The 56,135-nt window shown below is 64.8% G+C and carries 55 protein-coding genes and 1 pseudogene; 42 read left to right on the top strand and 14 right to left on the bottom strand.

The window, feature by feature from the left end; translation table 11 throughout:
- Window positions 1–75: 75 nt before the first annotated feature.
- Window positions 76–1,047 (top strand): lytic transglycosylase domain-containing protein, encoded by a 972-nt coding sequence (locus tag ET21_RS0122220; RefSeq protein WP_030541419.1) that lies wholly within the window; start codon window positions 76–78, stop codon window positions 1,045–1,047.
- A gap of 30 nt (window positions 1,048–1,077) precedes the next feature.
- On the opposite strand, the gene ET21_RS0122215 is transcribed toward ET21_RS0122220, so the two are convergent.
- Window positions 1,078–1,584 carry a hypothetical protein gene (locus ET21_RS0122215; protein WP_047100311.1) on the bottom strand — a complete coding sequence of 169 codons (507 nt, stop codon included), beginning with the start codon at window positions 1,582–1,584 and terminating at the stop codon, window positions 1,078–1,080.
- Window positions 1,585–1,707: 123 nt separating this feature from the next.
- Entirely contained in the window at window positions 1,708–2,178 is a 471-nt protein-coding gene (locus ET21_RS0122210) for a hypothetical protein (protein ID WP_030541417.1), read from the bottom strand.
- A gap of 364 nt (window positions 2,179–2,542) precedes the next feature.
- On the opposite strand from ET21_RS0122210, the gene ET21_RS0122205 reads away from it, so the two are divergent.
- The 21 genes and pseudogenes from ET21_RS0122205 to ET21_RS0122105 all read left to right on the top strand — a co-directional run bounded on the left by ET21_RS0122205 (window position 2,543) and on the right by ET21_RS0122105 (window position 22,235).
- Window positions 2,543–2,863 carry a TrbC/VirB2 family protein gene (locus ET21_RS0122205; protein WP_030541416.1) on the top strand — a complete coding sequence of 107 codons (321 nt, stop codon included), beginning with the start codon at window positions 2,543–2,545 and terminating at the stop codon, window positions 2,861–2,863.
- A 61-nt stretch (window positions 2,864–2,924) separates the two neighbouring features.
- The gene (gene traL / locus ET21_RS0122200; RefSeq protein ID WP_007406717.1) at window positions 2,925–3,215 is read left to right on the top strand and encodes a type IV conjugative transfer system protein TraL; all 291 of its coding nucleotides are present in this window, start codon (window positions 2,925–2,927) and stop codon (window positions 3,213–3,215) included.
- Between the two features lies 1 nt (window position 3,216).
- Complete coding sequence (locus ET21_RS0122195; RefSeq protein ID WP_030541415.1) at window positions 3,217–3,783, top strand: type IV conjugative transfer system protein TraE; 567 nt, start codon at window positions 3,217–3,219, stop codon at window positions 3,781–3,783.
- Window positions 3,780–4,583, top strand: coding sequence for a type-F conjugative transfer system secretin TraK (locus ET21_RS0122190; protein ID WP_030541414.1), 804 nt, complete (start codon window positions 3,780–3,782; stop codon window positions 4,581–4,583). Before ET21_RS0122195 ends, ET21_RS0122190 begins: the two co-directional genes overlap by 4 nt.
- Before the next feature lie 3 nt (window positions 4,584–4,586).
- Complete coding sequence (locus tag ET21_RS0122185; protein ID WP_030541413.1) at window positions 4,587–5,915, top strand: TrbI/VirB10 family protein; 1,329 nt, start codon at window positions 4,587–4,589, stop codon at window positions 5,913–5,915.
- On the top strand, window positions 5,902–6,780 hold the full coding sequence (locus ET21_RS0122180) for a DsbC family protein (protein ID WP_030541412.1): 879 nt from the start codon (window positions 5,902–5,904) through the stop codon (window positions 6,778–6,780). Before ET21_RS0122185 ends, ET21_RS0122180 begins: the two co-directional genes overlap by 14 nt.
- Entirely contained in the window at window positions 6,777–7,808 is a 1,032-nt protein-coding gene (locus ET21_RS0122175; RefSeq protein ID WP_030541411.1) for a TraV family lipoprotein, read from the top strand. The genes ET21_RS0122180 and ET21_RS0122175 overlap by 4 nt, the downstream gene beginning before the upstream one ends.
- A gap of 1 nt (window position 7,809) precedes the next feature.
- Window positions 7,810–10,401: a type IV secretion system protein TraC gene (gene traC / locus ET21_RS0122170; RefSeq protein ID WP_030541410.1), complete on the top strand. Its 2,592-nt coding sequence runs from the start codon at window positions 7,810–7,812 to the stop codon at window positions 10,399–10,401.
- A gap of 13 nt (window positions 10,402–10,414) precedes the next feature.
- A complete protein-coding gene (locus tag ET21_RS0122165; RefSeq protein ID WP_156029331.1) occupies window positions 10,415–10,768 on the top strand; it encodes a hypothetical protein in 354 nt (117 codons plus the stop codon).
- Window positions 10,761–11,438 (top strand): type-F conjugative transfer system protein TrbI, encoded by a 678-nt coding sequence (locus ET21_RS0122160; RefSeq protein ID WP_030541408.1) that lies wholly within the window; start codon window positions 10,761–10,763, stop codon window positions 11,436–11,438. Before ET21_RS0122165 ends, ET21_RS0122160 begins: the two co-directional genes overlap by 8 nt.
- Entirely contained in the window at window positions 11,419–11,955 is a 537-nt protein-coding gene (locus ET21_RS0122155) for a S26 family signal peptidase (RefSeq protein WP_030541407.1), read from the top strand. The genes ET21_RS0122160 and ET21_RS0122155 overlap by 20 nt, the downstream gene beginning before the upstream one ends.
- Complete coding sequence (gene traW, locus ET21_RS0122150; RefSeq protein ID WP_030541406.1) at window positions 11,952–12,611, top strand: type-F conjugative transfer system protein TraW; 660 nt, start codon at window positions 11,952–11,954, stop codon at window positions 12,609–12,611. Before ET21_RS0122155 ends, traW begins: the two co-directional genes overlap by 4 nt.
- On the top strand, window positions 12,611–12,880 hold the full coding sequence (locus ET21_RS0122145) for a hypothetical protein (RefSeq protein WP_030541405.1): 270 nt from the start codon (window positions 12,611–12,613) through the stop codon (window positions 12,878–12,880). The genes traW and ET21_RS0122145 overlap by 1 nt, the downstream gene beginning before the upstream one ends.
- On the top strand, window positions 12,880–13,896 hold the full coding sequence (gene traU, locus ET21_RS0122140; RefSeq protein ID WP_030541404.1) for a conjugal transfer pilus assembly protein TraU: 1,017 nt from the start codon (window positions 12,880–12,882) through the stop codon (window positions 13,894–13,896). The genes ET21_RS0122145 and traU overlap by 1 nt, the downstream gene beginning before the upstream one ends.
- A gap of 10 nt (window positions 13,897–13,906) precedes the next feature.
- On the top strand, window positions 13,907–14,653 hold the full coding sequence (trbC, locus tag ET21_RS0122135) for a type-F conjugative transfer system pilin assembly protein TrbC (protein WP_030541403.1): 747 nt from the start codon (window positions 13,907–13,909) through the stop codon (window positions 14,651–14,653).
- Window positions 14,650–16,465 (top strand): annotated as a pseudogene (locus ET21_RS26185) (conjugal transfer protein TraN). Before trbC ends, ET21_RS26185 begins: the two are co-directional and overlap by 4 nt.
- Before the next feature lie 24 nt (window positions 16,466–16,489).
- The gene (locus tag ET21_RS0122125; protein WP_231726493.1) at window positions 16,490–16,885 is read left to right on the top strand and encodes a hypothetical protein; all 396 of its coding nucleotides are present in this window, start codon (window positions 16,490–16,492) and stop codon (window positions 16,883–16,885) included.
- Window positions 16,866–17,102 carry a hypothetical protein gene (locus tag ET21_RS0122120; RefSeq protein WP_030541401.1) on the top strand — a complete coding sequence of 79 codons (237 nt, stop codon included), beginning with the start codon at window positions 16,866–16,868 and terminating at the stop codon, window positions 17,100–17,102. The genes ET21_RS0122125 and ET21_RS0122120 overlap by 20 nt, the downstream gene beginning before the upstream one ends.
- Window positions 17,103–17,104: 2 nt before the next feature.
- On the top strand, window positions 17,105–17,929 hold the full coding sequence (locus ET21_RS0122115) for a conjugal transfer protein TraF (RefSeq protein WP_030541400.1): 825 nt from the start codon (window positions 17,105–17,107) through the stop codon (window positions 17,927–17,929).
- Between the two features lie 65 nt (window positions 17,930–17,994).
- The gene (locus ET21_RS0122110) at window positions 17,995–19,395 is read left to right on the top strand and encodes a conjugal transfer protein TraH (RefSeq protein WP_030541399.1); all 1,401 of its coding nucleotides are present in this window, start codon (window positions 17,995–17,997) and stop codon (window positions 19,393–19,395) included.
- 23 nt (window positions 19,396–19,418) lie between these two features.
- Window positions 19,419–22,235, top strand: coding sequence for a conjugal transfer protein TraG N-terminal domain-containing protein (locus ET21_RS0122105; protein WP_030541398.1), 2,817 nt, complete (start codon window positions 19,419–19,421; stop codon window positions 22,233–22,235).
- 8 nt (window positions 22,236–22,243) lie between these two features.
- On the opposite strand, the gene ET21_RS0122100 is transcribed toward ET21_RS0122105, so the two are convergent.
- The 4 genes from ET21_RS0122100 to ET21_RS0122085 all read right to left on the bottom strand — a co-directional run bounded on the left by ET21_RS0122100 (window position 22,244) and on the right by ET21_RS0122085 (window position 23,979).
- On the bottom strand, window positions 22,244–22,447 hold the full coding sequence (locus ET21_RS0122100; protein ID WP_030541397.1) for a hypothetical protein: 204 nt from the start codon (window positions 22,445–22,447) through the stop codon (window positions 22,244–22,246).
- Between the two features lie 248 nt (window positions 22,448–22,695).
- Window positions 22,696–23,286 carry a hypothetical protein gene (locus ET21_RS0122095; RefSeq protein WP_051768301.1) on the bottom strand — a complete coding sequence of 197 codons (591 nt, stop codon included), beginning with the start codon at window positions 23,284–23,286 and terminating at the stop codon, window positions 22,696–22,698.
- A gap of 127 nt (window positions 23,287–23,413) precedes the next feature.
- Window positions 23,414–23,752, bottom strand: a complete 339-nt coding sequence (locus ET21_RS0122090) for a type II toxin-antitoxin system RelE/ParE family toxin (RefSeq protein ID WP_037471710.1) — start codon at window positions 23,750–23,752, stop codon at window positions 23,414–23,416.
- Window positions 23,753–23,754: 2 nt separating this feature from the next.
- The gene (locus ET21_RS0122085) at window positions 23,755–23,979 is read right to left on the bottom strand and encodes a type II toxin-antitoxin system ParD family antitoxin (RefSeq protein ID WP_231728691.1); all 225 of its coding nucleotides are present in this window, start codon (window positions 23,977–23,979) and stop codon (window positions 23,755–23,757) included.
- A 464-nt stretch (window positions 23,980–24,443) separates the two neighbouring features.
- Between ET21_RS0122085 and ET21_RS0122080 the strand changes: the two genes are divergently transcribed.
- Together ET21_RS0122080 and ET21_RS26180 are read left to right on the top strand one after the other, a co-directional pair.
- The gene (locus tag ET21_RS0122080; protein WP_051768300.1) at window positions 24,444–25,895 is read left to right on the top strand and encodes an ATPase domain-containing protein; all 1,452 of its coding nucleotides are present in this window, start codon (window positions 24,444–24,446) and stop codon (window positions 25,893–25,895) included.
- Window positions 25,895–27,811: a PAS domain-containing sensor histidine kinase gene (locus tag ET21_RS26180; protein ID WP_051768299.1), complete on the top strand. Its 1,917-nt coding sequence runs from the start codon at window positions 25,895–25,897 to the stop codon at window positions 27,809–27,811. Before ET21_RS0122080 ends, ET21_RS26180 begins: the two co-directional genes overlap by 1 nt.
- A 58-nt stretch (window positions 27,812–27,869) precedes the next feature.
- Here ET21_RS26180 and groL read toward each other — a convergent pair whose 3' ends face one another.
- Both groL and groES read right to left on the bottom strand, forming a co-directional pair.
- Complete coding sequence (gene groL / locus ET21_RS0122070) at window positions 27,870–29,489, bottom strand: chaperonin GroEL (RefSeq protein WP_030541392.1); 1,620 nt, start codon at window positions 29,487–29,489, stop codon at window positions 27,870–27,872.
- Between the two features lie 48 nt (window positions 29,490–29,537).
- On the bottom strand, window positions 29,538–29,843 hold the full coding sequence (groES, locus tag ET21_RS0122065; RefSeq protein WP_030541391.1) for a co-chaperone GroES: 306 nt from the start codon (window positions 29,841–29,843) through the stop codon (window positions 29,538–29,540).
- A 576-nt stretch (window positions 29,844–30,419) separates the two neighbouring features.
- On the opposite strand from groES, the gene ET21_RS0122060 reads away from it, so the two are divergent.
- The 6 genes from ET21_RS0122060 (at window position 30,420) to ET21_RS0122035 (ending at window position 34,750) form a co-directional block, all read left to right on the top strand.
- Window positions 30,420–31,061, top strand: coding sequence for a Bax inhibitor-1/YccA family protein (locus ET21_RS0122060; RefSeq protein ID WP_081856837.1), 642 nt, complete (start codon window positions 30,420–30,422; stop codon window positions 31,059–31,061).
- 46 nt (window positions 31,062–31,107) lie between these two features.
- Window positions 31,108–31,722, top strand: coding sequence for an HdeD family acid-resistance protein (locus tag ET21_RS0122055; protein ID WP_237751643.1), 615 nt, complete (start codon window positions 31,108–31,110; stop codon window positions 31,720–31,722).
- Window positions 31,723–31,928: 206 nt separating this feature from the next.
- Window positions 31,929–32,096, top strand: a complete 168-nt coding sequence (locus ET21_RS27920) for a hypothetical protein (protein ID WP_156029329.1) — start codon at window positions 31,929–31,931, stop codon at window positions 32,094–32,096.
- 68 nt (window positions 32,097–32,164) lie between these two features.
- On the top strand, window positions 32,165–33,871 hold the full coding sequence (locus tag ET21_RS0122045) for a cation:proton antiporter (protein WP_030541388.1): 1,707 nt from the start codon (window positions 32,165–32,167) through the stop codon (window positions 33,869–33,871).
- A gap of 47 nt (window positions 33,872–33,918) precedes the next feature.
- Window positions 33,919–34,359 (top strand): hypothetical protein, encoded by a 441-nt coding sequence (locus tag ET21_RS0122040; RefSeq protein ID WP_030541387.1) that lies wholly within the window; start codon window positions 33,919–33,921, stop codon window positions 34,357–34,359.
- A 4-nt stretch (window positions 34,360–34,363) separates the two neighbouring features.
- Window positions 34,364–34,750, top strand: coding sequence for a universal stress protein (locus ET21_RS0122035; protein WP_030541386.1), 387 nt, complete (start codon window positions 34,364–34,366; stop codon window positions 34,748–34,750).
- 81 nt (window positions 34,751–34,831) lie between these two features.
- Here ET21_RS0122035 and ybaL read toward each other — a convergent pair whose 3' ends face one another.
- Both ybaL and cls read right to left on the bottom strand, forming a co-directional pair.
- Window positions 34,832–36,526: a YbaL family putative K(+) efflux transporter gene (gene ybaL, locus ET21_RS0122030; protein ID WP_030541385.1), complete on the bottom strand. Its 1,695-nt coding sequence runs from the start codon at window positions 36,524–36,526 to the stop codon at window positions 34,832–34,834.
- A 54-nt stretch (window positions 36,527–36,580) separates the two neighbouring features.
- A complete protein-coding gene (gene cls, locus ET21_RS0122025) occupies window positions 36,581–38,107 on the bottom strand; it encodes a cardiolipin synthase (protein WP_237751642.1) in 1,527 nt (508 codons plus the stop codon).
- 542 nt (window positions 38,108–38,649) lie between these two features.
- On the opposite strand from cls, the gene ET21_RS0122015 reads away from it, so the two are divergent.
- Window positions 38,650–41,109 (top strand): NAD-dependent epimerase/dehydratase family protein, encoded by a 2,460-nt coding sequence (locus ET21_RS0122015; protein ID WP_030541383.1) that lies wholly within the window; start codon window positions 38,650–38,652, stop codon window positions 41,107–41,109.
- An 89-nt stretch (window positions 41,110–41,198) separates the two neighbouring features.
- Here ET21_RS0122015 and ET21_RS0122010 read toward each other — a convergent pair whose 3' ends face one another.
- Entirely contained in the window at window positions 41,199–41,939 is a 741-nt protein-coding gene (locus ET21_RS0122010; protein WP_030541382.1) for a sensor histidine kinase, read from the bottom strand.
- A gap of 323 nt (window positions 41,940–42,262) precedes the next feature.
- On the opposite strand from ET21_RS0122010, the gene ET21_RS0122005 reads away from it, so the two are divergent.
- Window positions 42,263–42,805: an Hsp20/alpha crystallin family protein gene (locus ET21_RS0122005; protein WP_051768298.1), complete on the top strand. Its 543-nt coding sequence runs from the start codon at window positions 42,263–42,265 to the stop codon at window positions 42,803–42,805.
- Window positions 42,806–42,842: 37 nt separating this feature from the next.
- Here ET21_RS0122005 and ET21_RS0122000 read toward each other — a convergent pair whose 3' ends face one another.
- Together ET21_RS0122000 and ET21_RS0121995 are read right to left on the bottom strand one after the other, a co-directional pair.
- On the bottom strand, window positions 42,843–43,577 hold the full coding sequence (locus ET21_RS0122000) for a Crp/Fnr family transcriptional regulator (protein ID WP_007406257.1): 735 nt from the start codon (window positions 43,575–43,577) through the stop codon (window positions 42,843–42,845).
- Window positions 43,578–43,666: 89 nt separating this feature from the next.
- A complete protein-coding gene (locus ET21_RS0121995; protein WP_030541379.1) occupies window positions 43,667–44,308 on the bottom strand; it encodes a helix-turn-helix domain-containing protein in 642 nt (213 codons plus the stop codon).
- Between the two features lie 474 nt (window positions 44,309–44,782).
- On the opposite strand from ET21_RS0121995, the gene ET21_RS0121990 reads away from it, so the two are divergent.
- The 10 genes from ET21_RS0121990 to trxC all read left to right on the top strand — a co-directional run bounded on the left by ET21_RS0121990 (window position 44,783) and on the right by trxC (window position 55,482).
- Window positions 44,783–45,118, top strand: coding sequence for a DUF5335 domain-containing protein (locus ET21_RS0121990; RefSeq protein WP_007406253.1), 336 nt, complete (start codon window positions 44,783–44,785; stop codon window positions 45,116–45,118).
- Window positions 45,119–45,149: 31 nt separating this feature from the next.
- Window positions 45,150–46,058, top strand: coding sequence for a YfdX family protein (locus ET21_RS0121985; RefSeq protein WP_030541378.1), 909 nt, complete (start codon window positions 45,150–45,152; stop codon window positions 46,056–46,058).
- Between the two features lie 18 nt (window positions 46,059–46,076).
- Entirely contained in the window at window positions 46,077–47,435 is a 1,359-nt protein-coding gene (locus ET21_RS0121980; RefSeq protein ID WP_337587965.1) for a glycoside hydrolase family 130 protein, read from the top strand.
- A gap of 128 nt (window positions 47,436–47,563) precedes the next feature.
- On the top strand, window positions 47,564–48,082 hold the full coding sequence (locus ET21_RS0121975; protein ID WP_337587964.1) for a hypothetical protein: 519 nt from the start codon (window positions 47,564–47,566) through the stop codon (window positions 48,080–48,082).
- 34 nt (window positions 48,083–48,116) lie between these two features.
- Window positions 48,117–48,950: a class I mannose-6-phosphate isomerase gene (locus ET21_RS0121970; protein ID WP_237751647.1), complete on the top strand. Its 834-nt coding sequence runs from the start codon at window positions 48,117–48,119 to the stop codon at window positions 48,948–48,950.
- A 151-nt stretch (window positions 48,951–49,101) separates the two neighbouring features.
- The gene (locus tag ET21_RS0121965; protein WP_162180724.1) at window positions 49,102–49,698 is read left to right on the top strand and encodes a glycine zipper 2TM domain-containing protein; all 597 of its coding nucleotides are present in this window, start codon (window positions 49,102–49,104) and stop codon (window positions 49,696–49,698) included.
- Window positions 49,699–49,767: 69 nt separating this feature from the next.
- Complete coding sequence (locus ET21_RS0121960) at window positions 49,768–50,430, top strand: 6-phosphogluconolactonase (protein ID WP_237751641.1); 663 nt, start codon at window positions 49,768–49,770, stop codon at window positions 50,428–50,430.
- A 250-nt stretch (window positions 50,431–50,680) separates the two neighbouring features.
- On the top strand, window positions 50,681–52,180 hold the full coding sequence (locus ET21_RS0121955) for a Do family serine endopeptidase (RefSeq protein ID WP_237751646.1): 1,500 nt from the start codon (window positions 50,681–50,683) through the stop codon (window positions 52,178–52,180).
- A 193-nt stretch (window positions 52,181–52,373) separates the two neighbouring features.
- On the top strand, window positions 52,374–54,983 hold the full coding sequence (clpB, locus tag ET21_RS0121950; RefSeq protein WP_030541371.1) for an ATP-dependent chaperone ClpB: 2,610 nt from the start codon (window positions 52,374–52,376) through the stop codon (window positions 54,981–54,983).
- 61 nt (window positions 54,984–55,044) lie between these two features.
- Window positions 55,045–55,482, top strand: a complete 438-nt coding sequence (trxC, locus tag ET21_RS0121945; RefSeq protein WP_030541370.1) for a thioredoxin TrxC — start codon at window positions 55,045–55,047, stop codon at window positions 55,480–55,482.
- Window positions 55,483–55,532: 50 nt separating this feature from the next.
- On the opposite strand, the gene ET21_RS26780 is transcribed toward trxC, so the two are convergent.
- A complete protein-coding gene (locus ET21_RS26780) occupies window positions 55,533–56,048 on the bottom strand; it encodes an NADH dehydrogenase ubiquinone Fe-S protein 4 (protein ID WP_051768296.1) in 516 nt (171 codons plus the stop codon).
- Window positions 56,049–56,135 lie beyond the last annotated feature (87 nt).

Raw genomic sequence — 56,135 nt, 5'->3', positions numbered from 1 at the left:
TGCCCGCTCCAGGGAATTGACAACTGCAAATCGCCTGATCTCAACTTCCTGAACCAGGGGTCAGGGAGGTTTGATATGCGTGCGTTGTTGCTCGCGAGCACACTTGTCATCGTTGATAGCGGGGCCGCGCTCGCGGCGACCCAACGCGCCGCTTCGCCGGTGCGCAGCGTCCAGCTGATCAGCATGACGGGGCGGTCGGACGTCGCCGCCGACGGTAAGGATGGGACGGTCGAGCCCAGCATGGAGGGTCCGGCCGAGGCCGTCGTAGCGGATGTGGAGGGCTTCCGGGTCCACGATCTGAGCCGTCGCTGGGTCGAGTATCAGATGGGTGAAAGACTCGCGGCAGAGGCCGGCGCGACGACGGTGGTCGCGCAGGAGGACCCCTTTGCCCCGGTCGGTGTTGCCCAGCTAGGCGCCCCGGCCAGTCAGACGGCGGCACTTGCTCCATTTTCCGCGATCGCCGTGCCGGCATGGATGCGCGGCGGCCCGGTATTCGCTGCGGCTGCCACGACCTTCGTCCCCGGGTGCTCGCCGACAGGATACCGGCGAAGCGGCTTCCTGCCCGCCGATGCCGAAGTCCGCCGCCAGACATATTTCTCGATGATGAGCAACGTCGCCTGCGAGTACGGAATTCCGGTCGGGCTGTTCGATGCGATGATCATTCGGGAGAGCCGCTACAATGCCTCTGCGGTGTCCCCGAAAAGCGCATTTGGCCTCACGCAGCTGATGCCTGGGACGGCCGCCGGTCTTGGTGTGAACCGCTACGACGTGGAGCAGAATCTTCGTGGCGGAGCGCGGTATCTGCGTCAGCAGCTCGACCGGTTCGGTGCCTATCACCTCGCGTTGGCGGCCTACAATGCCGGGCCCGGGCGCGTCAGGAACGGGAGTGTGCCGCGGATCGTCGAGACCCAGGATTACGTCTCGAACGTCCTGCTCAACTGGTCTCGGCTCAGCGGCGTTTCGAGAGTTGCGGCTATCCAGACGAGTGCATCGCCGGCACCGCCCCGTGAGCCTTTCATTCGCGCCGCCACTGTGTCGAGCTTCTGAGAAGTCGTGCCGATCGCACGGGGTGCCGCGCTAGAGGAGCGGGTCGCGTCCTGATCCGAATTGCGAGCGACGCTGAAGGACCGCCGTGATCTCGGTGACCATCCGCTTGATGACCGCCGACTGGAAGTAGGTGCCCCACTCGCTGCGGATCTCGCTGCCGTCCATGCCCTCAAGCTCCTGAAGGGCTTCGACGAGCCGGTGCGGAAGACCTTTGAACAAGGTGCTCAGCATCGCCACGAGTGCGGTGAAGCGATCGTCCTGCACGAGCTCCATTTCGCGGGTCATCTCGACGCTGATGACTGCCTGCATGAGGTCGATGTTTAGGGCCCTGAGGATCGCCTGAAATTCCGGCAAGGTCATCGAGGCGCGCTTTTCCGGGTCCCGGTGAAGGATCGTGCCGAGCCTGCTCTTCTTGATTCCTGAGCGTAGCGCCATCGTCCGGATGCCGATGTCGTTGGCCTCCATCGCGCGCATGATCATCGGCACATAGTCGGCCGCTGCTTCAGCTTCTGCCTCGAGGGGCAGCTCCTGCTCCATTCGATTCGTAAGCGATGACACTTTTCGCCCCCGCAGTCCTCTTGCGGACAGAGCGACACAATCAAACCTTATCGATCTTGGCAAGCCCTTCGAAAAAAGCGCGCGCACTCCCCACAGCCGAATTTATCTAATGCGCACAACCTTTTCGCCCTCGTCACGACCACGCCCGCGCGCGCTTTTTGGCGGCTTCTGCTCGTCGATTCCGATCTTGCTCAACAGCTTGGCGGTGCCCTGCTCGACCACATAATCGAACAGCAGCATGGAGATAGCATCGCCGACCGTCAGAGCCGATCCCAGGTGCCTTTCGAGTCGCCGCTTGGCCTCCGTCAGGCTTTCCGCGCTCGTCTTCGTGATGCTCAGATAGATGCGGATCGGGCCCTTGGTCGGCACCTTCTCCAGATGCTTGCGCAGCGTTTCCACGTCGTGCTGCTCGATCGCGCCGGCGGCGCCGGCGGTAGCGCGCGCGTTCACGAGGTTCCCGAGCGACTGGTAGCGCCGTGTCTGATTGGAGTGAATCCGCAGGCTCTCGGTGGTCAGCCGAAACAGATACTCGGATACGTCGAGGGTGTACCCCCGCATTGCCTGGCCGCCCATTCCCGCATGTCCTTGCTTGCCTGGCTTCGGCTGAAGTCGCCAGGGTGAAGTGACATCGCCCTATACGACTCGTCCGGGGCGAGCCAAGTGTACCCGCACAGGGACTTGCCCGCAAAGCCGGACCTTGGTCCGCAACCGCGGACAGCGCGCCTGAAAGCCGGGACAAGATGTCCGCGAATCAAGATGAAGAATCGTTTTTCGCGGACGATGTTTGGCTCTGCCGGAGGTTATTTAGGCACGGCCGCTAGATAAATCCGCCGAGAGCCCTGCGGTTCCAACAAAAGCCGGTTGTAGCGAAAGTCGTCGGGGACCCACCCTTCAATTGGGCGCGGAGGTGCCGCGTCTCCATCGAAGGGAAACTCTTATGCAGTCTCTGCTGAATCGGAGCGGGCGCATGGAGATGGCGATCCTCGCCCTCGCTGTGATGCTGTTCGCGCTCCTGTGGTTCGCCGGGCCGGCCTTTGCCGGTGCGGATACCACATTCGACACGGCCCTCACGAAGTTCACCGACTTCCTCGAGGGGTCGGGCGGCAAGGTCATTACCGTGCTGTCGCTCGCCGGCGGCATCGTGGCGCTCGCCTCGGGCCGCTTCTCCATGGGTCAGATCGCCATTCCGGTCGGCGTCGGTGTCGGCGCCGGCACGGGCATTCCGATCGTCACCTCGACGGTGACGGCGACGATCTGACGCAACGAGCCTGGCGCGTCGGGGTGGCAGCCTCGGCGCCGCACAGGGGGAGGGTGGTGCAATGGCCGCAGACAAGTACGCGATCCCATCTCATCTGGACGATCCAGAACTGATCGGGCTGTGGACGCTGGATGAGTTCCTGGCGATGGTTACGCCATTCGTCTGGGGGATCATGACCCAGCACATCGTCATTGGAACGGCGTTGGCATTCGCCGGCTGGTGGGGATTGAAAAAGGCAAAAGCGGGTCGTGCCGCGTCTTGGCTGCTCCATCTGGCCTATTGGCATCTTCCGGCCGGCTTCACCGGCCTGAGGGCCACGCCACCCTCTTATCTCCGACTGATGGCGGGCTGAGATGGACCTCGCATTCAGCCACGCAAGCAACCAGCGGGTTCTTCGCCAGCGCAACTTCCTGGTCGTGGTCGCCGGCGCGCTTGCGGCGGTAACAGCGCTGCTGCTCGCCTTCGGCATCTCGCGAGACCGCGAGATCGTCCTCCAGCCCGTGCTGCGCTCGCCGGTCACCGTCAGCAGTGCCGGCGTCTCCCGCGAATATCTCGAGATGATCACGCGCGACGTGGTGGTGCTCACGCTCGACCGCAGTCCGCAAAACCTCGAATATTGGATGAACGCGGTGCTCGAGATCACATCGCCGCGCGTTCAGGGCAAGATCAAGGCCGACCTCCTCAAGATCGTCAACGAGCAGCGCGGCTCCTCGATCTCTCAGTTCTTCACGATCGAGTCGATGGACATCGATCCCAAGAACCTGCGGTCCGAGGTGACCGGCGAGCTCCACACCATCGTCGGCAACAAGGTGATCTCCAGGGAGCGCCGCACCTTCCGCTACGACTGGGAGTATGAGGGCTTGTCGCTCCGCCTGGTCGGCTTCGGGATGGTCCGCACCGGCAAGGAGCAAGACAAATGATGGCTTTCTACGCCGTCGGCAGCGCGGCTGCAGGCACCATCCTCATGTCCCGCATCTACTGCATCCTGAGCAGGGTGGCGGGCGCATGCCTGATCACGCTGGCGGTCTTCCTGTTCGCGCAGCCGGCATGGGCAGACCAGACGGTCGTGGCCGCCGACAGCGCCCAGGTCGACTGCCAGGCGTCGTCGAAGGACCTGACCCGGATCAGCCTGGTCGATGACGAGTTCGCGAGCGTGTCGAAGATCTCGACCGGCAACCCGCAGGACGATTTCTCGGTCGTCAACGAGCCGGTCCGGGGCGACATCTACCTGAGCGTGCCCGAAGGTTTCGGTCGCCCGGCGCTTTCCTTCTTCGGCACGAGCAAGCGCGGCTACGTCTACAAGTTCGTCTGCCGGATCGCCGGCGACCAGGCGGCGCAGGTGTTTGTGTCCAATCCCGCGATCGCCCGGGAAAAGGCAGCCGAGGGCTCGCCCCAGCAGGTCGCCGCGGGGCCGCAGGATGCCGCGGTCGAGCTCGTCCAGGCCATGTACGCCAACAGCGTCGCCGACGGCTATGAGATGCGGCAGCGCGCGCTGAAGCCCGTCTATGTAGGCAAGCTCAAGGTCCAGATGATCGCTGAATATCGCGGGCAGGACCTGACCGGCAAGGTGCTGCGCATCGAGAACACGGGCGATGCGCCGACCGAGCTGACCGAGCGCACGGTCGCTCCGGCAAGCGCGCTCGCCGTCTCCATCGCCGAGCCCAAGCTCGCCCCGGGGAAGGTCACGACGGCCTACCTCGTCTCCCAGACTGTGAGGTAAGCCATGGCCTTCTCGGACATTTTCAATCGTAAGCGGAGACCCCTCGACGAGGCGGAGGGCGAGGGGGTCTCGCCTGTCGGAGGCGAACTGGCGGGCAACGAAGCGGTGCGCCGCAAGCAGCGAATGCTGCTCGCCGGGGTCGCCGGCGTCGGGCTGGTTCTGTCCTCCATGTGGATCTTCAGCGGCGACGAAGGAGAGAAGGCCGCCGACGCCGATGGCGCCGAGAAGGTCGAGGTCTCGACCAAGGATCTGGTGAACCGCAACCTCTCGCAGCAGGAGTGGATGGCGCTCTCGGAAAACCGGTTCGAGTCCACCGAGAACCAGCTCAAGTCGGTGAACGGCCAGCAGGCGAGAATGGACAATCTCGCCGCTCAGATCGAAGCGCTGAAGGGGCAGAACTCGTCGATGCAGGCCGATGGCCAGCGAGTGCTGTCCGCTTACCAGGTGGAGAATGAGCAGCTCCGCAAGCAGCTGAACGAGCGGCCTTCGGCGCCGCCCCCGGCGCCTGGCCCGGCGGCTCTGTACGGGCGAGGCGGCCCGCAAGCCTATCAGCGGCCGGACGCGCCGGGCGAAGCCGGCGCAGCGCCTCCGCTCAGCCGCGCCGCCGAGGTCAAAATGGTCAGCTTCTCGTCTTCCGACACGGGGACCGCGTCCAAGGTGGCGAAGGGCAGTACGGTCTATACCGACAGCCCGAACTATCTGCCGCCCAACAGCTTCGCCTCCGCCAAGGTCATCGTGGGGGTGGACGCGAGCGCTGGCGTGAACAGCCAGACCGACCCGCTGCCTGTCGTTCTGCGCGTTACCGGGCCGGCGCGCTCGGTGCTGCAGAACGGCAAGCTCCTCACGACCAAGATCCAGGGCTGCCTCATCAACGGCGCGGCGCGCGGCGACCTTTCCAGCGAGAAGGTCTACGTCAAGCTGCAGAAGATGACCTGCCCGCAGCCCGGCGGCCGCTACGCCGTCTCGGAGGTCAAGGGCTTCATCGCGTTCGGCGGCAAGACCGGCGTGCGCGGGCGGGTGGTCAGCCGCGAGGGTTCGCTTGCCATGCAGGCATTCCTCGCAGGCCTCGTCGGCGGTGCCGGCAACGCGCTGAACACGGCCTTTCAGCAGCCGCTGGCGACGATCAGCACCGATGGCGAGGGCGGCATCAACCGCACCCCCAGCCTCGGCAATGTCGGCCTGCGGGCGCTCGGCGGCGGTGCAGCGGAGTCGGGCAGGGACGTCTCGAAATATCTGATCGAGCGCGCCGAACAGTACCAGCCGGTCATCGAGATGCCGACCGGCGTCGATGTCGAAATCGTCTTCCTGGAGGGTGTTTATGTCCGCAATTGATCGCTTGCGCCGGAGCGCGTTCGCGCGCCCCTGGAAGCTGCTCACCGGCGTCGCGGCGCTTGGCGTTGCCAGCGTTGCCCTCGCGGCCCAGGTCGCGGGTCCGAGCAGCGTCGAGGTCACGAACCTGCTCAAGACGCGCTTGCCGAAGACGCCCCTGACCCAGGTCAATTGCGAGAAGGTGCGTGGCCTCTGCGAGGTGACGGCTGGGTCAAACCTCTTCTACGTCGACGCCGGCGCCCGCTACCTCATCATCGGCCGGGTCTATGACATGGAGACGCGCCAGGATCTCACCGCCGCCCGACTGCTCGAGATCAACCCGGACATGCTCGTCGGCGGTGCGGCGAAGGCCAATGCTGCGGCTGCGGAAGGCGAGGCCCAGGGAATGGAAGCGGCGGCTCCGGCGCAGGCCAGGGTCGAGAAGACCGCGCTCCCCGCGCGGCCGACCAGGCTGGCGCTGGAAGGACTTCCGAAGGACGGCGCGATCGTCTGGGGCAATCCGGCGGGGCAGACAGTCACGGTCTTCACCGACTTCCGGTGTGGCTATTGCCGCGCGCTTACGAACGTGCTGCGCAGCATGAATGTTCGGGTCGTCGAGCGGCCGATCTCCGTTCTCGGCAGCCGCGATATCGCCGACCGCGTCTATTGCGCCAAGAATCGCGAGGAGGCGCTGCATGCTGCCTATGCCGGCGAGCCGCTCAAGAGCGGCCCGTCGTGCGATACGTCGGGCCTCGATGCGAACGAGGCTTTCGCTCACAAGCACGGCCTGAGCGGAACGCCTGTGATCGTGCGCAGCGATGGGGCGATGCTCGAGGGCTATCGGCCCAAGGAGTTCCTGCAAAGCTGGCTCAAGGACGGACGCTCGTGAGCGCGCCGCGCCTCAGCCGTCGGGCCGCTGTCGCCGCGCTTGGCTTCGGCACGCTGATGAGCCTGAACGGCTGCACGACCTTCGGCGGCAACGTGAAGGGCAGCTTCACCTGCCAGGCGCCCGACGGCATCTGCGCGCCGTCCTCCACGATCGACGATCGCGCGCTGGCGATGATCTCCGGTGACGCAGGCGATGTCATGATCCCGGCAGGGCCCTATCCGACACCGGCACAACAGCCCCGCGCCCTGCGCACCGCTGTGGCAGCGCCGCCCTCAGACGCACATGGGCAGGTCGCGCCGCGAACCCGCGAGAAGGTGCTCCGCATTGTGTTTCAGCCCTATGTCGATGACCGGGGCCGGCTGCATGAATCGAGCGCGGTCCACGCGGTCGTCCAATCCGAGTGGCAGGCCCAGGCGCTTGCGGGTGCGACTCCCATCCCCGACAGCAGGTCGGCTGATGCACCTGTTCAGCTGAGCCTTGTCGATGCGGTCGAGCGCGAGGCTCCCGGTGTGGTGGACGTTGCCGCGTTCGACCCGAACATGCCGGACCCGAATGTGGTGGCGGCTGCCCGGGCCAGAAAGCCGGACCCGGTGGAAGCAATCAAGGCGGATGTCGCGAGCCGTCTGGCCACCAAGGTCAAGGCGGCGGGCGGCGCGCCGACGGTTGGCGCGCCCGCCCCGGCATCCTCTGCGTCGGGGTCGCAGCGGCCGACTGCTTCGGTCATGGCCACCAAGCGCGCAGCTGGCGGCGGCGAGACCGCCGCGGCGGGTGTGCCAGCCAGCCGGCGAAGCGAGGCGCCGGCTCAAGCCAAACAGCGATCGGAGGGTGCTCCCGCCACGAGCACTGCGTCCGGCCAGGAGGCAGCTGCGCGCGTGAAGGCGAGCCAGGAGTACCAGGAAGCGCGCGAGCGGGTCGAGGACAGCGCGCGCGGCGGCGCCGGAGCGACGCCCGGGGCGGGGCTCACGACCCTGACGAGCCCCACCGTCCGCGCTGCGAGCTTCCCCGCCGCGGTTCCGGAGGACAACTGACATGAGCGTAAAGCCCCGTTTCTACGACAACCTGCTCTCCGGTCTGTTCGGCGATAGCAAGCGACCAGAGGCCGAGCGTCCGGACTTGGCCGTGCCGATGCTCGCGCATTGGCTGCCCTATCGCAGCTACGACCCGAAGACGGGCATCTTCTACAACTCCGCCTCGCGCGGATTCGTGATCGAGGTCTCGCCGCTCGTCGGGGCGGATGAGCGTACCGGCGAGATCCTGACACAATTCTTGTCCGAGGGCATCCCGGTGCCCGGATGCCTGCAGTTCCACGACTGGATGAGCCCGCGGATCAGCGAGCGGCTCTCCAAATGGTATCTGCCCCGCTACTCGGCGAGCGGCGTCTACGAGCGGATGGCCAAGCATCGGGTCGACTTCCTCACGGACGGCGTGTGGAACTCGCTTTCGGCCGATGCGCCATTCTGTCTTCGCAACCACCGCGTCGCCATTTCCTATTCGACGCCGGAAAGCTCGCGTGTCTCGGCCGAGGAAATCGTCGCCGTGATGGACGGCCTCATCTCGGTGCTCGGCTCGATCGGGGTCTCCGCGCGCAAGATGGATCCGGTCGCGCTGATCGGGTGGATCGACGACATCACCTCGCCGACCACGGCCGCGGGCGACGACGTCATCAGCTACAATCCGCTCGACCCCATCGCTGACCAGGCGGTGCGCCGCGACATCGAGATGAAGGTCGACCCGGACCGCATCCTGCTGCGGACCGAACGGTTCCGTCCGACCGGCAAGGAGGTCAACGGCGCACCCGAGATCGGCGAGATCTATCCCGACGTATTCGACGTGCGTTCGTTCTCCGTCCGCAATCTTCCTCAGCGCTGGGCGCCCTGGGACTGCGCGCGGCTGATTGGCGACATGTTCGCCGACAAGCTGCGAATGCCGTGCCCGGTCTCCACGAACCTGTGCCTCGACTTTCCCGATCCCCAGGCCTCGAGCAACAAGGCCGGCTTCAAGTTCATGCGCACCACGAGCCTCGCCGACTCCAAGTCCGCGCGCTTCCTTCCCCAACTCCGCGATCAGTCCCAGGAGTGGAAGTTCGTCAATGACGAGATCCGCCAGGGGCGCAAGCTCGTGCGCCTGTTCTACAGCGTCACGTCATTCTCTCCCAAGGGGAAGGGAGACGCCAACGAGCGCGTCCTCAAGTCGGTCTACCGGGCCGCAGGCTGGGACCTGCTCGACGACCGCTACCTCCAGGTGATGGGCCTCTTGTGCGCGATGCCCATGACGATGGCGAACGGGCTGTCCCGCGACCTCGAGCGCATGAAGCGCATGCGGACCATGCTCAGCACGACCGCGGCGAACCTGGCTCCCATACAAGGCGAGTATCTCGGTGGTCACACGCCGCACCTGCTCCTGATCGGCCGACGGGGGCAGCCCTTCTTCTGGAGCCCGTTCGAGAACGCTGCAGGCAACCACAACGTGGCGGTGTTCGGCAAGTCGGGATCGGGCAAGTCGGTCGCCCTGCAGGAGCTGTGCGCCTCGTTGTGCGGCGCGGGATCCAAGGTTGTCGTGATCGACGACGGCCGCTCCTTCGAGCACTCGGCCAAGCTGCAGGGCGGTGCCTTCGTCGAGTTCACGATGTCGAGCGGCTTCTGCCTGAACCCGTTCTCGATGATCGACGCCGCCCAGGCGGCCGAGGACGAGGACTATCTCCTCGACTGCATGGCGATGCTCAAGGCCATCGTGAACCAGATGTCCCGCCACATCGACCGGCTGACCGACACCGAGCGCGGCCTGATCGACGGCGCGGTCAACCGCGTCTGGGAGGCCAAAGGCAGGAACGGCTCGATCGACGACGTGATCGCCGCGCTCAACGAGACTGGCAACGAGCTCGCCTCGCATCTCGCCATCGCGATGATGCCGTTCTCGAGCGCCGGCACCTACGGCAAGTTCTTCCAGGGTGAGGTCTCGTTCGAGCTGCAGGCACAGCTCACGGTGTTCGAGCTGTCCGACCTGTCCTCGCGCGAGGAACTGCGCAGCGTCGTCCTGACCGCGATCATGTTCATGTCGCAGCAGATGATGCGGAAGGTCGACCGCTCGATTCCCAAGGCGCTGCTCCTGGACGAGGCCTGGCAGATGCTTCGCGGTGGGGCGATGGCCGATTTCATCGAAACCTACGCCCGCACGTGCCGCAAGTATGGCGCCTCCTTGGTGACGGCCACGCAGTCGCTCAACGACTACTACAAGTCGGCAGGGTCCATCGCGGCCCTCGAGAACAGCGACTGGTTCGTGATCCTCCAGCAGAAGCCGGAAACGATCGCCGACTTCAAGAAGCACGATCGCTTCGAGATGGACGACTATACCGACGCACTGCTCCGCTCACTCAAGCGCAACGGCTTCGAATATTCCGACATCATGATCAAGGGGCCGGAGACGCTGGCGGTCGGGCGGCTGGTCCTCGATCCTTTCTCTGCCGCGCTGTTCTCGTCGAGTCCGCGCACCTTTGCTGCCATCGAGGCGATGGTTGCCGACGGGCTCAGCATGGATGAGGCGATCGAGCGGATCGCATTCCCCGAGAACCCCGAAAAATGGACGATGCCCGCCGGTGATACGGCGGCAATCGCTGCGGAGTGAACCCATGGCGACCATGCTCACAGAGCCGACCACGCCCAGCTCACGACGCCCGTCGCGCGGGCTCGATGTCGGCTTTCTGCTTTACTTCTACCTCCACATGGCAGGGTTCCTCGCGTCGACCCTGCTCATCACCTGGGGCCTGTTCGTCCTCTTCTTCCTCGCCATCGGCGGCTTCTCATTCGATGGGATGATGCACCAGCTCGACAATCTTGCGAGCCGGTACGTCGCCGCCGACGCCGCTCGCATCACGTCATTCCGGCACGTCCTGATCGTCGCGCACATGCTTCTCGCGGCCGCGGTCATCTTCTTCCGCCGGCACAGCATCCTGCCTTCGCGCGATCCCAAGGGGAGCAACACCGATGTCTGATCAGCCCCAGCTCGACCTTCAAGCTCCTCCGGCGGCGCCGAAGGCCGCTGCGCCGGCACGTTCGGGACGTGGTTTCGGCGGGTTCACGCGGGCTCAGCTGGTGATGGGCGCGATACTGATCGTCGCACTGATCTGGGCGATGTGGGTGACCAAGGCCCTCGTGGAGCCCCGCGAGGAGCATATCGTCAAGGCGAGCCTCTCCAACATCGTTGGCGAATATGTGAGCGCGCAGGCGCGCTCCGCGTCGCCCCCCGGGCAGGTCGAGGCCGAGATGCGTGCCTTCATGTCCTCGCTCGACCACGAACTCCAGCGCCGCGGGGCGGGCGGGCAAGTGGTGCTGGTCGGCGAGGCGGTGCTGACGAAGAACGTGCCCGACATCACCGACAGCCTGCGGAAGGCTGTCTATGCGAGCGGCGTTCGCCAACCCCGGCCGGCGAGCGCTCAGGAGATGCAGCAGCTCCAGCAGCAGATGGCGCCGGGACCGGCGACGCCATCGACGCCCGGCGGGCCCGCTGCCGCTGCCGGCGCAACGCTCGAGCCGATGGCGGCCGTCCCGGCCGGAGCAGCCATGCCGCAGGCCGGCTCCGGTGCCGGCGCTGCGCCTCCCGCGGCAATCCCCGGGGCAGCGATCACCACCTTTGGAGGTCCCGATGGCAGTGGCGGTCAGTAATGTGACGGCTGCCCGCTGGCGGCCGCGCAAACGAATTTGGGGCCTGTATGGCGGTCTCGTCGCGGGAAGCGCGGTGCTCGGCGCGATCAGCGACTGGCGCGACAATCACGCGCTCCTGATCAACACCACCGACTCGCTTCCGAACTGGGCGTTCGTCATCCACCGGAACAAGGTACCGGTCAGGGGCGAGTACGTCTTCTTCGATCCGCCCCCCAGCGACCTGGTGCGGCGCCATTTCGGCGACAAGCCGCAGATGTTCGGCAAGATCGTCTACGGCCTGCCGGGCGACGTGGTGGCGCACTGGCACCGCGCCGTGACGGTGAACGGACGGGTCGTGGGCTACACCAAGCCCACGACCAGAAGCGGCGAGCGGCTCGCGATCGGGCCGAGCGGCGTGATACCGGCGGGTTGCTACTATGTCGGCACCCCCCACAAGGATGGTTTCGACTCCCGCTACGCAGCGATTGGCTTTGCCTGTCGGCGCCAGATTGTCGGCACCGGCGAGGCGATCCTGTGATCCGCGCGGTCGCTGCCTCGCTCGCCGGTGCTGCCTGTCTGGGCGCCGGGGTCCTGGTCGCAGGATCGGAGCGGGGCGAAGCGCGGGACTTCGGCCAGCTCGGGCAGACGTTCCCTGTCATCGAAGCCGACCTGCTCTCCACGATCGAGGCTCGGTTGCAACGCGCGCAGGCGACGGGAGAGATGGACCGCGTCAACGCAGCCTTCGCCAAGCGCGTGGAGGCCAAGGTGCGGCGCCCGGTGCCGGTGGCCGGCATCACGCCTGCCGAGGAGCCGCGGGTCTGGGACTATGACCCGAGCATCACGCTCGAGCGCGAGATCCGGGACCACAAAGGACAGGTGATCGCGCAAGCCGGGCAGAGGATCAATCCGCTCGACTTCGTCTCGATGCGGCAGAGCCTTGTCTTTGTCGACGGCGACGACACAGCGCAGGTCGCGTGGGCGACCCGACGGTTCACCGAGCTCAACGCGAAGATCATCTTCGTCAACGGCTCGCCGATCGAGTCGATGACGGCGCGCAAGCGCCGGTTCTTCTTCGATCAGGACGGTCGCCTAACCGCCAAGTTCGGCATCCGCCACACCCCGGCCGTGGTGTCGCAGACCGGCAGTCTGCTGCGCGTCTCGGAAACCGTCCTCAAGCCGGGAGCAAAGAGTTGATGCCGCTTTGGCTGGACCTTCTGCGGACCCCCATGGCCGCACCGGAAACCGGCGCCCTTCGCCGCATGCGGCTGGTGTGGCAGGGGCTGTGCCTGTCGGTCGCGTTGGTCGTGGGGTTCTTCGCGCAGGTCCATGCCGCCCTTGGCCGGGCTGCGCCGTGCCTCGCGGCCGCGCTGCTCGCCGCGGCGGCGCTGTACACCTGGCTCTATCTTCGCCGGAAGAGTGTGGCCGACACCGCCTTCCTCCAGGAGACGGGGGAGGCGGGCTGATGCGCTGGCTGAGGGCCATCCTGGGCGTCTTGGGGTTGCTGCTCGTGGTGGTGGCCCTGGCGCCGCGCGCCGAGGCGGCGCCGACGTGCACGGGCAAGTTCGTGAATCCCATCACGGACGTCTGCTGGTCGTGCCTCTTTCCGCTTTCGATCGGCGGGGCGAAGATCTGGCCGGGCAACCGCCCCGACACCAACAATCCTGCGTCGCCGGTCTGCGCGTGCGCCGACCCCTTACCCCGGATCGGCATCTCGGTTGGCTTCTGGGAGCCCGCGAGGCTGGCGGACGTAACGATGAAGCCGTGGTGCTTTCCCAATCTCGGGGGAACGCGGATCGCGCCGGGCTTCGACATCGGCCAAGGCTACCTAGCCGGGCCGTCGATGGTAGGCGGCCGATCACAGAGCACGGCGAAGTGGCACGTCCACTGGTACGTCTACCCGCTCCTATACTGGATGGAGATCCTGACCGACTTCATCTGCTTCGAGCAGGCATCGTTCGACATCGCCTATATGACCGAGGTCGATCCGCTGTGGCAGGATGACTCGCTGACCGCGATCATCAACCCCGAGGCGATCGTCTTCGCGAACCCGATCGCGAAGGCGGCGTGCGCGGGCGACTGCATTGCGGGAACCGCCGCGCTGCCGCTCGACGCGCTGTTCTGGTGCGCGGGGTGCCAGGGCAGCATGTATCCGCTCAACGGCAATATTCCCGCCTCGATCGGGCATGTCCAGTCGTCCCGGCTCGCGCTTTCCCGGTTCGCCTACAAGATGCACCGCGAAGGCCTCGCCTGGGGCACGATGGGCTCGCAGGGGCTCTGCAAGAAGTACCTGATGCCGATCATGCGGAAGCAGCAATACCGCTTCCAGATGGTCAATCCGATCCCGACGGTGAGCGGCCGGTTCGCCTGCTCGGCGATCGGCGCCTCGACCATGCCGCCCGATGCCGGACGCGCCTTTCCCGCCGGCGGCGAGGACATGGGCTACCTCGTCTGGCGCAAGCGCAACTGCTGCGTGTTCTGAGGAGAGAGACATGCGTCTTCTGACATCCGGCATCGTCGCGCTTCTCGGCACCGCTGGCCTTTCGGCATTGCTCGCGCAATCCGTCGACGGGGTCGACGTTCAGGCCGTCAAGAAGCGCGCGGCCGACATGGCGGCAGAAGCGCAGGCCTTCGTCGACCAGGTGAAGGACCGCGGTGACGAATTCCGCGAGCAGGCGAACGTCGTCCGTAAGTCGGGCATCGACAACATGCAGCGGGTTGCCGCGACCGATCTGCCAAAGGGACCGGAAGGTAAGATCGACTTTGACGAGCTGGTGCAGGGCGCGGCGACAAATGCCAATGTCCCAGGGGGCGATGCCCCGCAGTTCATCGTCTTCGCCAGCCTGTCGATGCCGCCGGCGTCGCTCAAGCAGCTGATCGGCGATACCGCGCGGGCAGGCGGCGTCGTCGTTTTCCGCGGCTTCCCCAACAACTCGGCCAAGGAGTTCGTCAGCCGTCTCGGCCAGGTCGTGCAGAAGGGCGACATGCCGAACATCGGCATCGACCCGCGGCTTTTCCGCGCCTTCGACGTGCAGGCGGTACCGACATATGTGGCGGTCTCGTCGACCTTCGACTTGTGCGCCGGATTTCACTGCCAGACCAAGGTTCCGCCCCATGATCGCATCGAGGGCAACGTCACGGTCGACTATGCCCTCAACACCTTCGCGGAGGCCAACGGACCGGGCGCGCGCATCGCATCGGTGGCGCTCGGCAACCTGGCGCGGAGCCGGCGCCAATGAAGCTTCGCGCCATCGTGACCGTGCTTGCCGGCGTCTGCCTGACGATCAGCTCTGCTGGCGCGCAGCAGATGACGATCGAGCAGGCGCGCGAAGAGGGCAAAGCGTTTGGCAACGCGAAGCGGGGAGATGAGAGCCTTGTTCCCAGCTCGGAGGCACAGGCCCAGGCCGTGCCGGGCTATTCCGGGACCAATCAGCCGCAGAGCACCTACTTCGACGATCCGGACGCGCTCATCGCGGCGGGGACGGCCCAGCGCTCGACCAACGAGTCCTACCGGACCGTCACCGATGCGGACCGCACGCGGCCCGCCTTCAGCAACGCGGAGATCCTTGCGACGACTTCGCGCGCGACGTCGATCGAGAACGATCCGTCGGCCTACCTTGCCGATGAGAATATCGGCTCGAGCACCGGCCAGTGCCAACCGCTCCCGCCAGGTTCCGGCGCGGGAGGATATTACGAGGCGACGTGCAACCAGGGAACGAAGCTCGACGAAGTGCCGAGGTCCTGTTCCATCAGGATGGCGCCTGAGATCACGAAAATCGATGCGTACAAATATTTCGTCGTTCCCGACAGCGCCTACGGTACGCCGTTCGCACGCTATTCCTCGATGGCGCCGCACGTCGCGGCCGGAACCTGCAAGCCCACGGGCGTGGCCATGCAGGCCTGCGCCGCGCACCGGATTTACGGCGTGTCCACCAACAAGTTCTGCGATGACTACTATGCGACGGAGTATGTCTGCTCGCAGAACCTGAGGGATATCGCCCTCTTGCCGAGCCCCATCACTGGCGAGGGCTGGCACGAAAAGACCGTCCAGACCAGCGTGACGGTGAAGCGGGTCGACGGCTGCGCCGAAATGGCGGCCGATGCGATGTGCACCGCTGCCGCGGCCGGCGAGGTCTGCACCGAAGGACCTGAGACCCGGATCATCGACGGCGTGCCGGTAACGCAGGCCTGTTGGGCGTGGAAGCGCGACTTCACCTGCAATGTCATGAGCGCAGGTAACGACTGCGGCGATCTCGACGCGAACCGACAGTGCACGTTTCTGCGCGAGGACTGCCTGGACGACCCGCAGCAGGGTGCGTGCAAGGTCAAGGAGAAGGTCTATCGTTGCCCGACACCGGACACCCCGACCTCAAACGCACCGCAGTACATCTGTGGTGACGACGTCTACTGCATCAACGGGGACTGCGAGCCGATTACCCGCGAAGCCTCGACCGAGTTCAAGGACGCCTTGGTCGCGTTGCACGCGATCGACGACGCTTCAAAGGGCTTCGACCCGAACAACCTCACCGTCTTCTCGGGAACGCGGGACACCTGCCACAAGCCGGTCTTCGGCCTCATCAACTGCTGTGCGGGCAAGGTATCCGGGGGCCCTCGCCGGCGGGCCCGTCGCGATCGCCGCGCTCGCGACCCCGTTCCTGGCGCTGTTCGCCTGCTCCCAGGACGAGATGAAGCTCGACATCAAGGACCGCATGGGTTTCTGTCACAAGGTCGGAACCTGGTGCTCGTCCAGCTTCCTCGGCATCTGCAAGACGAAGAAGACCGCCTATTGCTGCTTCGAAAGCAAGCTGAGCCGTGTCCTTCAGGAGCAGGGCCGCGTCCAGCTGAACAAACCTTGGGGGAAGCCCAAGAACGAGCAGTGCAAGGGCTTCAGCATTGCCGAGTTCCAACGGCTCGATCTCTCGAAAATGGACTTCACGGAAGTTTACGCCGACTTCCTCGACGCGGCCAAACTGCCGGACGAGGTCCAGACGATGACCGAGATCCAGTCCAAGATTCAGAACTACTACGACCTGCATGGAGGCAAGCCATGACCAGCCACGAGCCAGGGGATCGAGATGACGGCCACGGCGAATGACCTGCTCTCTGCCGGCGCTCCAGGGTGTGACTGGAAGATGACCGTGTTCGAGCTGGCGATTTTCATGTGCCTGTATCGCGCCGGGCAGCCGCGGCGCGTCGAGGACATCTGCAAGGTGATCGGCGGCTGGTTCGAATGCGTGGTCGACCCGCCGGCCGCAGCCGCGCCGATCGAGCACATGCTGGCCAATCGATGGGTCGCGGAAAAAGGCCACGGCCTTTGCGCAACCGAGGAAGGCCGTCGTGCGGCGCGACCGCTGATGAGCGGCATGGTGCGGATGCTCGACCACGGGACGCGGCTGATCGATGTCGCCCTGATGATGTCCGTGCTGCGCTTGTCGAAAGGAGAACTGGACCATGGCATTCGCGATCTTTGAGCCAGCGATCCTGGCGGTGCTGCTCGCCGGCGCCGGCCAGCCAGCGCCTGCAGCGCCTATGTCCGCGCCCGCGTCGCCGTGCAGCCGTCACGCAACCCTCACCCCCGCCTTCGACTGCTGCCTCGACCTCGCGCTGTGGAAGGCGCCGCCCACCGCATCGCTCAACCACCCCGCGCCATCCCTGCACGGTGCGGCCGATCAGAAGGAAGGACGATAAGCATGTCGAAAGTCGCGAAGCTGGCGATGCTCCTGCTGGCGGTCGCGCCCCTGGCAGCGCCGCTGCGGGCGCAGGACGCCGAGCGCCGGGACGACAGCGTCGAGGCGTCCGACCGCGGTGACGATTTCTACTGCGGCGAGCGCAGGCTCGGGCAATGGTTCTACTGCACCAAGCCGAAACCGCCCGAGACCGCGAAGGCTCAGCCACAGACGCCCGAGCAGAGCGCGGCGGAGCGCCTAGCCGCCATCACGCGGGAGCTGGATGAGCTGAAGGCACGGGCGATCCTCGATCCATCGGAGGAGAATGTCATTGCCTATGTCCGTTTCCAGCGCGAGCAGCTGGACCGCGCGTCGACCTTCTCGGACACTTGGCAGCGCGCCCTCTGGCAGAACCCGGACATCGACTACACGCTGCAGCGGCCGGTCAACACGGTGGCCAAACGCGCGTGGCTCGACAACCGGAAGGCTGACCGCGACCAGGTCCTGACCAACCTCGGTCAGCGCTACGGTCTGTTCTACTTCTACGCGCAGAGCTGCGGCGCGTGCGAGGTCTTCTCGCCGATCCTGCGATCGGTCGCGAATAATCACCGCATGGCGGTGATGGCCGTCTCGATGGACGGCGGGCCGAGCCGCGACTTCCCCAACTATGTGGTCGACTCCGGCCAGCGCGCGCGGATGGGGATACCCGGCAACGAGACGCCGGCACTCGTCCTGTTCGACACCGCGACGAAGCGCACCATCCCCGTCGGCTACGGCATCCTCAGCGCCGATGAGATCATGGATCGGATCTTCATGCTCACCAACACCAAGGTCGGGAGCGACTACTGATGTCCATTCAACGGCAGAAGGGCCGGCTGAGAAGGCTGGCTCACCGGGCCGGCGCCGCCCTGACCATGGTCGCCGCCTCGCACTTCGCGCTCATCGGTGTCGCACGGGCCGACGTCGCCTCGGAGATGAACGGGTTCTTCAACGACGCCGGCGGCGCGGCGAACGTCACCGGGCCAACAGCGTTCCAGGGGCAGTCGGCCGGCTACTACTCGCTCGGCAACGTCTGGACGCGCTTCCCGCAGAAGAGCGTGTCGCCGTTCAATCTGCAGCTCCCAAGCGCGCGGGCCGGATGCGGTGGTATCGACCTGTTCTCCGGCTCATTCAGCTTCATCAACGCGAGCGAGATCGTCGCGATGCTGAAGGCGACGGCAAACAACGCGCTGGGCTTCGCCTTCAAGCTGGCGATCGACAGCGTCTCGCCCGAGATCGGCAAGGTCATGGACGAGTTCAGCCAAAAAGCTCAACTCCTCAACCAGATGAACATCTCAAGCTGCGAGACCGCGCAGGCGCTGGTGGACGGGATCTGGCCACAGATGGAAACCACCCGATCGACCATCTGCGAGGCTGTCGGCAACAGCCAAGGCGTCTTCTCGGACTGGGCCGCGTCCCGCCAAGGATGCAACAACGGGGGCCAGAGGGACGCGACACTCGCTGGAAACACCGACCCGGCGATGAAGGAGCAGATCATCGGCGACCCGCACAATTATACGTGGGAGGCGCTGAAGAAGTCGTCGAAGTTCGGAGCGTTCGACCAAGCCTTCTCCGAATATGTGATGACGCTGGTTGGGACGATCGTCACGACCCCGCCGACAGGCAGCGAGCATGGCCCGAAGGTGGTGATCTACGGACCGGCCGAGGAGGCGGTCGTGACGGCATTGCTAGACGGCACCGCGAACGCGCCGGCAGTGAAAATCCTGAAGTGCAACAACGACCCGTGCACCGATGTCTCGGACCAGACGCTCAGCGTGCCTGCGTCAAGCGCGCTGCGGCCCCGGATCGCGACGATGATCAAGAGCATGAGCTCCAAGATTCGCAGCGACAGCGCGCTCGACGCAGCCGAGAAGCAGCTGCTGAACATGGCGACTGTTCCGATCTACAAGATCCTCGCGGTTCAGGCCTACGCCCACTACGCGCTCACCGACGGCGAAATTCAGACGCTCTCCGAGATCGTCGCGGTCGATCTGCTGAACGCCATGCTCGACAACATGCTCGACAGGGTGGAGCAGGCGAAGGTCTTCTATCAGACCGCGGACCAGGAGACAGCGTCGCAGTGGCGCCAGCAGATCGCCGCGACCCGCGCCAAGTTCGCGCAGCGGGACGTGAAGCTCAGCAACAAGCTCCAGGTGACGATGCAGATCATCAACCGGAGCATCATGCTCGAATCGACGCTGCAGAACACCATGACGCCCGGCATGTCCTCAGCGCTCAACTTCTCGCGGGGATTGAACGCGCAGGGCTTGCTCTAGGCGCGCAACAGGGAGGTAGCGGCGTGCTCGAGGTCTACACCGTCGGCGGGGGCGAGTATCTCGTCAATACCTTCAACGCGGTCGCCGCGTGGGCGGGGGGAGGGGGCTATCGCTCTCTCCTGCGGGTCGTCATGGTGATGGGGCTGATCTATTCGCTGCTCGTCGTCGCCTTCACCCTCAACTTCCGCGCGTGGTTGAACTGGTTCCTCCAGGCAACGGGCATCTACCTGTGCCTCATGGTCCCCACGATCGACGTGAAGGTGACCGACCGCCTCAATCCGAGCCTGTCGCCTGCGACGGTGGCGAATGTTCCTCTTGGCCTGGGGGTCCTCGCGAGCTTCACCACCCAGATCGGCGACTGGCTCACCCGGACGGCCGAAACCGTCTTCGTCATGCCCGGAGAGCTCAACTATACAACGAATGGCATGGTGTACGGTGCACGGCTGTTCGACGCGACCCGCAATTTCACTATCCGTGACGCGGAATTCTCGACCAACCTCGAGAACCACTTCAAGAACTGCCTCTTCGGCGACGTGATGCTCTACCAGAAGTCGCTCACCAACCTGGCGAAGGCGCCGGACCTGTGGGCGGCGATCGGGCCGGGCTCGGAGGCGCGCTCGCAGGAGTGGCTGGAGCGCCAAGGCGACGGCTCGGTCCAGAACTTCATCATTACATGCCGCCAGGCCTATGACACGCTGAACGGCCAATGGGCGAGCATGATCGAGGCGAACGCAGAGCCCTGGGCGAAGGAAGTCTATCCCAAGCTCAGCAATGCCGTCGCTGCGGCGAAGCTCAAGCACGACGTCCCGATCGTGAATGCGGCCTTCACAGGCTCGGGTGACGACTTCACCGGCGTCATGAGGCAGAACACCGCCATCAACGCCTTCATGCAGGCGCGAAATTCGATGTCCGGCGGGAGCGGGGCGGCGTCGATCGACACCTTCGCGCAGACCCGCGCGGACATTCAGGCCCGCAACACCTACAATTCGATCGCGCAGCAGGCGATGGCGTGGGTGCCGATCCTGAACATTGTCCTGACCGTCGTCTTCTTCGCGATGTTCCCTGTGATCTTCCCGCTCTTCCTGCTCCCCCAGACCGGGCTGAGTTCGTTGAAGGGCTACGCGATGGGGTTCTTCTATCTGGCGGCCTGGGGACCGCTCTACGTGATCCTCCACATGATCTGCATGACCCGGGCCGAGGCAGCCTCGAACGGCGTCGCTGCAGGAGGGATGTCGCTCGGAAGCTACGCCGGCATCGGCGCGGTGAACGGCGAGACGGCGACGATCGCCGGCTTCATGCTGATGAGCATCCCGTTTTTGGCGGGCGGGCTTGCACGGGGCGCGATGTCGATCGCGGGACAGGCGACGTCGATGCTGGCGCCGGCGCAGAATGCCGCGGAAGCTGCTGCGCTGGAGCAGACCACCGGCAACTACTCCTACGGAAATGTAAGTTGGGCGAACTCGACCTCGAACATGCGGCAAGCCGACCAGTGGCAGACGGCGCCGAGCTTCATGGGTGGCGCGGCGAGCGTCGGCTGGCGCCAGGACAACGGCGCTGTGATCAGCGGTTTCGGCAATGGCCAGGAAGTGTTCGACACCGGTGGCGCGATCTCGCGGCTCTCATTCACCCCAACCGTGACCACCGGCACCGTGGCGGAATGGCGGGAGATGGCGAGCGAGGCGCACCGTCAATCGCAAGCCTACGACAACGCGGCTCAGGAGATGCTCACCTGGACCAAGACCGACCGGAGTGCGCACGGGACGTCCAGCGAGCGCTCGTCAGGCTGGGATTCGAGCAGCGGCCGCTCGTCGAACACGTCTGTCGAGCAGTTCGATCGAACAACCGGCAGCAGCTCGCAAGGGTTGGAGGATCGGTCGTCAACGGGTCAGAGCCTGACTTCGTCCGACGGGCACGACCGATCAGCCGGTACCATCAATCAGGTGTCCGGCTCTCTATCGGCAGGATTGGGCGGTGGTCAGCAAGGCGCAGGCGGCGGGCGAAGCGGTATCGGCAGAGTTCTCGGCCGCTTGCCGGGAGTGGGCGGCACCGTCACGACACAAGGTCAGCAGCAGGACACGTTGCGGCATGGGACGACGGATAGTCGTTCGTCTGATAGTTCCAGCACCGCAAGTAGCGGGGTCCGGGACGAACACTCCAACGGTTCGGGCGCAACGTCGTCCGATGGCACCTATGATCGCTCGGGCGTGTTCAGCCGCGCCTCGGCGACTTCCAGTTCCTCCCTCACCCACGAGCAGGCTCTGGCGCGCGCCCGGTCGTATACGGAGACGGCGCGGCAGCTTGAGGAATTGTCGCAGCAGCTCTCCCGCGATGCGAGTTACGCCGAAACGCACGGCATGCAGCTAAGCGAGAACATGAGCCAGGATCTGGCGCAGTGGTACCGGGCGCAACAGGCCTCAAACCCGGGTCTGGATGCTCCGGAGCTGTGGGCGACCGATCTCAGCGACCACCAGCGTGCCGTTCGGCAGGAGATGGTCGCTCGCTGGATGCGCGAGAAGCAGGACGACATTCGCGAGGAGATTGCCGGCAAGCTTCAAGAGCCAAACCTAGTCGAGGTGAGCAGGCCGAGTGTCGATAGTGCGGCGGACGTGGCAGCCTCGTATCGTCCACATGGCGTACCCGGTTTTCCGTCTGGTCCGGCCGGCGGCGATCCTCGGGCCGCTCAGTCGATTATCGAGGCTGGCGGGGACCGGCTTGAGGGCGATCGCGCCGCTGCGCGGGCTGCTCGGACGAATGCCGTGCAGGGTTCGGTCGACATTCAGCTAGAGGTGAATCGCGATCACAACCGCGGCTTCTTCAATGATCCGAAGCTGCGGGAGTAACCTCGGTGTTAAAGCGCGAAAATGAAGTACCCGATTACGCCAGCAAGAAGTGCATAGGCGACCAAATAGGCAGCCGCGCTCGCTCGGCTGACATTGCCATTGGCGTCGGTGACGGGACCGTGAGGCTCAAAACCGTCGTCGACGTACTGAATGATCGGACCCGCAGAGTTATCCTGGGTGATCAAGTATGTCGCGGTGTCAAGCTTGAGCATAAAACCTCCAAACCTGTCTAACATACAAGGCTTTAGGTTCGATCACAAGCAATGGAGATTGCGGCTGATGCCTCTGCGGCGGCTCCGGAGGGACCGACGGCACCGGGCATTACCTAGGCCGTCTGGACGCCGCTTCAAGCTGACCGCGCAGCCTATGGATTGCAGGCATGATTGCGAGACCGTTGCCGAGACGATCACCGGCACGATTGCCAAGTAGCGCTGCCACAGCGGCCAAGTGGCCGGCATGTTCATCGAGTTCCTAAATCCGCGCTGAGGTTGCGCTCAGCCGACCGCGGATGAAGGGCGCGCCGCACCTCGTCGGTGATCGTGTAGACGGCCTGGCGCTGGGCACCGCGATTATGATGGTCGACGCGGTAGCCCTGATAGTGACGCTGCATGAGGCCGGCCCTGACGAGTTCCGAGACGGCGCGGCTCACGTTGGTGCGGCCTGAGAGACGGATCCGTTTCTGAACTTCCGCAGCGATCAGCCGTTCGGCGGCCGCCGTGTCGGAGGGAAGCTCATTGCGCTGTTTGAGCTCCGCTCGTACCTTGTCGGCGATCGCAAGGCGGCGGGGGTCGCGCCGGGCGACGGGTACCAGGGCATCGCAGAGCCAGTCCCGCACCGGCACTTGGCGGTCACCTTCACGGACATACGGGCCGGCAGAGCCGCTTTGGGCGCTAACCTGCGCAATCAAGTTGAGCACCATGAAGCTGTAGCGTGGGCGCTCGCAAACTGCCGTCAGGCGATCGAGCAGTCCGGGCAGGTCCAGCGCGGGTGCATCCTGCGGCGCTGCTCGTTCCGCATTGCCTGCGGCGGCGAAGAAATCTGGCTGGAACATGAGAACGAATCAAGCACATCTCGATTCTCATGTGAATCCCTCTTGTTGTGGCGCGTCCATTTTATCGAGGTGTCGCGTGCCTGGCTCGCAAGCCGGGCCAGCCGCCAAACGTTTGGGCGCCCGGACCTCAGCGCGATGTGGGCTCATGGCTGTCGGGGTCGTCGAGCCACGTCGGAATATCGCGTCGCGCGTCGAGCACGCGCCATATGTCGATGTGATCGTCGCGTTCGACGTAGAAGACGAGCCACGGAAAGCGGGCGAGACGACGATGTCGCAGACCCGGCAACATCAGCTCGTGCGCGTAACGCGGAGAGCCGATGCCCGGTTGCTCTGCGATCGCGCGGTAGGCTGCTTCTAGCGAGGTCACGAAGCCGAGCGCGATGTCCGGCCCAGCCTCGTGAGCATAGTGATCGATGGCGTTCTCGACGTCGCGATGGGCCTGGTCGCGGGGCACGACCCGCTTCATGGTCATGCCGTGCGGCGAGCCCGCACGCGCAGTCCTTCGAAATAGGTGTCGTCTGCTGGGGCGCCCGGGGCGGATTCAGCGCCGTCGAGCAGCAGCCGGCGCAATCTCTGGCGGTCCTGGTCCTTGCGGATGAGCTCGCGGACATACTCGCTGCTCGTGCCGTAGCCGCGGCCGGCAACCTGCTCGTCGACGAAAGCCTTCAGCGTATCGGGCAGCGAGATGTTCATCGTGCTCATGGCCGCGGTAGTTAAGGGGTTTGGCAAAATTTGGCAAGGGGAGCCGCCCGTCCTGCGCCTTCTGACGATTGGTCCGTTTACCGGCGGGGTAAAGTGCCACGAGCGGTTGTCTTCGCGGCGAGAAACTGTGGGGGAGGTGATCGGCTCAGTGGGGAACAGGCGGGCGGGTCAAGCTCGCCAGGCTCCTCGAGCGGGGTGCCGGCTGACCGGCACCTGCATGACAGACTGATATAGCTCAGCGACGATTACATCTTTGATCCGGCACCCTTTCTGGCGGGGCGCCGTGGACCAGCAATCCAGGCTTCGCTGGGTGCTTTGTCGGCATGTTCGACGAGGGTCGCTCCTGCCCCGCGATACGTCGTCAGGCGGCGCGGGTCGCGCAGAACGGTCGGGGGAACCCATGCTCGAAGGGGGCAAGTTGTACGGTGAATAGCGAAGAACCTGCTGGAACGGGAGTGCCGGGCCTCGATGACATCCTCGGTGGAGGGTTGAGCCGCGGCCGAGTCTTTCTCCTCGAGGGCCTGCCGGGAACGGGCAAGACCACGGTCGCGATGCAGTTCCTGCTCGAAGGGGCCCAGACCGGAGAGAAGGTGCTGTATCTGACGCTCTCCGAAAGCGAGGAAGAGCTGCGCGCCGCCGCCGCAGCGCACGGGTGGGCGCTTGACGGCGTCGAGATCGTCGAGTTGATCTCCCCCGATAGCCTCGTTGACGAGAAGCAGCAGCAGAGCTTGCTTTACTCGTCGGACCTCGAGCTCGTGGAGACGACCCGGAGAATATTCGAAGCCTTCACGCGATCGAAGCCCGACCGGCTGGTCCTCGACAGCCTCTCGGAAATAAGACTGCTGTCACAGAGCTCGCTCCGCTACCGGCGACAGGTCCTCGCGTTGAAGCACTATTTCGCGGGCCAGGGCACGATCGTGCTGATGCTCGACGACATGACGACGGAGACCGAAGACAAGACCGTTCACAGCGTCGCGCATGGTGTGGTCTGCCTGGAGGAGCTCGCAAGAGAATATGGTCCGGAGCGCCGGCGGATCAGGGTCGCCAAATATCGCGGGCGAGGCTTTCGCGGCGGCTATCACGACTTCGTCATCGAACGAGGCGGGGCCCGCGTATTTCCGCGTCTGATCTCGGCCGAGCACCGGTCCAGCTTCGAGCGCGACAAGGTCACGACCGAGATTGCCGAACTGGACGCGCTGACGGGGGGTGGTCTGGAGCGTGGATCGAGCGTGCTGATCCTGGGCCCGGCCGGAACGGGGAAGTCTCTGCTCGTGCTGACGTTCGTCGCCGCGGCCGTGAAGAAAGGAGAGAAGGCGGCGTTGTTCGTGTTCGACGAGGAGGTCGGGCTCCTTGCCGAACGCGCAAGAGGGCTTGGAATCGACATCATCGCGATGATGGACGCCGGTGCCTTGCAGGTCGAGCAGATCGACGCCGCCGAGCTCACCCCCGGAGAGCTTTCAGCGCGGGTCCGGAAATGCGTCGAGGAGAATGGGGCGAGGACGGTGGTGGTGGATAGCCTTAATGGTTACCAGGCCGCGATGCCGGGCGAGAACGCCCTGGTGCTGCATATGCACGAGCTGCTGCAGTATCTGAACCGCCAGGGCGCAACGACGTTCGTGACCATCGCGCAGCACGGGCTGGTCGGCGATACGCGAACCCCCGTCGATGTCACCTATCTCGCCGACACGGTGATCCTGCTGCGCTACTTCGAGACCCGCGGCCGTCTCCGCCGGGCGATTTCGGTCGTGAAAAAGCGAACCGGTGCGCATGAAGACACCATCCGCGAATACAGCATTGGCGCCGACGGGGTCCGGATCGGCGAAGCGCTGGTCTCGTTCCAGGGAATGGCGCGCGGCGTGCGCAGCCTCTTCGGGGATGCACCTGAGCTGATCGAAGAACGCCATTGATGCCCGAACTTTCCGAGCGCGCGCTAATACTCGCGCCCTTCGGCCGGGACGCAGACGTCGCCGCAACCGTTCTGGCGAACGCCGGCATCACCGCGCTCGAATGCCCCTCGGTGGAACGGCTGGTCGAGGAGATCCGGGCAGGCGCAGGCCTCGCGGTCGTTACCTCGGAGGCGCTGATCGGTGCCGACACCGGCTCGCTACAGGCATGGATCGCGGACCAGCCAGAATGGTCCGACTTTCCGTTCGTGCTGCTTGTGCACCAGGGCAGCGGGCTCGAACGCAACCCCGAGGCTGCCCGCTTGCTGGAGCGGCTCGGGAACGTCAGCTTCCTCGAACGCCCCTTCCATCCGACTACCCTCATGAGCCTGGCGCGCGCGGCGCTGCGCGCCCGCCGCCGGCAATATGAAGCACGCGCGCGCCTCGAGGAGCTGCGTAGCCTCGCCGGCTCGCTCGAGCGCAAGGTCGAGGAGCGGACCGCCGAGCTATCGTTGGGCGAAGCGCGGATGCGGGCGATCTTCCAGACCAACAACCAATATCAGCTGCTTATCGATCTCGCCGGGACCGTCCTGGACGCGAACGCCACGGCGCTGGCGGGGATTGAGGGCCGGCTCGAGGATGTCGTCGGCAAGCCCCTATGGGAGACCCCGTGGTTCGCGCATTCGCCCGACCTTCACAACGCCGTGAAGGCTGGTGTCCTGCGCGTCGCAGCAGGCGTGACCTTGCAAAAGGAATTGACCATCCATCTTCCGATCGGCCCGCGCTCATTCGACGTGGGCATGCGGCCGATGCGTGGTCCGCAAGGCGATACGCTGGCACTCATCGTGGAAGCGCTCGACATCACCGACCGCAAGCGTGCCGAGGAGGCGCTCCGTCAGGCGCAGAAGCTCGAGGCGATGGGGCAGCTTACCGGCGGCGTCGCCCACGACTTCAACAACCTGCTGACGCCGATCGTGGGCGGGCTAGACATCCTGAGCCGCAGCGGACTTGGCACGGAGCGGCAGCGCCGGCTCATTGAGGGTGCCATACAGTCGGCCGAGCGGGCGAGGGCGCTTGTGCAGCGGCTGCTGGCCTTCGCGCGGCAGCAGCCGTTGCAGCTCCGCGCGATCGATATAGGTACGTTGGTGCGCGGCATGGCCGAACTGGTCGGATCGACGATCGGGCCGAAAATCAGCTTGTTGATCGAGGTGCCGGAAGGGCTGCCTTCCGCACGCGCCGATCACAACCAGGTCGAGATGGCTCTGCTCAACCTTTGCGTGAACGCGAGGGACGCGATGCCCGAGGGGGGCACGCTCAGCATCTCGGCATCCGAGCGGCATCTCAGCGAGGAAAATGACGAGGGCCTGAGCCCCGGCAGCTATATCAGCCTCGCGGTCTCGGATACCGGGATCGGTATGGATGAGGAGACAGCCAAGCGAGCCGTCGAGCCGTTCTTCTCGACCAAGGGGCTGGGCAAGGGAACGGGGCTTGGCCTTTCGATGGCGCATGGCCTTGCGCGGCAACTCGGCGGAACCCTCACGATCACGACCGCTCCCCATGCCGGGACCCGGGTGGAGATTCTCCTTCCCGTGTCAACGGAGACCCCGCAGCGCGCGGCGCCAAAGGTCGAGGGAACGCTGCCCCAGGAGGGAACCGCCCTTCTTGTCGACGATGACGATCTCGTCCGTTCGAGCGTCAGCCAGATGCTCTCCGCGATCGGCTATGAGGTGACCGAGGCGAAATCGGCGGAGGACGCGCTGGAGCTGGTGAACAGCGGCATGAACCCGGCTGCGGGCGCGCACGCCCGTCCTGATCGTCTCGGGCTATGCCGAGAGCAGCGAGATCACTCCGGACTTTCCGCGCCTCATGAAGCCCTTTCGACAGGACGAACTGGCCGCCAAACTGGCCGAGATCCGGGCGGCGGCGAGCGCGACCGGTGACTCCGCCTAGGAGAAATGCACTCAGTGTTCGGATGGGGGCCTTGCGGCCCCCAATCCTTTAATAGTCCATCGCGGGAACCGGCGCCGGCTTTTCGTCCTTCGGCAGCTCCGCGATCAGCGCCTCGGTTGTGATGAGCAACCCTGCAACCGACGCCGCATCCTGAAGCGCGGTGCGCACGACCTTGGCCGGGTCGATCACGCCGGCCCGGACGAGATCTTCATACTCGCCGGTGGCAGCGTTGAAGCCCCAGTTGTAGTCCGATCCCTCGCCGAGCTTCCCGACCACGTAGGCGCCGTCCTCTCCGGCATTGTCGACGATCTGGCGCGCCGGCGCCTTCAAAGCCCGGCGGACGATCTCGATGCCGGCCTTCTGGTCGTCGTTGGCCGCGGAGAGGCTTTCCAGCGCCTTGACCGCGCGGAGCAGCGGGATGCCGCCCCCGGGCAGGATACCCTCCTCGACCGCAGCGCGCGTGGCGTGGAACGCATCGTCCACCCGGTCCTTCTTCTCCTTCACCTCGACCTCGGTGGCGCCGCCGACACGGATCACGGCGACGCCGCCGGCGAGCTTGGCGAGCCGCTCCTGCAGCTTCTCGCGATCATAGTCGGAGGTGGTCGTCTCGATCTGCTGGCGGATCTGCGCGGCGCGGCCGTCGATGTCCGACTTCTGGCCGGCGCCATCGATGATCGTCGTGTCGTCCTTGTCGATCACCACCTTCTTGGCGCGACCGAGCATGTTGACGGTGACGTTCTCGAGCTTGATGCCGAGGTCCTCGCTGACGACATTGCCGCCGGTGAGGACGGCGATGTCCTCGAGCATCGCCTTGCGCCGATCGCCAAAGCCCGGCGCCTTGACGGCCGCGACCTGGAGGCCGCCGCGCAGCTTGTTGACGACCAGGGTAGCCAGGGCGTCACCCTCGACGTCCTCTGCGATGATCAGCAGCGGGCGGCCCGACTGGATCACCTTTTCGAGCAGGGGCACCAGCGCCTGCAGGTTCGAGAGCTTCTTCTCGTGGATCAGGATGTACGGATCTTCCAGCTCGACCCGCAGCTTCTCGGGGTTGGTGATGAAATAGGGCGAGAGATAACCGCGGTCGAACTGCATGCCCTCCACGACTTCGAGTTCGGTCGCGAGGCTCTTTGCCTCCTCGACCGTGATGACACCTTCGTTGCCGACCTTTTCCATCGCCTCGGCAAGGATCTGGCCGACCTCGGTGTCGCCGTTCGCGGAGATCGTGGCGACCTGGGCGATTTCGCTGTTCGCGCTAATCCTGCGCGCATGCGCCTTGAGATCGTCGACCACGGCTCCGACGGCGAGATCGATGCCGCGCTTCAGGTCCATCGGGTTCATGCCGGCGGCGACCGCCTTGGCGCCCTCGCGGACGATTGCCTGGGCGAGCACGGTCGCGGTCGTGGTCCCATCGCCGGCGAGATCATTGGTCTTGGACGCGACCTCTCGGATCAGTTGCGCGCCCATGTTCTCGAACTTGTCCTTGAGTTCGATCTCCTTGGCGACCGTGACACCGTCCTTGGTGATCCGCGGCGCGCCGAAGCTCTTGTCGATCACGACGTTGCGGCCCTTCGGTCCGAGGGTCACCTTGACCGCGTCTGCGAGCGTGTCCACGCCCCGCAGCATGCGGTCACGCGCGTCGGTCGAGAAACGGACTTCCTTTGCAGCCATTGTATCGTTTCCTCCTATGTTCGCGTGAATTTCTGTGGGTGCGCCGCCCTATTTGGACGACGCTTCGGCTTCGACGATCCCGAGGATGTCGCTCTCCTTCATGATGAGCAGTTCCTCGCCGTCGATCTTGACCTCGCTGCCGGACCATTTGCCGAAGAGGACGCGGTCGCCGGCCTTCACGGACAGCTCGACCAGCTTGCCAGTCTCGTCGCGAGCGCCAGGCCCTACGGCGACGACCTCGCCCTCCTGAGGCTTCTCCTTGGCAGTGTCTGGGATGATGATGCCGCCGGCCGTCTTTTCCTCGGCTTCGATGCGACGCACGGCGACACGGTCGTGCAGGGGACGGAAATGCATGCATTACCTCCTAAGCAGATCATGATGTGATGACCCTCCCGTTCGCGGGGAACGGTCGGTTTCGGCAGAGCTAGGAAGACGATTTTCGACCATCAAGAGATCTGCCGCACTTTCCTGGCGCTTCACCCATGCGAGTGCCAATGCGCATGCGCGGTCGCGCAGCGCACGAGCGGACATTGCCTCGAGAGTCGCGGCGACGAGGTGATGTAGATCAGTAGGCCATTGCGGCCGATTCGCTACGGGACTGCCCAAGAGGACCGGAAGACTTCGGCAAGGACGGACAGCCCGTGATCTCGCTTGGTTCAGTGCTCCATAGGTGGGTCGCGCAATGGCCTTTGCCGATCGCGGACGCGGGCGCTGTGCAGCGCTCGTCGAGCCTTTATAGGTTCGGAACGCTTCGAACGGTTTCCAGGCCCTGTCGGGAAGGCGCGCAAGGCCGGAACGGCACGTGCTTCCTCGATCGCTGCACCTTCCGTTGGAGATTTGCAGATGAACACGCCATTTGAAAGTTCCGGCGCGGATTTGCACGGCGCCTCCCGGCGAGCGGTGGCTTACGACGCCGGTCTTCGCCGTTACATGCTTGGCATCTATCGCACGATGGCCCTGGGACTGGTCCTTACCGGGCTTGTCGCCTTCCTCGTCGCCAGCACCCCAGCTCTCTATCAACCGATCTTCAACACGCCCCTCAAATGGGTCGTGATCCTGGCGCCGCTCGCCTTCGTCCTGTTCTTCTCCTTCCGCGTCGAGCAGATGAGCACCAACGCTGCGCGGGTCGCTTTCTATTCATTCGCAGCCATCATGGGACTGTCGCTGGCCAGCATTTTCCTCGTGTTCACCGGCACCAGCATCGCGCTGGCGTTCTTCTCGGCCGCCGCCCTGTTCGCGACCATGTGCTTGTGGGGCTATACGACCAATGTCGACCTCTCGCGCTGGTCGACCTTTCTCATGGTCGGGCTTGTCGGCGTCGTCATCGCGAGCCTGATCAACCTGTTCCTCGCCTCCGACACGCTGCAGTTCGCCGTTTCGATCATCGGCGTGCTGGTTTTCACCGGCCTGACCGCCTGGGACAGCCAGCGATTGAAGAGTCAATACTTCGCCTATGCGGGCACCGAATCCGGCGAGAAGCTGGCCGTGATGGGGGCGCTGTCCCTTTATCTGGATCTCATCAACCTGTTCCAGCTGCTGCTGAACCTCATGGGGGAGCGTCAGCGAGCATAGCGACGTCGCGTCGCCGTCCTATCGGGCGGTAGAAAGGGAGGCTTTCGTGGTTGGAGTTAAGATCAATGCCGTTTCCGACGAGCCCGAAGCGGTCAGCCACCCGATGTTGGGGACATTGCGCCGCAACTGGGGATGGATTGTCTTTCGCGGTATCCTCGCGCTGGCGCTTGGCGTCGTTTCCTTCCTGTTTCCGCTCAGCGCCCTGTTCGCCTTTGCGATGGTATTCGCGGCCTACGCCGGTGCCGATGGAATCCTTTCCATGGTCGCGGCGGTGCGCGGTGCGCGGCGTAAAGAGGAGCGCTGGTGGGCCTATGTGATCCGCGGGATCATCGGCATCGCGACTGCGGTTCTGTTCGTGCTGATGCCCGAGGTCATGACCGTCGGCTACGCTCTCGTCACGCTGGTCATGCTGGCGATCTGGGCGATTGTGACCGGCGCCCTCGAGATCGTCGCCGCAACGAGCTTGCGCAAGGAGATCAGCGGCGAGTGGTTGATGGGGCTCTCAGGTGCCCTCTCGGTCGTTCTCGGGATCGTGATCATCATCCTGCTGGTCCTCGATCCCCTCACAACCTTGCCGTCGGCCGCGTGGGTGATCGGCTCGTACGCGATCTTCGCCGGCGTGGTCCTCCTGGGGCTTGGCTTCAAGCTTCGGCGGGCCTGAATCCGCCGCGGGCCGCGGGAGCCGGTGCTCACCTGGAGGCGCCCGCGGAAAAGCACCGGGCGGCGAGAGCCGCTCGGTGCATCCCCACACCGCAAAACATCGACTGGCTGATCTGAATCAGTTCTCCCTCTCGCACGATGGAGAGAATACCCAGTTGAACGGCCCGCCCTTTAGCCGCGGCGCGGCTTTGCTGCAGGAGAAAGACGATGCCGACTCCCAAGGCACCAGACGAACGTGCCGAAGACGAAAAGCCGGAAACAGAGGCCGGCGAGGATATGATCGAGGAAGAAGCAGGGGCCGACGATCTGGACCCTGTCGACGAGGCGATCATCGAATCGTTTCCGGCGAGCGATCCGCCCGGCTGGACGCTCTAGAGGATCCTCGCGACTCTTCGATCTTCGCGAGCTCGAAAGCAGTATGATCAGGCGAGAGGCCTACGCGATTGGTTCACCACCTTCTCGCCGATGCCGTGATCCTCATCCTTGCGTCTTTGGCGTTCGTCGCCCTCTTCACGAGGCTGCGGCTTTCGTCGATCGCTGGCTATCTTTTTGCGGGCGCGCTCGTCGGCCCATACGGGCTGCATCTGGTCGCCGCGAACGAGGGCACCCGTTTTCTGGGCGAGCTCGGCATCGCCGCGCTGATGTTCATCATCGGCTTCGAGTTCTCCTGGCCGCGCATCGTCGCGGCGCGGCGTTTGGTCTTCGTTGTTGGCCTGCTTCAGGTGAGCGTTACCGCTTTGTTGGTTGCAGGCGCCGCTCTCCTGGCAGGGCTCTCCCTGACCGCATCGCTGATACTGGGATTTGCGCTGGCGCATTCGTCGAGCGCGATCATCCACAAGCAGCTGCTCGATCAGGAGGAAGTCACAACGGCGCACGGCATCACGACGACCGGGATCCTGCTGTTTCAGGATCTGGCTGCACTGCCGGCGCTATTGCTCGTCGGTGCGATGGCCTCCGGTGCTGAGCACGACCTCGCTCCGCTGCTGCTGCGCCTTGGCGCCGCGGTGGTCATCTTTGCCGGGGTGGCACTTCTCGCCCGCCGGACGATCGGCCGGCTTTTCGACTGGGTCGCTCGATCGCGCTCGAACGAGCCGCTGATGCTGGCCGGGCTCGCGCTCGTCGCGGGCGTCGCGCTGATTGCAGAGTCGATCGGGCTTTCGCTGGCGGTTGCCGCCTTCATCGTCGGCATGGTCGTTGCGGAGAGCAACTACCGCCATCACCTTGCAGACGAGCTCCGTCCGCTGCGCGACCTTTTCCTCGGCCTCTTCTTCCTCACCATCGGCATGAGCGTGGACTGGTCCATCGTTGTGACCGAACCCGTGGCCACGGCCGGTGCGCTGCTCGTGCTCGTCCTTGTGAAGTTCGCTATCGTCTTCGCCCTCGTTCGGCTAAGCGGCGCCGAGCGCAGCTCGGCGTTGCGCACAGCCCTCATCCTTGCCCATGGTGGCGAGATCTCGCTGCTCATCCTGATGCAGGCGATTGGCGGCGGCCTGCTGCCGGAGGAGGTGGCGCAACCTGCAATGGCCGGAACCGCGGTCAGCATTTTCCTCGCCCCTTTCCTGATCCAGTTCAATCGGCGTATCGTGACCGAGGTCATCGCCACGCCTGAGATCGCGGGCGATCCCGAGGGGATGATCGGGGGGGCGCAAGGAAATCTGCGGAACCACGTCGTCCTGGCAGGCTGTGGGCCTGTGGGGCGCCTCGTCGGCAAGGTGCTGAAAGCCAGCGGCGTTCCTTACATCGCGATCGAGCGAGACGTGGATCGGCTTCGGATCGCACAGCGTGAGGGACATCCGGTCATCTTCGGTGATGCCACCCGCTACGGCGTCCTGGAGGCTGCCGGCGTCGAGGACGCAGGAGTCGTGGTCTGCCTTCTGAACAGCGAGGCTCGGCTGGAGGAGCTTGTCCGGCATGTGCGGCAGCTCAACCCTGCGGTCCCCGTCCTCGTCAGCACCAGCGACGACCGGGGGCTCAGGCCGCTCGTGAAGGCGGGCGCCACCCACATTTTTCCTGAGAGCCAGGCTGCAGGACTTGGTCTGGCGGCTCAGACGTTCATCGCCCTGGGGGTTCCTCCGGCCGAAGCGCTCGCTCGCGTTCGGGCGATCCGTGTCAGGCTCAATCCCGAACTTCGAGCGCTGCGACCCGTATGATTCATCGAGGGTCCGCAGTCTGTATATCCCGCTAATGGAGCTTCTCGATGGCGTATCGCGACCTCTTGCTTCAGCTGACGACGTATCCCAAGCCGACGCCGGATCGTTTCATTGAGGCGGCGGCGGCGTTGGCGAATAGGTTCGGCGCGCGGCTCTCGGGAGTGATCTGCAAGGTCGAGCTTCCGCCGGTCTCTAACTTCCTCGCTGATCGGCTCGTGGGTGCCAGCGCGATCATCGCTGGCGAGAACGCGAAGAGCAGCGAGAATTGCCGGCATGTCGAGGAGCGATACCGCGCGATCGTTCCGCCGGCTGCACAGGGAGAGCTGTTACCCGTTCACTGCAAGGCCGTGTTAAGCGCCTTGCAAATCGCGCCGCATTCAAGGGTCTTCGACCTTACCATTGTTCCGAGCTTCGGCTCTTCGGAGGCCATCGCAGAAGAGCTTGCGTTCGATGCCGGCCGGCCGGTGCTGCTGCTTCCGGCCCAATGATCGATTGCCGTTACTCGACCTCGATGCGGTCGTGATCGGATGGGATGGTGGTCATGCCGCCGCCAGAGCGGTGGCAGACGCGCTTCCGATCTGCGTCCTCGCCAAGTCGGTCAAAGTGGTGACGATCACTGGGGACAAGTCGCTGAAGGCAGATCTGCAAGCCTTCCTCGAACGGCATCTAAAGGCTCACGGCATCCAGCCCGAATTGATCGAGCACCATGCAGAAAGCGCGAATGCCGGGACGGAGCTCCTCGAGTTCTGCCGGCGCTCAGGGGCGGGCATTTTGGTGATGGGCGCCTACGGCCATTCGCGATTTCGCGAGTTCATGCTCGGTGGCGCCACACGAACAATCCTCGCTTCGGCCGACCGGCCGATCCTGATGTCGCACTGAACTGGCTGGGGTATGCACTCCGGACGGTCAGACTCGTGGGTCCTCCCAGGACATGGCTAAGGAATAGACGACGATCGCCGGTCAGCTGTCCGCCAGACGAACCAGCCCTTCGCCCTCCTCCTCTCCTGCTTCGCTCGCCAGCGCCGCCATCCGCGCCGCAGCTTCCCTTTCCGCCATCACGATCTCGTCGGCCCCCATTGCCTGCAGCTGCTCGACCTCCGGTTCCGAGTGCGCCCGCGCGATGATCCGTAGATCCGGGTTCAGCCTCCGCGCGCGCTTCGCGATGATAGCGGCTTCGAACCCTTCCGGAATCGCGATCAGCAGCTTCGATGCGCTTGCGATGTCGGCTTGCTTGAGCGCGGAAATCTCCGTGGCGTTGCCGAAGATGACCCGGAGGCCGGACGATTCTGCCGCCTTTGCCGCATCTCTGCGGTCCTCGATCACCGTCAGCGCATAACCCGACGCTCCGAGAATGTCGGCGATGATCCGCCCCACGCGGCCAAAGCCCACGAGTACAACATGGCCCGGGGGTGGGCTCTGCTCGCTTTCCTGACTTTCCGACGATCCGCGCGCCGCCACGATGGTGCGGAGGGAGAGCGTGCCTCTACTGGTCGCGAATGAGAATAGAAGCGGGTTGAGGAAGATCGAGATGATGGCGGCAGCGAGGATGAGATCCCGGCCGTCAGGCGGGAGAATCCCGTAGCTGACGCCAAGGCCGGCGAGGATGAACGAAAACTCGCCGATCTGCGCCAGGCTTGCCGAGATCGTGAGCGCGGTCTGGTCCGGATAGCGGAACGAACGCACGATCGCATAGGCTGCGGCCGACTTGCCCACTAGGATGATGGCGAGGGTGGCGAGCAGGGCCGCCGGTTGTTCGACAACGACGGCTGGGTCGAACAGCATACCCGCGGAAACGAAGAACAAGACGGCGAAGGCGTCGCGGAAGGGCAAAATTTCCTCGGTTGCCAACCGACTGAGCTGCGTCTCGCCGAGGATCATGCCCGCGAAGAATGCACCGAGAGCAAACGAGACGTCGAAAAGGAACGCGGCGCCGAAGGCAACTCCTAATGCGATGGCGAGCACCGCGAGGCGGAACAGCTCGCGGGAGCCCGTGTCTGCGACCCAGTGCAGCATTGCAGGCATGGCGCGCCGGCCCACCAGAAGCATGACTGCGATGAAGCCCGCCACCTTCAAGAAGGTGCTCGCGACGGCGCTCGCGGCAGCTGCGCCGGCGTTCGCCGCCGTGCCATTGAGGATGGCCGCGACGGAGGGCAGCAGCACAAGCGCCAGAACCATCACGAGGTCCTCGACGACGAGCCATCCGACGGCGATGCGGCCTCTGTCGGTTTGCACCAGGTTGTGGACCTGCAGTGCCCGAACCAGGACGACGGTGCTCGCGACGGATAGCGCGAGGCCGAAGACGAAGCCCTCGCCCATGCGCCAACCCAGCGTCCACGCCAGCCCCATTCCGAGAAGCGTTGCGACAGTGATTTGGATCAGGGCCCCGGGTATGGCCACGTTCTTCACCGAAAGCAGGTCTCGCAACGAGAAGTGCAGGCCGACGCCGAACATCAGGAGGATCACTCCGATCTCGGCAAGCTGGGCGGCGAGCTCGGGATCAGCAGCGAAGCCGGGCGTGGAGGGTCCGACTGCGAGACCCGCCAGCAGATAGCCGGCGATCGGCGATATCTTGAGCCGGTGAGCGAGCGTTCCAGCAATGAAAGCGACAACGAGGCCGGCGACGATCGTGGTGATGAGCGGAGCGTTATGGTGCATAGTCGTTCTGCCGGAAAAGAGGTCTCGGTTTGCCCCGACCGAGTTGATGCGAGCTCACAGCAAAGGACTGAACAGTCGCGCGACATTCTCCGCGCACTTGCGCACGAGATTGCGCGACTCCCAGTCGCTCGGCATCAGCCGGATGCTTTGCTCGAGGCGCGCGTCCTCGATGCGCCGCAAGGCGAGCGTAGCGTCCCGATCATACAGTACGAGGCTGATCTCGGAATTGAGCGCGAACGAGCGCATGTCGACATTGCTCGATCCGACGACGGCGACGGTCTCGTCGATGCTCATATGCTTGGCGTGGAGAAAGCCCGGCTGGAAAAGATGGATTCTTGCTCCTGCGGCGAGCAGCTCGGAATAATAGGACTGCTGGGCGAGGTGAACGAGCGGATGATCTGAGCGGCCGGACAAGAGCAGATGGACCTCGGCTCCCTTGAGGATCGCCACCTGCAACGCTTGCAGGAGGGGCTCGCTCGGGACGAAGTAGGGAGTGGAGATCAGGACACGCTCTCGAGCCGAGTGAATCAGCGCAACGAAAAGCTCGTCGATGCCCCCATGCTCGAGATCGGGCCAGCTCGGCAGAACTTGCCCGACGCTGCTGCCCGCATCGTCCGCCGGAGGGTAGAGATGCCCATCGGCAAGTTCCTTCTCCGTCTCGAGGAACCAGTCCGCCACGAAGACCGCCTGCAATTCGCCGACAACCGGCCCTCGAACGCGGGCCATTACCTCCCGGTTTGGCCAGCCCCATCCATGATCGGCGTCGATGATGTTCTGCGAGCCGGTGTAACCGATGCGTCCGTCGATTACGGCGATCTTGCGGTGATTGCGCAGGTCGAAGCGTGTGGTGCGGCCAAGCACCCGAATCGGCAGGATCTCGTGAACTTCGACGCCTGCGGGCCGCAGCTCCCGCTCGATGCGGGCGGCCCACGTGCGCGATCCGATCGCATCGACGAGCACCCTGCACTTGACGCCGCGCAGCGCGGCCTGTCGCAGCGCAGCAATCACCTTCTGGCCGGTGGGGTCCGCGGCGAAGATGTAGAAGAGAAGGTGGACATGGTCGTCGGCGTGTCCGATGTCCTCAACGAGGAGATCGATCGTTGCGTCGTAGTCCGTCAGGAAATCGACCTCATTGCCTTGTAAGAGCGGCATGCGGCCAATCCCGCTCACGAGGGAAGCCGCTGAAGCTTGGACGAGCGGCAGCTCGGCCGGCCGGGCGACCCGGTCGATGCAGGAAACCGCCCGGTCGATGATCGGCCAGAGTTGCGCGACGCGCTGGCGACGCCATCGAGGGTGGTATGGCCGGCCGATCGCCAGATAGAGGACGAGGCCGAGCCACGGCGCCACGAAGAAGAGGAGCAGCCAGCTTTGCGTCGCGGCCGGCGACCGTCGGAAGGGAACAACGATCAATGCGCCGATCCGGATCGCCCAAGGCGCTGCGACGGCCAGCCACTCGAGAGCGACGCCCAGGTTCACCTCATCGCCCTTGGCGATAAGGAAGCCGGGTTGCGCGACGTAATCCGATCCCGGCATCGCGGCCGCGGGACGGACGCCCTGGCCGGGGCGTGCCTCCCGACCCATTCTGTGTCGAGGTCCAGAGAGGCTAAAGTTGTGTGGGAGGCGATCGGCTCGGTTCGGTCCACGGGCGTCTGGTCGATCAGCATGCTGGGCTGGGAGACCACTTGGCGCGTTGCGCACGGTGCCGCCTCATGCCGGCGGGCCGGCGTCCTCGTACACGAACCGCTGCTGCCGCTTCCGGATGACGCCAGCCGCGCCCGTTGAGATCAGCTCGCACATAATCACCTCCTGGAAGGAGCGAGCTTCCCACCGGCAAGGTGGCGTGGCCCTGACATAGCTCAGGACGAGGTCGACGAAAGTTAAGGTATGAGCTGCGCGCCGGACCTTCGAATCCAGGTGATGCCCAGACGAAGGGTGGAATGGCGTAGCTAGTGCCGCCGTGCATGTCGGCTGAAAGGGCCAGGTGGGCGCTCGGGCTCGGCGCCTTGCGTCGCCCCGAAGCTCAGCTCGTGCGGCAGATGTGCTCGCGCCATGCGCCTGCGTCGCGGTTGGGATCAGGTCGGCGGGCCGTGAGGCCAACACGAGACAGATCGGGGTGAGCACACATGGATAAGCCACTTGTCATCATCACCGGCGCAACGGGCAATCTTGGACGTTCGGTGGCGGCTGTGCTTTCAGCGGATTACCGGATCGTCGGCCTCGATCTCAAAGCAGAGGCGCTGACCTTCCCGGTGATCAAGGTCGATCTTGCTTCGGACCAATCTGTGCTCGAGGCCCTGGCGCAGATCCGCGCGCGCCATGGTGGACGCGTGGCGTCGGTGATCCACCTCGCTGCCTACTTCGACTTCACGGGCAAGGAACATCCGCTCTACCGGTCGGTCAATGTAGAGGGCACGCGCCGGCTCCTGCGAGCGTTGCAGGACTTCGAAGTCGAACAGTTCGTCTATTCGAGCACGATGCTCGTACACGCGCCGTGCGCGCCGGGCGAACAAATCGACGAGAGCTGGCCGATCGATCCCCGTTGGGCCTATCCGAAGTCGAAGGCGCTGGCCGAAGAGGTAATCCGCGAAGAACACGGTTCCATCCCATATGCGATCTTGCGCTTCGCCGGCGTGTACGACGAGGAGTCGGCAGTGCCCACGCTCTCCAATCAGATAGCGCGGATCTACGAACGCGAATTCGAGAGCTTCTTCTACTCGGGCTCGCCGCTAGTGGGCCAGTCCATGGTCCATCGAGAGGATCTTGTCGAAGCGGTCCGGCTCGCCGTTCAACGCCGGGACACGCTGCCGCCCGATGCGGAGATCCTGATCGGCGAACCCGAAGCGCTAGGGTATGATGCGCTGCAAGACGAGATCGGATATCTCATCCACGGCATCGAGGACTGGCCGACGTTGCGAGTACCAAAGCCGGTGGCGGCAGTCGGTGTCTGGGCTCAGGATAAGCTCGAGCCCGTCGTCCCCGACGCAATCGACGAGGGTGAGAAGCCGTTCATCAAGCCCTTCATGATCCGGCTTGCGGACGACCATTACGCGCTGGATATCGGTCGCGCCGAGAGACTGCTGGGCTGGCGACCCCATCATCGCCTCAAGGATGAGCTCCCGAAGATGATCGCGGCGCTGAAGCGCGATCCTCTGGCTTGGTACAAGAGAAACGGTCTCCGGCCGCCGCACGATCTTGCCGAGGCCGCCGCGCTGGGCAAACATCCTGAGGAGGTCAGGCGGGCGAGCGACGAGCGCTACCGGAGGGAGCATTCCGAGACGCGCTGGGCGCATTTCGTGAACCTCATGCTCGGAACCTGGTTGCTCACTCAGCCGCCGCTGATCGGCGTGGTCGAGCCTCTGCTCCGCTGGACTGAGATCGTCTCCGGGGTGCTGCTGATCGTCTTCGCATCGCTGTCGCTGAGCTGGCACGCGCCCTGGGCGCGATGGATATCGGCAGCGATAGGCGCTGTCGTGATGGCAGCGCCGTTTGTCTTTTGGACCGACAATCCAACAGCATACCTTTCCGACACGCTGGTGGGTATGTTGATCTTCGGCTTTGCCGTTGGGACAAAGCCCGAAGTGGGGCCGTCACCCCTGGCGCGAGTGGCCGGTCCGCAGGTGCCTCAGGGGTGGACGTATAATCCCTCGAGCTGGACCCAGCGCATCCCGATCATCGCCCTCGCACTGATCGGCCTCTACGTCTCCCGTTACCTCGCAGCATATCAGCTCGGCTATGTGTCCGACGTCTGGGAGCCCTTTTTCCAGGGAAGCGTCGAAGACCCGCGCAACGGCACCGAGGAGATCATCACCAGCGAAGTCTCGGAAGCATGGCCTGTTTCCGATGCCGCGCTCGGCGGCTACACCTACGGCCTCGAGATCCTCACGGGAATCGTCGGGTCGCGTGCGCGCTGGCGGACCATGCCGTGGCTCGTGCTTCTGTTCGGACTGATGATCGCCCCGCTCGGGATTGTCTCGATCTTCTTCATCATCATCCAGCCGATCTGGATCGGCACCTGGAGCACGCTGGCGCTGATCGGCGCCGCGGCGATGCTGATCCAGATACCCTACTCGCTGGACGAACTGGTGGCGGTCGGCCAGTTCCTGCGCCGCCGTGCACGGGCAGGCAAGAATGTGCTTCGGGTCTTCCTGTTCGGAGACACGGACGAGGGCGGGGCCGGTGATGTGCCTGACGAGTTCGACCGACCGGCCCGAGCGATCATGAAGGACGTGGCGATCGGTGGCGTGAGCCTGCCCTGGAACCTGGCCATTGCGGGCGCGCTGGCGGCATCGCTCTTGTTCACGCGGGTTACATTCGGCGCGACGCCGCCGATCGCGAATTGGGATCATCTGCTCGGATCACTGGCGCTGACCGTGATCTCGATAGCCGCCGCCGAGGTCGCGCGGTCCGTCCGCTTCCTGCTCATCCCCATTGGCGCGGCGCTCTGTGTCACGCCATTTGCCTTCGGCGCAGAGGCTCTGCATGCGGCATATGATGTGCTGCTAGGTCTTGCGTTGATCGGTCTCGCCCTCCGGAGAGGCGAGGTGTCAGCGCAGTACGGGTCGTGGAACCGCCTGATTGCCTGACCAGGGCAGGCGCGGCAGGAGTCGTGACACGCGGCCGCAGCGCGGCTGCGACGGGAAGGGCGGCCGCGTTCTTTGGCGGTGATATCGGGTCAGGACCTGCCCGGGGCTGCTCGCGGCAGGTGCAGGATGACTCGGGTTCCAGCGCCTTCGTCGCTCTCGACCGCGATATCACCGCCAAATTGGGTCGCGAACCTTCGGACCTGGCCCAACCCGAGTCCGGTTCTCTTGAGCGACTGCCTCGTCGTGAAGAACGGATCGAAAACGCGGGTCAGAACGTCGGGCGCGATTCCTTCACCGGAATCGATCATTTCAAGCCGAACGAAGTCGCCCGCTGCGCCTACAGGGCTCGCCGTGCTTCGGAACGTGTTGAAGGCTCGCAGGACCAGCACGCCACCTTTTGGCATCGCGTCGGCGGCGTTCGCCAGAAGATTGAAGAGCGCAAACTGGAGATAATTGGGGAGGACGCGGACCGGCCAGAGGTCACGCGCGATCTCTGTCCGAAAGTCCACGCCGTCTCCCAGAATGGTGCTGGCCCGCGCCTCCAGCCCGCGGATCAGCGCTTCAACCGAAACCCGCTCGGTCGTAACGCCGCGATCGGTGCTGAGCTCCGCGATATCGTCGGCCAGGGCGGCGGCATTCCGGATCGCGTGCTTCATTCCGGCTACGAGGCGTGCCAGCTGCTGCTGATCCGCTCCGCGCTCGATCGAGACCAGACCGGAGGCGATCACCGCCAGCATGTTGTCCAAGTCGTGCGCCATTCCACGCATCAGCATGTCGGTTTCGCGAACGACCCGATCGGCCGGGCTGCTCAACACAGTCGTGATGTCCATGACCACTCCTTCGGTCGCCGGATGCCAAGCTTCGGTCGCCATGCCATGCCGGAGCATATCGCGACCGGCGCCAATCGGGGGCTGAGCTAAATCAGTGTTAGCCGGCCCGGAGCGCTTACCGATGAAGCTCGCCACCGGCCGCCTCGGCGGAATGACTGGAAGTACCAAAGTAGCGTGGAGAGTTTTGTGCCTTAGCTGGCGAAACGGCGCAATCACGCACCGGCGCGCTCAGCCTGAGGCGAGCGGCCACCCAGCTTTTAGTCAGCGTGCCAGGCATGTCGGCGGCTCCGCGATGACGCTGTTCGAAGAAGGAGTTAGATGCCATGTCCATTCGTGATCTGATCCCCTGGAGCCGTCAGGAGAACAAGGTTCCTGCTCAGGTCAGCGCCGCGGGCGCTGCGAGCGACCCGGTGCTCTCGCTGCACAGGGAAGTGAACCGCCTGTTCGAAGATGTCTTCCGTGGCTTCGGCGTGCCGGCGCTTGCCGGCGTCGAGCGAGGGCTCCTCGCGCCGAGCGTCGAGCTTGCTGAAACCGACAAGGAAATCCGCGTCACGGCCGAACTCCCCGGACTCGACGAAAAGGACGTGGAAGTGATCGTCGAGGAAGGCGTCCTCACGCTCCGTGGCGAGAAGAAGTCGGAGGTCGAGGACAAGGACCGGGGTTACTCCGAGCGGAGCTACGGGCGCTTCGAGCGCCGCATCGGCCTTCCCAAGGGTATCGAGCAGGACAAGGCAAGCGCCACGTTCAAGAACGGCGTTCTCACCGTCACGGTCCCGAAGTCGGCGTCTGCCGCCGAGAGCGTCGCCCGCCCGTGGGCTGCATGCCCACGGGCGGAGCCAATCAAGCGATTGCGACGGTTCTGGTGAAGCTGTCCCACTCCCGGCAACGGCATATCACACATGATCAGAGCAGAAGGCGAGGGTGCTCCCGAGTCGACAGTGTATAGCCCGAAAGGTTGATCATGAGCTGCCGGTTGCGGATCACGAGCGAGTTCGCTGCGATCGCTGCCAGATCGCCGCGGCGAAGTTCCTGCATCGAGCGGCTGACATGGGTTTCAGATAAGCCGAGGAGGTCAGCCAGATGGCGACGCTGAAGCGGGAAATACGACATCGCATCTTGCCCGAGGTCCAACGCAACGAGGCGATCTACAAGCTCAAGGAGGAAGTAGGCTAGGCGTTCAGCGCCATTCTGCTTCGCGACAAGCGCCATGCGGCGATCGGCGCGGCGCTGGTCCTCCATGAGCGCGAAGACCATCGCCTCGGAGAGGTGGCTGTGCCGCTGAAACAGCTCGTCGATACTGCGCCCTGTCAACACGCACAGCGTCACGGGGGTTAGGCTTTCGACACCGCTCTCCGAATCGCCCAGCATCAACTGTTGGAGACCGATCAGGCTACCCGGCAGCAGAATGTCGATGATCTGTCGTTGCCCGGTTGGTGTAAGCTTGTAGCGATATGCCCATCCCGCATACAGCGTGTACAGCTTTCCGGCGAACCGCCCAGGCTCGATGATCACGCGGCGCGCAGGAACATCGATCTGATTATTTTTGAGGGCGCGCACAAAGCTGAGCTCGGGCGCTGTAAACTTCTTGAACAGCGCCAACCGGCGAAGCGCGCAGTCTTCACACGGTATGAAGTTCATTCGTAGTCCGACCCCGTTCGCATAGCCAGTGCGCTATAGCAGAGGTGGGCCCACATGTCACACCGGTGGCTGCCTTGGGTGCGGCCCCGTCAGGTCGTGACCACCGCCGCCGCCAGACGCGCAAGCCCGATCGGATCCAGGATTTCAAGGTTGCGGCCATTCACCTGCACATAATTATGCCGCTGGAGCAGGGTGAAGGTCCGCGTCACAGTCTCGCTGGTTAGCCCGAGATGGTCGCCGATGTCGGCTCTGGACATGAGCAGATGGAAGTGGCGGCGCCCTTCCAGCCTCTGCATGAGATCGAGAAGAAAGAACGCCAGCCGCTCCATGGCATTCGACCGCCCGAGCAGGAAACCGGTGCGGAGCGCGACCCGATAGGTGCGCAGAAACCAGGTCGTGATCGTGGCGCATGTGAAGTGATCGAACTGCGACAGGCCCTCGAGCACGCTGCGATCCGTCATGATGAGCGAGGTCGGGCACAGGGCCTGGGCGAACTGGCTGCGCACCTCGTCGCGTTCGAGCAGGATGAATTCCCCCGGCAGGTAGAAGCCGCCGATCCACCGGCGACCATCCTCGGAGATGATGCTGGTTTGGATGGCGCCGGAGAGGATCCAGTAGAGGCCATCCGACTCGGGCCGCGCAGGGAGTTCCTGGCGGTCCTTCAACATGATGAGTTTGGAGTTGAAGCCATTTCCTAGAGGCGGAGGAACGACCTTTCGCCCGCGATTCATCGCGGGCGTCTCCGTCTCGTATGAGCTAGTAAGCCGTTCCACATGTCACTGAGCGTAACATATGTCACGGGTTAGGGCAATCTCAATGGCCGAGTCGTGTCACAGTTCGACCGGCAGAAAGCTGAGCTATGTCAGGGCGGCAGAGGGCCGGGCCTGCAATTCTAGGCGCTCCCTGGAGAATATCGATGAGCGCGTTGAGCTGGATATCGGCCAAGATCGCGATCTCGCCGCCCTCGCTGGCCCCGCTAGCGGGCAGCCGGGTGGATCAAGATCCGATGTTCAAGACGTTGGGAAGCGGCTCGGGAAATTGGCCCCGGACCTTCCAAGGCAATCCCCAATTCGCAGCTCTTCCGGAGGAAGCGCTGCGGCAAACCGCGCCCCGCGGACCGGGGGCTCGATGCGGGACGGCCGATATCCTTTCTCGACGAGAAACCCCGGCGAGCGGTCCCTCGCCCTTTGTGAAGGAGTCGAACCGTGAACGTCGTTCCTAAGGCGGAATGGCCTCAATATCTAAACCGCGTGTCCCGCGGCCTGACCGGGCTTCGAGCCGAAATCGAAGTCGCATCGCTCGAACTCGGCGATCAGATCGAAGCGCAATACCTGCCGATCACCGGAATCTTCTATGACCACAAGGATGACTTGGTCGGTGTGACGCTCGAGGGGCTGGATCACATGATCCGCCACCCGCAGTCGATCTATGTCGAAGAATCCGGCGATGGCGTTGCGGCGATCGCGGTGATCGATCGCGACGGAACGAATCACCTCATCAAGCTGAGGCGGCCGCTGGCGCTGCCCGCTCCCGACCAATGAGCCCGTATCCTCAACAACCAAAGGGAAGATCATGAAACGCAGTCTTTTCGCCGCGACCGCAGCCTCCGCCCTCATCTTGACGGCGGGCTGTTCCAAGCAGGACGCCGACAACCAGGCCGCCGAGAACACGACCACGGCGGCGAACAACGCCACCGCGCAGGCGACGCCGGCCCCGCCGGTCGATCGCGAAGAGCTGCTCCAGGACGCCGTTTCGGCGCTGCAGGAGACGGAGAATGCTCTCGCCGCGCTCGACAAGAAGGATGCCAAGGCCGCGACCGCCGCTCTCGAGCGCGCGACGGGCAAGCTGGAAATCGTGCTCGCGCGCAACCCTAACCTTGCTCTCGCCCCGGTCGACGTCAGCGTCGTCAGCTACGACGTCCTGGGTTCGGTGGACGCCGTGAACGCGCTGCGGAAATCGGCCGAGGACGCGCTCGAGGATGGGCGGTTGCAGGAAGCACGCCATCTCATCGACGGGCTGGCGAGCGAGACCGTCGTGCGGGTCAGCAATCTCCCGCTCGCGACCTACCCGGACGCGATCAAGGCGGCCGCGGTCCTGGTCGCGCAGAACAAGCTCGATGAAGCGAAGGCGGCGCTCGAAGCGGCGCTCAGCACGATCGTGATCCGCGACGTGATCCACCCGCTCCCGCTGACGCGGGCAAGCGCGGCGATCGAAGAGGCGCGCAAGCTGGCCGCGAACGCACAGCGGGGCGCCGGAGACGAGGCGAGGATTCAGCGACTGCTGACCACTGCGCGCGAGCAGCTCCGGCTCGGTCAGGCGCTCGGCTATGCGACCAAGGACGAAATGAAGGACCTGCTGAAGACGGTCGACGAGATCGAGGACGGCACCAAGAACAAGGGCGCGGCGACCAGCATCTTCGACAAGATCCGCGAGCGCTTCAAGAAGGCAACGGAGTCGAGTCAGCCTGCGGAGAAGAAGTGAGTTTGCGCTCTCCAAACAGTGCGGCAGGCGCGGACGCGCGCAGGTTCGACGGTTCCGCCGGTCGGGAACGAGGGGAAACTTAGGACGATGAGTGCGGACGTTCCGACCGTGCGAAGTCCGCACTTCATCAAACCCGACCATCGAAGAACGGTTATACGAACGTTCATGCCCGGCGACTCGCCGAATGCCTTGGAGCGGGGTCAGACCCGGGCCGAGCGCATCGTCGGGCGGATCCTCGGCCTGCCTGAGGATGAATTGGCGGTCGAGTACGCACGGCTGCTGAGCGTTCTCTGCGGCCGTCACCGCGACGTGGAGAAGGTCTTTCTCCAGCGCTACGAGAACGCCAGAGAGCTGCTCCGCGGGGGCTTCTCGGCAAGTGGCGCTCGCGCAAAGCTGATCGGCGCCTATTTCAGCGAGGAATATGCCTACCAGTCGGCTGCCCTGTTCAACCCGAGCATCGTCAGGCATCCGGATCAGTCGGGTTGTCCGCCAGGCGCGCTGCGGTTCGTCCTATCGCTGCGGGCGATCGGCGAAGGGCATCTTTCGTCCATCGCCTTCAGAACGGGCACCTGGCAGCCCGGGAGAGACATCGTCCTAGATGCGGCGAGCCCGCTGGCCGCCACGCCCCGAATCGAATATCCCGAAAACGATGATGCTGCTGTGCATCTTCATTGCGAGGACAGCCGCGACCTCTCAGAGACCGTCCTGTTCCCGATCCTCGAGCGGCAGCGCGGCGGCATTGAGGATCTTCGGCTCACCAGCCTCGAAATGGAGGACGGGTCGACACTGTTTGCAGGGACGTACACGGCGGTCGGGGGACGAGGAATCGCCCAGGAGCTGCTCGCCACCCGAAACTTCATCGACTTCAAGATGCACCGGCTCGAGGGACCGATCGCCGCCTCGAAGGGAATGGCGCTGTTTCCCCGCCTGATCGAGGGCCGTTACGCGATGCTCGGCCGGCACGACAATGAGAATATTTGGCTTCTACTGTCCGAAAACTTGCATCATTGGGATGGCGGCATCAGGATCGTAAAGCCGCAATGGACATGGGAGTTCACGCAACTCGGCAACTGTGGATCGCCGATCGAAACTTCCGATGGATGGCTCGTCTTCACGCACGGCGTGGGAGCGATGCGGGAATATTGTATCGGTGCGTGCCTTCTCGATCGATCGGATCCCAGCCATGTGATCGCTCGCACACGTCGGCCACTGCTGCGCCCGTCCCCGGAGGAGCGATACGGCTACGTTCCGAACGTCGTCTATAGCTGCGGCGCGCTGCTGAGCGGGAACGACATATTGCTCCCATATGGCGTCGCGGACAGCTTCACTGCCTTTTCGACCTTGAGTCTTGATGCTCTGCTGGCCGCGATGGACTAGGCGGTACCGCAGGGTGACGGCCGTCGCAGCCCTCCGACTGACATGGGTCAGCCAGCCAGACGGCTTCACCGTTTACACAGCACCACGTTTTTTGGCGCCGCCGACGCGCCATCCCTGGAGCCGCCTGCGTGCCGCACACCTTGCCCCTTGGCCTGCTCAGATCAGCACTTCTGATTGCGCTTACGGTCAGCGGTGCGGGCGCGCTTGCGCAGGACCGGAAGCCTCAGCAGCCGGTCGGCGAGGTGTTGGATCGCGCGGGCAAGATTGTCGTGCAGCCCGCCCACGATGTGGGTGTCGCCAGGACCGAGATTCCACCGGTGCTCCTCAAGGCCGCAGAGGATCCATATGGCGTGGAGAAGCTTGGAACCTGCAGCGCGCTCACAGAGGCGATCAAGGAACTGAGCAACGTCCTGGGCCCTGATTTCACCACTGCACGCCAAAGACGAGAAAATCGGGCCGGGAAAATAGCCGAAGCCGGCGGCAGGTCCGTGGTCAATGCCTTGATCCCCTTCCGCGGCATCGTCCGGGAGATAACAGGCGCCGCTCCGGCGCAGCGGCGCCTGAATGCCGCAATCGACGCGGGCTATGCGCGGCGCGGCTTCCTCAGAGGGCTCCATTACGCCCGCCACTGCCGCTCGAACTTCTAGAAGGGGAGGGAACGCCTTGCCGGTTTTCCGCTTGGTGACAAGAACGGTCAGAAAGCCCTGGGGCCGGCGGTCACTTGGACCTGGGTTCGACGACGTAAGCGCGGGCGAGGAGCCCATCGGCGAAATCTGGTTCGAGGTTCCGCGCGGGAGCGGCCTTGGGGAGCCAGAGCTGCTGGTCAAGCACTTGTTCACAAGCGAGCGGCTCTCTGTCCAGGTTCATCCTGATGACACCACCGCGATGGCGCATGGGCTCCCCCGGGGCAAGAGCGAAGCCTGGCATATCCTCGAGGCGGAGCCAGGGGCGAGCATTGCCATGGGATTGCGCGAGCCGATTACGAAAGACCGGCTGCGCGCCGCGGCCAACGACGGCTCGATCGTGGCGCTGCTCGATTGGAAGCCGGTTAGAGCGGGTGACTTCTGGTACGCGCCGGCAGGCACGATCCACGCCATAGGCGCCGGGCTCAGCCTGATCGAGATTCAGCAGAATGTGGACGTCACCTATCGGCTCTATGACTATGGTAGCAACCGCGAGCTTCATCTGGACCAGGCGGTGGAGGCTGCCCATCCGGCGCCCTACGAGGCTCCATTCGCCCCATTCGAACTGGCGCGGGGCAGGCGCGTGCTCGCCGCCGGAGGGCCGTTCGTGGTGGAACGATGGGCCGACGCTTGTTCCGGCATTCTGGCGCCGCGGCGAGGCGAGCCGGTCTGGCTGATACCCCTCCGGGGCGAAGCCGTCGTCGGATCGGAGCCGATTGAGCCCGGCGGCGTGTGGATCGTCGCTGGCGATGCCGGCGTCAACTTCACCGGCTCGTGCGATCTTCTCGTCGCCTACTCGGGCCGAGCGGTGCACGAGGCGCTCATCAGCTGATCTTGAAGTGGACCGGCAGTCCTGAAGCGGGCTCGCGATCGAACCGAAAATGGCTTGTTGAAGTGAGCTAGATCAGTGCCGGACAGAGGTGCTGCGCATAGCGAAGCCGATGATCCCGCCTCGGTGGGCTTCTCCAAGGATGGGCCTTGAAATGCCTGCTAGCCCGGTTCGCTGCGCCACAATCCTGACATTACTTCTCGCCTGCGGGAATCCCGCGATTGCGCAGACTTCCACCGCTTCGTCTTCAAGCCCAACCGAAGGCCGCAGCGAGCAGTACAACGTACCGCCGCCGCCTGGCTACAAGCCGCCTCCTGGCCGGTTCGTGCAGTCGGACCGCGAGCGCGAGGAGGACGATCGCTACAGCCGCGAAGCCGAACGGTGGGCGGCAGAAAACTGTATTGCCGATCGCCGAAGCAACGTCGCTGCAGGCGCGGTGATCGGCGGGCTGATTGGAGCGCTTGCTGGTTCAGGGCTCGCTGGTCGCTACGATAGAGCCCCGGCCACCGTCCTTGGCGCGGGTGCAGGCGCGGTCGCGGGCAGCGCCATCGCGAGGAACGCCAGCCCCGACTGTCCGCCCGGGTTCGTGGTCAAGGCAGCGCCCGAGCCTTTCTATCCGCCACCCGTCTATCCGCACGTCTATGTGGCGCCGCCGTGGTATGATCCCTGGGTATGGTACGGGGGCCACTGGCTCTACAGGCCCTATCCCTATCACCGGTACTGGTACAAGCGCCACTGGCGACGCCGCTAAGTGCCGGAGGAGTCGGAAGTCCTTGGTGTGCCTGAGCCGCTATGGCATGGGTTTGCCACTCCGGAGCATTTGGCCGAGAGCCTGGTCCGAGAGGTGTCGGGCATCATCACCGATCGTCTGAATACGGAAGGCGCCGCCTTCGTCGCCTTTCCAGGTGGCAGGTCGCCTGCACGCGCCTTCGAATTCCTTGCCCCGCGCGCGAGCGGGTGGCGTGGGGTCACGGTCATCCCCACCGACGACCGCCTCGTGCCGCCGGGCGACCGGCTGTCCAACTTTGGTCTGCTGGAGAGATATTTCGCGGCGGGGCAAGCACAGCTCATCCCTCTCGCAAGACCACCATTCGATGATCCTGCCGCGGCGGCAGACGCAGCCGAGCTGAGGCTTTCGGACCTGGCTTGGCCGCTGGATCTGGTCTGGCTTGGCTTCGGCCTGGACGGTCATGTTGCCTCGCTCCTCCCGGGACCCGACCTTCCCGTCGCGATGCGTTATCCTGACTGGAGGCGCATCGCGGGCGTCAGGCCCGTGCCGCTTCCGGCCGAGGCACCGGTGCCAAGAGTGACGTTGACGCTGAGCGCCATTCTCTCGGCAAAGCGACTGCTGATATCCGGCAGCGGCCGGGATAAGCTGGAAGTCGTCCAACGGGCCCTGGATGAGGGTGCGGAGTCGCAGATGCCGCTCGGCATCGTCTTAGCGAAAGCAAAGTGCCAGCCCGATCTGTTCTGGAGCCGATAGCTTCGAACTTTGTCGCTGGATCGGCTCGCTTCGCGGCGTCTCTCGTGCGGGGCCGGCTCAGTAAGCTTTTTGCGAAGACGCATGGCGGCGAAATGCCGGGAATCGTGGAGAAGATGCCGGGGCTCGCCCATTTTCCGAGCACTGACAAAGATCAGCGTTTCGCCGAGCCGGCACGCTTAGCTTGCCCAGGTCTTTGGTGCTCGATCGGCTCGCCGGAAGGCTGATCGAGCTGATCGACAGGAGATCCTGGATGCGGAGGTTCGTTTTCGTTCCAGCGTTGTTGCTAGCGGTCGCCTGCGACACGCGTAGTCACGCCCAGACGGCACCGCTCAATGCGGACGGTTCCGGTCGCCTGGAGTCGGCGCGTGGGGCGCCCCCGAGCTTCGCCGATCTTGCGGCCCGTCTCTCGCCGGCTGTCGTGAACATCTCGACGACGTCGCGTGTCAGGGCGCGGAGAATGCCCGACTTTCCGGGCGGCCTTCCGTTCGGCGGCCTGTTTCCCTTTCCGGAGCTGGGCCGGCCACCCGCTCCCCGTAACGCGACGTCGCTCGGATCCGGATTCCTCATTTCAGCAGATGGCTACGTCGTCACGAACAACCACGTTGTGGCGGGCCGCGGCGCGGGCGTGCAGGTCCAAGCGATCAAGGTCACGCTGACCGGCGGGCAGGAATATCCGGCTCGCGTGGTCGGGCGTGACGAAGCCTCAGACCTCGCTGTCCTCAAAATCGAAGCCAATAACTTGCCCTTCGTGCGCTTTGGTGACTCGCCGGGCGCGCGCACCGGCGACTGGGTCCTGGCAATCGGGAATCCCTATGGCCTTGGCGGCACGGTGACGGCCGGAATCGTGTCCGCCCTTCATCGGGACCTTCGCTCAGGGCCTTATGACAGCTTCATCCAGACCGATGCCTCGATCAACTCCGGCAATTCCGGCGGCCCGCTCTTCGACATGCAGGGCAATGTGATAGGGATCAACACCGCGATCATTTCTCCCACCGGGGGCAATGTCGGGCTCGGCTTCGCGATCCCGGCCGAGATCGCAAAGCCGGTCGTCGACACGTTGAGAGCCGGCGGTCGCGTCCGCCGTGGCTATCTCGGCCTCCTGCTTCAGCCTGTCACCGAGGATGTCGCTGCCGCGCTGGGCTTGCAGAAGGACCGCGGCGAAATCGTCGCGGAAGTGCAGCCGAACCTGCCGGCGGCGCGTGCGGGCTTGCAGCAGGGCGATGTCATCTTGCGCGTGAATGGGACTGAGATCACGCCGGAGAACTCGGTAGCCAGGCTCGTCGCAGCCGCTCCCGTCGGCTCGCGAGTAACGCTCGAGGTGCTTCGCGAAGGTGGTAGGAAAACGCTCACGGCTGTGGTTGCCGAGCGGCCGGCCGAAGCGAGCCTCAACGGCGAGGACGAAGAATTCGACCTCGACGACGATGGTGAAGGGAAGGCGAGCGCCTCCGCCGGGCTGGGCCTTTCCGTCCGGCCGCTCACGCCCGCGCTCGCGAGCGAACTGCGGGTCGATCCTGGAACCCAGGGTCTCGTCATCGTGCAGGTCGATCCTTCCAGCGACGCCGCGGCGAAAGGGCTGAGCGAGGGCGACATCATCCTGTCGATCAACCAGCAGGCTGTGCGGACCGCACAGGAGGCGGTGAGCTTGATCGCCGCAGCGAGGAAGGCGGGACGCAAGCAGGTGCTTCTATTGGTGAAGCGCGGCTCGGTGCCACCGCGGTTCGTCGGCATCGAGCTCTCCGGGAAGCCCTGAGAAGTGGCGAGGAGAGGAGGACTGGCGCGCGGCACTTCTCCTCTCCTTGCGTGTTGGACGAGGCGGCTGATGCTTGCTCCGATCGCAATCGGACGCGACCTGCCGATCGATGCGCCGACGGAAAGTCCGCGCGCGAGGCCTCCGCTCGCTCCGCACTTCCGCCGGCTCTGTTTGTCGAACAGGAGGAATCGGAATGAACCTTGAGAAGTATACGGACCGCGCGAAGGGCTTTCTCCAGTCCGCGCAGACCGTCGCAATCCGGCTCAATCATCAGCGCATCACGCCGGAGCATATCCTCAAAGCCCTGCTCGAGGACGAGCAGGGCATGGCAGCCGGCCTGATCCGCGCCGCCGGCGGCAATCCGGACCTGGCGACCAGCGAGGTCGACGCTGCGCTGGCCAAGCTGCCCTCGGTCACCGGAAGCGGGGCGTCCCAGCCTCCTGGGCTCGACAACGATGCCGTCCGCCTCCTCGATCAAGCCGAGCAGATCGCCCAGAAGGCCGGGGACAGCTATGTGACCGTCGAGCGGTTGCTGCTGGCGCTCACCCTTGCGGCAGGTGCGGCGGCTGGCAAGGCGCTGGCGCGAGCGGGCGTGAAGGCGGAGGCGCTGAACGAAGCGATCAACCAGCTCCGCGGCGGGCGCGCCGCCGACACGGCAAGCGCCGAGGACCGCTACGATGCGCTGAAGAAGTTCGCCCGCGACCTCACCCAGGCCGCCAGGGACGGGAAGCTCGATCCGGTCATCGGCCGGGATGAGGAGATCCGACGAACGGTTCAGATTCTGGCGCGTCGGACCAAGAACAACCCCGTGCTCATCGGCGATCCCGGCGTGGGCAAGACCGCGATCGTGGAAGGGTTGGCGCTCCGCATCGCCAATGGCGACGTTCCCGACACGCTCAAGGATCGCAAGCTGATGGCGCTCGACATGGGGGCGCTCATCGCCGGTGCGAAGTATCGCGGCGAGTTCGAGGAGCGACTCAAGGGCGTGCTCGACGAAGTGAAGGGGGCCGAGGGCGACATCATCCTCTTCATAGACGAGATGCACACGCTGATCGGCGCGGGTAAGACGGAAGGTGCGATGGACGCGGGCAACCTGCTGAAGCCCGCGCTTGCCCGCGGTGAGCTGCACTGCATCGGCGCGACCACGCTCGACGAATACCGCAAATATGTCGAGAAGGACGCGGCGCTCCAGCGCCGGTTCCAGCCCGTGTTCGTCGGCGAGCCAACGGTGGAGGACACGATCTCCATCCTCCGCGGTCTCAAGGAGAAATACGAGCTGCACCACGGCGTGCGGATCACGGATGGGGCGATCGTCGCGGCGGCGACGCTCTCCAACCGCTACATCACGGACCGGTTCCTGCCCGACAAGGCGATCGACCTGATGGATGAGGCGGCAAGCCGGATCCGCATGGAGGTCGAATCCAAGCCGGAAGAGATCGAGACGCTCGACCGGCGCATCATCCAGCTGAAGATCGAGCGGGAAGCGCTCAGGAAGGAGTCGGATGCCGCATCCAAGGATCGCCTGACCCACCTCGAGCATGATCTCGCGCAGCTCGAGCAGCAGTCGGCGGAGCTTACACAGCGCTGGCAGGCGGAGCGGGAGAAGATCCAGGCCGAGGCCAAGCTCAAGGAGCAGCTCGATCAGGCTCGCCTCGAGCTTGACCAGGCGCAGCGACGCGGCGACCTCGGCCGCGCTGGCGAGCTGAGCTATGGCGTCATACCGGGTTTGGAGAAGCAGCTGGCCGACGCTCAGACGGCGAGCCAGGGCGCGATGCTGCGCGAGGAGGTCACCGCCCAGGACATCGCGGCGGTCGTCTCGCGCTGGACGGGCATCCCGGTGGACAAGATGCTCGAGGGCGAGCGCGAAAAGTTGATCCATATGGAGGAGGCGCTCGGCAAACGGGTCATCGGCCAGCGGCAGGCGGTCACGGCGGTCAGCCGCGCGATCCGCCGTGCCCGCGCGGGCCTGCAGGATCCGGACCGGCCGATGGGCTCGTTCCTGTTCCTCGGCCCGACCGGCGTCGGCAAGACCGAGCTCACCAAGGCGCTTGCCGGCTTCCTGTTCGATGACGACAGCGCGATGGTCCGAATCGACATGTCGGAGTTCATGGAGAAGCACTCGGTCGCGCGGCTGATCGGCGCCCCGCCGGGCTATGTCGGCTATGAGGAAGGCGGCGTGCTGACTGAGGCGGTGCGGCGGCGGCCCTATCAGGTGATCCTCTTCGACGAGGTGGAAAAGGCGCACAACGACGTCTTCAACGTGCTCCTCCAGGTTCTCGACGATGGCCGGCTGACGGACGGACAGGGCCGCACGGTCGATTTCAAGAATACGCTGATCATCCTCACGTCCAATCTCGGCAGCCAGTATCTTTCGAACCTGGCGGAAGGGGAGACGGTCGAGAGCGTCGAGCCGCAGGTGATGGAGGTGGTGCGCGCGCATTTCCGGCCGGAATTCCTTAACCGGCTGGACGAGATCATCCTGTTCCACCGCCTCGGCCAGGCCGACATGGGTCCCATCGTCGACATTCAGGTCGCGCGCGTCCAGAACCTCCTCAAGGACCGCAAGATCACGCTCGACCTCACCGAGCGCGCGCGTGCCTGGCTCGGCCGTGTGGGATACGACCCGGTCTATGGCGCGCGTCCGCTGAAGCGCGCGATTCAGCGATATCTTCAGGATCCCCTGGCGGACCTCCTCCTGCGGGGCGAGGTGCCGGATGGCTCGACCGTCACCATCGATGAAGGCGACAGCGAGCTGACATTCTCAACCCAGGTATCAAGGCCTGCCGAGGCGCAGGCTGCATGAAAGGGCCCATCGCGGCGGCCGCGCGCTGCCGCGATGACCTGCAGCGAACGAGGATTCATCGATGGCCGAAAAGCGTCGGGTCGTCTGCCCCCATTGCGATGCCACCAACGCGGTGCCGGCCGACCGTGAGCCGCTCGTCGCCAAATGCGGGCGGTGTCATCAGAAGCTGTTCCAGGGCGCCCCTGCCGCGCTCGACGCGGCGAGCGCGCGCAAGCATATTCGCAATTCGGACCTGCCGGTGATCGTCGACTTCTGGGCGGCCTGGTGCGGCCCGTGCCGGGCGATGGCGCCGATCTTCGAACAGGCGGCGCGCATGCTCGAACCGAAGGCGCGCTTCATCAAGGTCGCTGTCGACGCAAACCCCGACATCGCCTCCGAGTACGGCGTCCAGGGGATCCCCGCGTTGCTCGCCTTCAAGAATGGCAATGTCGTCGCGCGCCAGGCTGGCGTCACTGATCTAGGCACGCTGAGAGGGTGGGCCGAGCGGTTCAGCACCTAAGTTCCAGTGCGGTGCCGAGCGTCCTCCCCGGACGCCGCGCCGATACAATGTCAGGAGCGGTCCTGCGCCAAGGTGGCGTCGGGCCACCCCGCGATCGGCGCGTCTTCGAGCTGGAAGCGCTGCTTATTGACCGGCTCGGTACGAGCGCGCGGAGGCTCATGCACGTCGTAGGGCAAGTTCAATCGCTCGCAATATCGCTCTGCCGCCTCGCGGGTGGGAAAGCGAAGGTCGACCTGAACCAAAGGATCCTCACCACCGGTCCACCCCATCAGCCAATCTACAAACGGCTTCTTCCTTTGCGGGAAACTGAGCCTCCACTGCCCCTTCCGCGCCCGCCCGCCCTGGTTCGTGGCCGTTGGGAGCGGCTCGAGGACGGCCCGCGCGTCCTCCGGAAGCGCGCTCAGGTAGCGGAGCCACGAGCGGTCATCCTGCGAGTTGCGGCCGGACCTGACCTCTTCATGGGCGATCAGCGGCCCTGAGCGCAGCTGACGGCGCGAAACGCGGGCAAGCCTCGCCCTTAAGCGGGCAGACGCTGCCGCGCGGGCCTTCGCGAGTCGCCCAATCATAAAACGTCTCCTTTCAAGTGCGCGCCACCGGCTTGTCGTAAGCGGGGTCTGGCGGCCGCCTTGCGCAGCGCCCATTCGCCGGGATGA

The organism is Sphingobium sp. DC-2 (genome assembly GCF_000722555.1).
GTDB classification, from domain to species: domain Bacteria; phylum Pseudomonadota; class Alphaproteobacteria; order Sphingomonadales; family Sphingomonadaceae; genus Sphingobium; species Sphingobium quisquiliarum.
The sequence above is the reverse complement of the archived record's forward strand: the minus strand, read 5'-3'. Positions and strand labels throughout refer to the sequence as shown.

Bases quoted from the DNA above. Each gene is read 5' to 3' on its own strand.
- ET21_RS0122120 (WP_030541401.1), top strand. From the start codon at position 16,866: ATGGCATTCGCGATCTTTGAGCCAGCGATCCTGGCGGTGCTGCTCGCC.
- ET21_RS0122220 (WP_030541419.1), top strand. From the start codon at position 76: ATGCGTGCGTTGTTGCTCGCGAGCACACTTGTCATCGTTGATAGCGGG.
- ET21_RS0122110 (WP_030541399.1), top strand. From the start codon at position 17,995: ATGGTCGCCGCCTCGCACTTCGCGCTCATCGGTGTCGCACGGGCCGAC.
- ET21_RS26180 (WP_051768299.1), top strand. From the start codon at position 25,895: ATGCCCGAACTTTCCGAGCGCGCGCTAATACTCGCGCCCTTCGGCCGG.
- ET21_RS0122125 (WP_231726493.1), top strand. From the start codon at position 16,490: ATGACGGCCACGGCGAATGACCTGCTCTCTGCCGGCGCTCCAGGGTGT.
- ybaL (WP_030541385.1), bottom strand. From the start codon at position 36,526: ATGCACCATAACGCTCCGCTCATCACCACGATCGTCGCCGGCCTCGTT.
- ET21_RS0122195 (WP_030541415.1), top strand. From the start codon at position 3,217: ATGGACCTCGCATTCAGCCACGCAAGCAACCAGCGGGTTCTTCGCCAG.
- ET21_RS0122085 (WP_231728691.1), bottom strand. From the start codon at position 23,979: ATGAACATCTCGCTGCCCGATACGCTGAAGGCTTTCGTCGACGAGCAG.
- groL (WP_030541392.1), bottom strand. From the start codon at position 29,489: ATGGCTGCAAAGGAAGTCCGTTTCTCGACCGACGCGCGTGACCGCATG.
- ET21_RS0122205 (WP_030541416.1), top strand. From the start codon at position 2,543: ATGCAGTCTCTGCTGAATCGGAGCGGGCGCATGGAGATGGCGATCCTC.
- ET21_RS0122180 (WP_030541412.1), top strand. From the start codon at position 5,902: ATGTCCGCAATTGATCGCTTGCGCCGGAGCGCGTTCGCGCGCCCCTGG.
- trbC (WP_030541403.1), top strand. From the start codon at position 13,907: ATGCGTCTTCTGACATCCGGCATCGTCGCGCTTCTCGGCACCGCTGGC.
- ET21_RS0122145 (WP_030541405.1), top strand. From the start codon at position 12,611: ATGCCGCTTTGGCTGGACCTTCTGCGGACCCCCATGGCCGCACCGGAA.
- ET21_RS0121985 (WP_030541378.1), top strand. From the start codon at position 45,150: ATGAAACGCAGTCTTTTCGCCGCGACCGCAGCCTCCGCCCTCATCTTG.
- ET21_RS0122210 (WP_030541417.1), bottom strand. From the start codon at position 2,178: ATGGGCGGCCAGGCAATGCGGGGGTACACCCTCGACGTATCCGAGTAT.
- ET21_RS0121995 (WP_030541379.1), bottom strand. From the start codon at position 44,308: ATGAATCGCGGGCGAAAGGTCGTTCCTCCGCCTCTAGGAAATGGCTTC.
- clpB (WP_030541371.1), top strand. From the start codon at position 52,374: ATGAACCTTGAGAAGTATACGGACCGCGCGAAGGGCTTTCTCCAGTCC.
- ET21_RS0122095 (WP_051768301.1), bottom strand. From the start codon at position 23,286: ATGTTCCAGCCAGATTTCTTCGCCGCCGCAGGCAATGCGGAACGAGCA.
- trxC (WP_030541370.1), top strand. From the start codon at position 55,045: ATGGCCGAAAAGCGTCGGGTCGTCTGCCCCCATTGCGATGCCACCAAC.
- ET21_RS0122165 (WP_156029331.1), top strand. From the start codon at position 10,415: ATGCTCACAGAGCCGACCACGCCCAGCTCACGACGCCCGTCGCGCGGG.
- groES (WP_030541391.1), bottom strand. From the start codon at position 29,843: ATGCATTTCCGTCCCCTGCACGACCGTGTCGCCGTGCGTCGCATCGAA.
- ET21_RS0122115 (WP_030541400.1), top strand. From the start codon at position 17,105: ATGTCGAAAGTCGCGAAGCTGGCGATGCTCCTGCTGGCGGTCGCGCCC.
- ET21_RS0122010 (WP_030541382.1), bottom strand. From the start codon at position 41,939: ATGGACATCACGACTGTGTTGAGCAGCCCGGCCGATCGGGTCGTTCGC.
- ET21_RS0122160 (WP_030541408.1), top strand. From the start codon at position 10,761: ATGTCTGATCAGCCCCAGCTCGACCTTCAAGCTCCTCCGGCGGCGCCG.
- traU (WP_030541404.1), top strand. From the start codon at position 12,880: ATGCGCTGGCTGAGGGCCATCCTGGGCGTCTTGGGGTTGCTGCTCGTG.
- ET21_RS0122000 (WP_007406257.1), bottom strand. From the start codon at position 43,577: ATGAACTTCATACCGTGTGAAGACTGCGCGCTTCGCCGGTTGGCGCTG.
- ET21_RS0122015 (WP_030541383.1), top strand. From the start codon at position 38,650: ATGGATAAGCCACTTGTCATCATCACCGGCGCAACGGGCAATCTTGGA.
- ET21_RS0122155 (WP_030541407.1), top strand. From the start codon at position 11,419: ATGGCAGTGGCGGTCAGTAATGTGACGGCTGCCCGCTGGCGGCCGCGC.
- ET21_RS0122090 (WP_037471710.1), bottom strand. From the start codon at position 23,752: ATGAAGCGGGTCGTGCCCCGCGACCAGGCCCATCGCGACGTCGAGAAC.
- ET21_RS0121965 (WP_162180724.1), top strand. From the start codon at position 49,102: ATGCCTGCTAGCCCGGTTCGCTGCGCCACAATCCTGACATTACTTCTC.
- ET21_RS0122005 (WP_051768298.1), top strand. From the start codon at position 42,263: ATGTCCATTCGTGATCTGATCCCCTGGAGCCGTCAGGAGAACAAGGTT.
- traC (WP_030541410.1), top strand. From the start codon at position 7,810: ATGAGCGTAAAGCCCCGTTTCTACGACAACCTGCTCTCCGGTCTGTTC.
- ET21_RS0122185 (WP_030541413.1), top strand. From the start codon at position 4,587: ATGGCCTTCTCGGACATTTTCAATCGTAAGCGGAGACCCCTCGACGAG.
- ET21_RS0122190 (WP_030541414.1), top strand. From the start codon at position 3,780: ATGATGGCTTTCTACGCCGTCGGCAGCGCGGCTGCAGGCACCATCCTC.
- ET21_RS26780 (WP_051768296.1), bottom strand. From the start codon at position 56,048: ATGATTGGGCGACTCGCGAAGGCCCGCGCGGCAGCGTCTGCCCGCTTA.
- ET21_RS0122100 (WP_030541397.1), bottom strand. From the start codon at position 22,447: ATGCTCAAGCTTGACACCGCGACATACTTGATCACCCAGGATAACTCT.
- ET21_RS0122040 (WP_030541387.1), top strand. From the start codon at position 33,919: ATGGCGTATCGCGACCTCTTGCTTCAGCTGACGACGTATCCCAAGCCG.
- ET21_RS27920 (WP_156029329.1), top strand. From the start codon at position 31,929: ATGCCGACTCCCAAGGCACCAGACGAACGTGCCGAAGACGAAAAGCCG.
- traL (WP_007406717.1), top strand. From the start codon at position 2,925: ATGGCCGCAGACAAGTACGCGATCCCATCTCATCTGGACGATCCAGAA.
- ET21_RS0122215 (WP_047100311.1), bottom strand. From the start codon at position 1,584: ATGGAGCAGGAGCTGCCCCTCGAGGCAGAAGCTGAAGCAGCGGCCGAC.
- ET21_RS0122060 (WP_081856837.1), top strand. From the start codon at position 30,420: ATGCTTGGCATCTATCGCACGATGGCCCTGGGACTGGTCCTTACCGGG.
- cls (WP_237751642.1), bottom strand. From the start codon at position 38,107: ATGGGTCGGGAGGCACGCCCCGGCCAGGGCGTCCGTCCCGCGGCCGCG.
- ET21_RS0121955 (WP_237751646.1), top strand. From the start codon at position 50,681: ATGCGGAGGTTCGTTTTCGTTCCAGCGTTGTTGCTAGCGGTCGCCTGC.